Annotated in this window: 57 protein-coding genes, 5 pseudogenes and 1 riboswitch (1 of these 63 cut by a window edge); of the genes and pseudogenes, 29 read left to right on the plus strand and 33 right to left on the minus strand. The window is 72.7% G+C overall.

Features of this window, described 5'->3' with window-relative positions; genetic code table 11:
* A pseudogene (locus AB0H83_RS24200) lies at window positions 1–475 on the plus strand (glycoside hydrolase family 2 protein); the annotation flags it as partial.
* Here the strand turns inward: AB0H83_RS24200 and AB0H83_RS24205 are convergent.
* From AB0H83_RS24205 to bluB, 3 genes are all read right to left on the minus strand, one after another.
* Complete coding sequence (locus AB0H83_RS24205) at window positions 465–1628, minus strand: DUF6596 domain-containing protein (RefSeq protein WP_360098259.1); 1164 nt, start codon at window positions 1626–1628, stop codon at window positions 465–467. The pseudogene AB0H83_RS24200 and the gene AB0H83_RS24205 overlap by 11 nt on opposite strands.
* A 41-nt stretch (window positions 1629–1669) precedes the next feature.
* Complete coding sequence (locus tag AB0H83_RS24210) at window positions 1670–2026, minus strand: YciI family protein (RefSeq protein ID WP_360098071.1); 357 nt, start codon at window positions 2024–2026, stop codon at window positions 1670–1672.
* 112 nt (window positions 2027–2138) lie between these two features.
* The gene (gene bluB, locus AB0H83_RS24215) at window positions 2139–2759 is read right to left on the minus strand and encodes a 5,6-dimethylbenzimidazole synthase (RefSeq protein ID WP_360098074.1); all 621 of its coding nucleotides are present in this window, start codon (window positions 2757–2759) and stop codon (window positions 2139–2141) included.
* Window positions 2760–2797: 38 nt separating this feature from the next.
* A riboswitch (cobalamin riboswitch) is annotated at window positions 2798–3004 on the minus strand.
* Between the two features lie 228 nt (window positions 3005–3232).
* Between bluB and AB0H83_RS24220 the strand changes: the two genes are divergently transcribed.
* Entirely contained in the window at window positions 3233–3751 is a 519-nt protein-coding gene (locus AB0H83_RS24220; protein ID WP_360098077.1) for a Uma2 family endonuclease, read from the plus strand.
* A 55-nt stretch (window positions 3752–3806) separates the two neighbouring features.
* Window positions 3807–4493: an HAD family hydrolase gene (locus tag AB0H83_RS24225; RefSeq protein WP_360098080.1), complete on the plus strand. Its 687-nt coding sequence runs from the start codon at window positions 3807–3809 to the stop codon at window positions 4491–4493.
* On the opposite strand, the gene AB0H83_RS24230 is transcribed toward AB0H83_RS24225, so the two are convergent.
* Window positions 4464–5303: an alpha/beta fold hydrolase gene (locus tag AB0H83_RS24230; protein ID WP_360098083.1), complete on the minus strand. Its 840-nt coding sequence runs from the start codon at window positions 5301–5303 to the stop codon at window positions 4464–4466. The two genes, AB0H83_RS24225 and AB0H83_RS24230, sit on opposite strands and share 30 nt — an antisense overlap.
* Window positions 5304–5391: 88 nt before the next feature.
* Here AB0H83_RS24230 and AB0H83_RS24235 point away from each other — a divergent pair, with 88 nt between their 5' ends.
* Together AB0H83_RS24235 and AB0H83_RS24240 are read left to right on the plus strand one after the other, a co-directional pair.
* Window positions 5392–5793 (plus strand): hypothetical protein, encoded by a 402-nt coding sequence (locus AB0H83_RS24235; protein WP_360098086.1) that lies wholly within the window; start codon window positions 5392–5394, stop codon window positions 5791–5793.
* Between the two features lie 83 nt (window positions 5794–5876).
* Window positions 5877–6515: a hypothetical protein gene (locus AB0H83_RS24240; RefSeq protein WP_360098089.1), complete on the plus strand. Its 639-nt coding sequence runs from the start codon at window positions 5877–5879 to the stop codon at window positions 6513–6515.
* Between the two features lie 38 nt (window positions 6516–6553).
* Here AB0H83_RS24240 and AB0H83_RS24245 read toward each other — a convergent pair whose 3' ends face one another.
* A complete protein-coding gene (locus AB0H83_RS24245) occupies window positions 6554–7489 on the minus strand; it encodes an NADP-dependent oxidoreductase (protein WP_360098092.1) in 936 nt (311 codons plus the stop codon).
* Between the two features lie 103 nt (window positions 7490–7592).
* Between AB0H83_RS24245 and AB0H83_RS24250 the strand changes: the two genes are divergently transcribed.
* Window positions 7593–8549 carry a helix-turn-helix domain-containing protein gene (locus tag AB0H83_RS24250; protein ID WP_360098094.1) on the plus strand — a complete coding sequence of 319 codons (957 nt, stop codon included), beginning with the start codon at window positions 7593–7595 and terminating at the stop codon, window positions 8547–8549.
* Between the two features lie 192 nt (window positions 8550–8741).
* Here AB0H83_RS24250 and AB0H83_RS24255 read toward each other — a convergent pair whose 3' ends face one another.
* Both AB0H83_RS24255 and AB0H83_RS24260 read right to left on the minus strand, forming a co-directional pair.
* Entirely contained in the window at window positions 8742–9392 is a 651-nt protein-coding gene (locus AB0H83_RS24255; RefSeq protein WP_360098096.1) for a response regulator transcription factor, read from the minus strand.
* Entirely contained in the window at window positions 9389–10513 is a 1125-nt protein-coding gene (locus AB0H83_RS24260; protein ID WP_360098098.1) for a sensor histidine kinase, read from the minus strand. The genes AB0H83_RS24255 and AB0H83_RS24260 overlap by 4 nt, the downstream gene beginning before the upstream one ends.
* An 85-nt stretch (window positions 10514–10598) precedes the next feature.
* On the opposite strand from AB0H83_RS24260, the gene AB0H83_RS24265 reads away from it, so the two are divergent.
* Together AB0H83_RS24265 and AB0H83_RS24270 are read left to right on the plus strand one after the other, a co-directional pair.
* Window positions 10599–11534 carry an ABC transporter ATP-binding protein gene (locus AB0H83_RS24265; RefSeq protein ID WP_360098100.1) on the plus strand — a complete coding sequence of 312 codons (936 nt, stop codon included), beginning with the start codon at window positions 10599–10601 and terminating at the stop codon, window positions 11532–11534.
* Complete coding sequence (locus tag AB0H83_RS24270) at window positions 11531–12352, plus strand: ABC transporter permease (protein ID WP_360098102.1); 822 nt, start codon at window positions 11531–11533, stop codon at window positions 12350–12352. The genes AB0H83_RS24265 and AB0H83_RS24270 overlap by 4 nt, the downstream gene beginning before the upstream one ends.
* 290 nt (window positions 12353–12642) lie before the next feature.
* On the opposite strand, the gene AB0H83_RS24275 is transcribed toward AB0H83_RS24270, so the two are convergent.
* From AB0H83_RS24275 to mmsA, 4 genes are all read right to left on the minus strand, one after another.
* Window positions 12643–13890, minus strand: a complete 1248-nt coding sequence (locus tag AB0H83_RS24275) for an ROK family protein (protein WP_360098104.1) — start codon at window positions 13888–13890, stop codon at window positions 12643–12645.
* 90 nt (window positions 13891–13980) lie between these two features.
* The gene (locus AB0H83_RS24280; protein ID WP_360098106.1) at window positions 13981–15090 is read right to left on the minus strand and encodes a sugar-binding protein; all 1110 of its coding nucleotides are present in this window, start codon (window positions 15088–15090) and stop codon (window positions 13981–13983) included.
* A gap of 56 nt (window positions 15091–15146) precedes the next feature.
* Window positions 15147–16445 carry a multiple monosaccharide ABC transporter permease gene (gene mmsB, locus AB0H83_RS24285; RefSeq protein WP_360098108.1) on the minus strand — a complete coding sequence of 433 codons (1299 nt, stop codon included), beginning with the start codon at window positions 16443–16445 and terminating at the stop codon, window positions 15147–15149.
* Entirely contained in the window at window positions 16442–18013 is a 1572-nt protein-coding gene (mmsA, locus tag AB0H83_RS24290; RefSeq protein WP_360098110.1) for a multiple monosaccharide ABC transporter ATP-binding protein, read from the minus strand. The genes mmsB and mmsA overlap by 4 nt, the downstream gene beginning before the upstream one ends.
* Before the next feature lie 307 nt (window positions 18014–18320).
* Here mmsA and AB0H83_RS24295 point away from each other — a divergent pair, with 307 nt between their 5' ends.
* The 3 genes and pseudogenes from AB0H83_RS24295 to AB0H83_RS24305 all read left to right on the plus strand — a co-directional run bounded on the left by AB0H83_RS24295 (window position 18321) and on the right by AB0H83_RS24305 (window position 20463).
* The gene (locus tag AB0H83_RS24295) at window positions 18321–19580 is read left to right on the plus strand and encodes an ROK family transcriptional regulator (RefSeq protein WP_360098261.1); all 1260 of its coding nucleotides are present in this window, start codon (window positions 18321–18323) and stop codon (window positions 19578–19580) included.
* A pseudogene (locus AB0H83_RS24300) lies at window positions 19580–19705 on the plus strand (sugar kinase); the annotation flags it as partial. The gene AB0H83_RS24295 and the pseudogene AB0H83_RS24300, both read left to right, overlap by 1 nt.
* 137 nt (window positions 19706–19842) lie before the next feature.
* The gene (locus AB0H83_RS24305) at window positions 19843–20463 is read left to right on the plus strand and encodes a hypothetical protein (protein ID WP_360098112.1); all 621 of its coding nucleotides are present in this window, start codon (window positions 19843–19845) and stop codon (window positions 20461–20463) included.
* Here AB0H83_RS24305 and AB0H83_RS24310 read toward each other — a convergent pair.
* Complete coding sequence (locus AB0H83_RS24310) at window positions 20454–21785, minus strand: serine/threonine-protein kinase (RefSeq protein WP_360098113.1); 1332 nt, start codon at window positions 21783–21785, stop codon at window positions 20454–20456. The genes AB0H83_RS24305 and AB0H83_RS24310 overlap by 10 nt on opposite strands.
* A 42-nt stretch (window positions 21786–21827) precedes the next feature.
* Here AB0H83_RS24310 and AB0H83_RS24315 point away from each other — a divergent pair, with 42 nt between their 5' ends.
* A complete protein-coding gene (locus AB0H83_RS24315; protein ID WP_360098115.1) occupies window positions 21828–22367 on the plus strand; it encodes an RNA polymerase sigma factor in 540 nt (179 codons plus the stop codon).
* 13 nt (window positions 22368–22380) lie between these two features.
* On the opposite strand, the gene AB0H83_RS24320 is transcribed toward AB0H83_RS24315, so the two are convergent.
* The gene (locus AB0H83_RS24320) at window positions 22381–22803 is read right to left on the minus strand and encodes a MarR family transcriptional regulator (RefSeq protein WP_360098117.1); all 423 of its coding nucleotides are present in this window, start codon (window positions 22801–22803) and stop codon (window positions 22381–22383) included.
* A 96-nt stretch (window positions 22804–22899) separates the two neighbouring features.
* On the opposite strand from AB0H83_RS24320, the gene AB0H83_RS24325 reads away from it, so the two are divergent.
* Window positions 22900–23526, plus strand: coding sequence for an NAD(P)H-dependent oxidoreductase (locus AB0H83_RS24325; RefSeq protein ID WP_360098119.1), 627 nt, complete (start codon window positions 22900–22902; stop codon window positions 23524–23526).
* A gap of 48 nt (window positions 23527–23574) precedes the next feature.
* Here the strand turns inward: AB0H83_RS24325 and AB0H83_RS24330 are convergent, their stop codons facing one another.
* The 4 genes and pseudogenes from AB0H83_RS24330 to AB0H83_RS24345 form a co-directional block, all read right to left on the minus strand.
* Window positions 23575–24360 (minus strand): tRNA(His) guanylyltransferase Thg1 family protein, encoded by a 786-nt coding sequence (locus tag AB0H83_RS24330; protein WP_360098121.1) that lies wholly within the window; start codon window positions 24358–24360, stop codon window positions 23575–23577.
* A 91-nt stretch (window positions 24361–24451) separates the two neighbouring features.
* Entirely contained in the window at window positions 24452–25798 is a 1347-nt protein-coding gene (locus AB0H83_RS24335) for a cellulase family glycosylhydrolase (RefSeq protein WP_360098263.1), read from the minus strand.
* Between the two features lie 33 nt (window positions 25799–25831).
* Window positions 25832–26302 (minus strand): annotated as a pseudogene (locus tag AB0H83_RS24340) (CBM35 domain-containing protein); the annotation flags it as partial.
* Window positions 26299–28740 (minus strand): PQQ-dependent sugar dehydrogenase, encoded by a 2442-nt coding sequence (locus AB0H83_RS24345; protein ID WP_360098123.1) that lies wholly within the window; start codon window positions 28738–28740, stop codon window positions 26299–26301. The pseudogene AB0H83_RS24340 and the gene AB0H83_RS24345, both read right to left, overlap by 4 nt.
* 127 nt (window positions 28741–28867) lie before the next feature.
* Between AB0H83_RS24345 and AB0H83_RS24350 the strand changes: the two genes are divergently transcribed.
* Window positions 28868–29254: a VOC family protein gene (locus tag AB0H83_RS24350; RefSeq protein ID WP_360098125.1), complete on the plus strand. Its 387-nt coding sequence runs from the start codon at window positions 28868–28870 to the stop codon at window positions 29252–29254.
* Between the two features lie 73 nt (window positions 29255–29327).
* On the plus strand, window positions 29328–29990 hold the full coding sequence (locus tag AB0H83_RS24355; protein WP_360098127.1) for a DUF6882 domain-containing protein: 663 nt from the start codon (window positions 29328–29330) through the stop codon (window positions 29988–29990).
* 8 nt (window positions 29991–29998) lie between these two features.
* Here AB0H83_RS24355 and AB0H83_RS24360 read toward each other — a convergent pair whose 3' ends face one another.
* From AB0H83_RS24360 to AB0H83_RS24370, 3 genes are all read right to left on the minus strand, one after another.
* Complete coding sequence (locus tag AB0H83_RS24360) at window positions 29999–30481, minus strand: GNAT family N-acetyltransferase (RefSeq protein ID WP_360098129.1); 483 nt, start codon at window positions 30479–30481, stop codon at window positions 29999–30001.
* Window positions 30482–30521: 40 nt separating this feature from the next.
* Window positions 30522–31358 carry a MerR family transcriptional regulator gene (locus AB0H83_RS24365; RefSeq protein ID WP_360098131.1) on the minus strand — a complete coding sequence of 279 codons (837 nt, stop codon included), beginning with the start codon at window positions 31356–31358 and terminating at the stop codon, window positions 30522–30524.
* Window positions 31359–31441: 83 nt separating this feature from the next.
* Entirely contained in the window at window positions 31442–32095 is a 654-nt protein-coding gene (locus AB0H83_RS24370; RefSeq protein WP_360098133.1) for a helix-turn-helix domain-containing protein, read from the minus strand.
* A gap of 66 nt (window positions 32096–32161) precedes the next feature.
* Between AB0H83_RS24370 and AB0H83_RS24375 the strand changes: the two genes are divergently transcribed.
* On the plus strand, window positions 32162–32644 hold the full coding sequence (locus AB0H83_RS24375; RefSeq protein WP_360098135.1) for a quercetin 2,3-dioxygenase: 483 nt from the start codon (window positions 32162–32164) through the stop codon (window positions 32642–32644).
* 10 nt (window positions 32645–32654) lie between these two features.
* On the opposite strand, the gene AB0H83_RS24380 is transcribed toward AB0H83_RS24375, so the two are convergent.
* The 5 genes from AB0H83_RS24380 to AB0H83_RS24400 form a co-directional block, all read right to left on the minus strand.
* On the minus strand, window positions 32655–33173 hold the full coding sequence (locus tag AB0H83_RS24380; protein WP_360098137.1) for an adenylyl-sulfate kinase: 519 nt from the start codon (window positions 33171–33173) through the stop codon (window positions 32655–32657).
* A 263-nt stretch (window positions 33174–33436) separates the two neighbouring features.
* Window positions 33437–33727 carry a hypothetical protein gene (locus tag AB0H83_RS24385; RefSeq protein ID WP_360098139.1) on the minus strand — a complete coding sequence of 97 codons (291 nt, stop codon included), beginning with the start codon at window positions 33725–33727 and terminating at the stop codon, window positions 33437–33439.
* Between the two features lie 52 nt (window positions 33728–33779).
* The gene (locus AB0H83_RS24390; protein ID WP_360098141.1) at window positions 33780–36593 is read right to left on the minus strand and encodes a glycoside hydrolase family 9 protein; all 2814 of its coding nucleotides are present in this window, start codon (window positions 36591–36593) and stop codon (window positions 33780–33782) included.
* Window positions 36594–36658: 65 nt separating this feature from the next.
* Window positions 36659–37063 (minus strand): DUF2809 domain-containing protein, encoded by a 405-nt coding sequence (locus AB0H83_RS24395; RefSeq protein WP_360098143.1) that lies wholly within the window; start codon window positions 37061–37063, stop codon window positions 36659–36661.
* A complete protein-coding gene (locus tag AB0H83_RS24400; protein ID WP_360098145.1) occupies window positions 37056–37688 on the minus strand; it encodes a hypothetical protein in 633 nt (210 codons plus the stop codon). Before AB0H83_RS24400 ends, AB0H83_RS24395 begins: the two co-directional genes overlap by 8 nt.
* 59 nt (window positions 37689–37747) lie before the next feature.
* Between AB0H83_RS24400 and AB0H83_RS24405 the strand changes: the two genes are divergently transcribed.
* Complete coding sequence (locus tag AB0H83_RS24405) at window positions 37748–38644, plus strand: helix-turn-helix domain-containing GNAT family N-acetyltransferase (RefSeq protein ID WP_360098147.1); 897 nt, start codon at window positions 37748–37750, stop codon at window positions 38642–38644.
* Between the two features lie 45 nt (window positions 38645–38689).
* Here the strand turns inward: AB0H83_RS24405 and AB0H83_RS24410 are convergent, their stop codons facing one another.
* On the minus strand, window positions 38690–38929 hold the full coding sequence (locus tag AB0H83_RS24410) for a hypothetical protein (RefSeq protein ID WP_360098269.1): 240 nt from the start codon (window positions 38927–38929) through the stop codon (window positions 38690–38692).
* Between AB0H83_RS24410 and AB0H83_RS24415 the strand changes: the two genes are divergently transcribed.
* Together AB0H83_RS24415 and AB0H83_RS24420 are read left to right on the plus strand one after the other, a co-directional pair.
* Window positions 38826–39149, plus strand: coding sequence for a substrate-binding domain-containing protein (locus tag AB0H83_RS24415; RefSeq protein WP_360098265.1), 324 nt, complete (start codon window positions 38826–38828; stop codon window positions 39147–39149). The genes AB0H83_RS24410 and AB0H83_RS24415 overlap by 104 nt on opposite strands.
* A gap of 111 nt (window positions 39150–39260) precedes the next feature.
* Complete coding sequence (locus AB0H83_RS24420) at window positions 39261–40025, plus strand: LPXTG cell wall anchor domain-containing protein (protein ID WP_360098267.1); 765 nt, start codon at window positions 39261–39263, stop codon at window positions 40023–40025.
* A gap of 135 nt (window positions 40026–40160) precedes the next feature.
* Here the strand turns inward: AB0H83_RS24420 and AB0H83_RS24425 are convergent, their stop codons facing one another.
* The 3 genes from AB0H83_RS24425 to AB0H83_RS24435 all read right to left on the minus strand — a co-directional run bounded on the left by AB0H83_RS24425 (window position 40161) and on the right by AB0H83_RS24435 (window position 44696).
* Window positions 40161–42158: an ABC transporter permease subunit gene (locus AB0H83_RS24425; RefSeq protein ID WP_360098149.1), complete on the minus strand. Its 1998-nt coding sequence runs from the start codon at window positions 42156–42158 to the stop codon at window positions 40161–40163.
* Entirely contained in the window at window positions 42155–43585 is a 1431-nt protein-coding gene (locus AB0H83_RS24430; RefSeq protein WP_360098151.1) for an extracellular solute-binding protein, read from the minus strand. Before AB0H83_RS24430 ends, AB0H83_RS24425 begins: the two co-directional genes overlap by 4 nt.
* A gap of 343 nt (window positions 43586–43928) precedes the next feature.
* Window positions 43929–44696: an IclR family transcriptional regulator gene (locus AB0H83_RS24435; protein ID WP_360098153.1), complete on the minus strand. Its 768-nt coding sequence runs from the start codon at window positions 44694–44696 to the stop codon at window positions 43929–43931.
* Between the two features lie 317 nt (window positions 44697–45013).
* Here AB0H83_RS24435 and AB0H83_RS24440 point away from each other — a divergent pair, with 317 nt between their 5' ends.
* The 6 genes and pseudogenes from AB0H83_RS24440 (at window position 45014) to AB0H83_RS24465 (ending at window position 48384) form a co-directional block, all read left to right on the plus strand.
* Entirely contained in the window at window positions 45014–45184 is a 171-nt protein-coding gene (locus tag AB0H83_RS24440; RefSeq protein ID WP_360098155.1) for a hypothetical protein, read from the plus strand.
* Between the two features lie 57 nt (window positions 45185–45241).
* Entirely contained in the window at window positions 45242–45625 is a 384-nt protein-coding gene (locus tag AB0H83_RS24445) for a nuclear transport factor 2 family protein (protein WP_360098157.1), read from the plus strand.
* Window positions 45626–45648: 23 nt separating this feature from the next.
* A pseudogene (locus AB0H83_RS24450) lies at window positions 45649–45759 on the plus strand (4-hydroxy-2-oxovalerate aldolase); the annotation flags it as partial.
* Between the two features lie 94 nt (window positions 45760–45853).
* The gene (locus AB0H83_RS24455; protein ID WP_360098159.1) at window positions 45854–46042 is read left to right on the plus strand and encodes a hypothetical protein; all 189 of its coding nucleotides are present in this window, start codon (window positions 45854–45856) and stop codon (window positions 46040–46042) included.
* Between the two features lie 212 nt (window positions 46043–46254).
* The gene (locus tag AB0H83_RS24460; protein WP_360098161.1) at window positions 46255–46776 is read left to right on the plus strand and encodes a GAF domain-containing protein; all 522 of its coding nucleotides are present in this window, start codon (window positions 46255–46257) and stop codon (window positions 46774–46776) included.
* A gap of 81 nt (window positions 46777–46857) precedes the next feature.
* Entirely contained in the window at window positions 46858–48384 is a 1527-nt protein-coding gene (locus AB0H83_RS24465; RefSeq protein ID WP_360098163.1) for a DUF4118 domain-containing protein, read from the plus strand.
* 179 nt (window positions 48385–48563) lie between these two features.
* On the opposite strand, the gene AB0H83_RS24470 is transcribed toward AB0H83_RS24465, so the two are convergent.
* Window positions 48564–49001 (minus strand): hypothetical protein, encoded by a 438-nt coding sequence (locus AB0H83_RS24470; RefSeq protein WP_360098165.1) that lies wholly within the window; start codon window positions 48999–49001, stop codon window positions 48564–48566.
* Between the two features lie 112 nt (window positions 49002–49113).
* Between AB0H83_RS24470 and AB0H83_RS24475 the strand changes: the two genes are divergently transcribed.
* Window positions 49114–49605 carry a SigE family RNA polymerase sigma factor gene (locus AB0H83_RS24475; RefSeq protein ID WP_360098167.1) on the plus strand — a complete coding sequence of 164 codons (492 nt, stop codon included), beginning with the start codon at window positions 49114–49116 and terminating at the stop codon, window positions 49603–49605.
* Window positions 49595–50887, plus strand: coding sequence for a hypothetical protein (locus AB0H83_RS24480; RefSeq protein ID WP_360098169.1), 1293 nt, complete (start codon window positions 49595–49597; stop codon window positions 50885–50887). The genes AB0H83_RS24475 and AB0H83_RS24480 overlap by 11 nt, the downstream gene beginning before the upstream one ends.
* 487 nt (window positions 50888–51374) lie before the next feature.
* Here AB0H83_RS24480 and AB0H83_RS24485 read toward each other — a convergent pair.
* Window positions 51375–51581: pseudogene (locus AB0H83_RS24485) on the minus strand (transposase); the annotation flags it as partial.
* Window positions 51582–51697: 116 nt separating this feature from the next.
* Window positions 51698–52672, minus strand: coding sequence for a WYL domain-containing protein (locus tag AB0H83_RS24490; protein WP_360098171.1), 975 nt, complete (start codon window positions 52670–52672; stop codon window positions 51698–51700).
* Window positions 52673–52761: 89 nt separating this feature from the next.
* On the opposite strand from AB0H83_RS24490, the gene AB0H83_RS24495 reads away from it, so the two are divergent.
* Window positions 52762–53187: a VOC family protein gene (locus AB0H83_RS24495; RefSeq protein ID WP_360098173.1), complete on the plus strand. Its 426-nt coding sequence runs from the start codon at window positions 52762–52764 to the stop codon at window positions 53185–53187.
* A 297-nt stretch (window positions 53188–53484) separates the two neighbouring features.
* Complete coding sequence (locus AB0H83_RS24500) at window positions 53485–54267, plus strand: thiamine pyrophosphate-dependent enzyme (protein WP_360098175.1); 783 nt, start codon at window positions 53485–53487, stop codon at window positions 54265–54267.
* Window positions 54268–54289: 22 nt separating this feature from the next.
* Here the strand turns inward: AB0H83_RS24500 and AB0H83_RS24505 are convergent, their stop codons facing one another.
* On the minus strand, window positions 54290–54715 hold the 3' portion of the coding sequence (locus AB0H83_RS24505; RefSeq protein ID WP_360098177.1) for a hypothetical protein. 819 nt of this gene lie beyond the right edge of the window; the window shows 426 of its 1245 coding nt (coding positions 820–1245); its start codon lies off the right edge, out of view; the stop codon is at window positions 54290–54292.

The raw sequence follows: 54715 nt of genomic DNA on the forward strand, positions 1-54715 counted from the left end.
CACCACCTGGCACACCCAGATCGACGTCCAACGAATCACCTTCACCGGCCACCCCCGCGCCAAAACCACCATCACCATCAACATCCCACCCGGCGCCGCCGCCACCATGCCACTACCCGCCGACATCACCACACCCGACAACCCCCACCACGAACTCATCACCGCCCACAGCGCCCACCACTACTTCGCCGAAGACATCCACCTCACCTACCCACCCGCCCAACTCGACATCGTCGTCCACCCCACCACCGACGGCGCAACAGTGGAAATCACCGCCCACACCTTCGTCCGCGACCTGACCCTCTTCGCCGACCGGCTCGACCCCACCGCCGACACCGACCGGCAACTCATCACCCTCCTCCCCCGCGAATCAGTAACCCTCCACGTGACCGGCACCGCGCTCCCCGCCCCCGACGACCCCGCCTGGCGCACCGCCCCAGCACTGCGCACCGCGAACGACCTCATCACCCGCTGACCTCGGCGAGCCGGCCGGCCAGGAACGCCCGCTCGGCGTCGTTGCCGGTCAACGCCAGGGCCTCCTGGTACGCGGCCGCTGCCTCCGAGCGGCGGCCGAGGCGGCGCAGGAAGTCGGCGCGGGCGGCGCTGAGGTACGCGTACGCGGCCAGGGCCGGCTCGTCCAGCAGCGGCTCGAGCGCGGCCAGCCCCGCGGCCGGTCCGTCGCGCAGGCCCACGGCGACGGCCCGGTTCAGCGCCACGACCGGCGACGGCCACAGGTCCAGCAGCACGTTGTACAGGGCGACGATCTGCGGCCAGTCGGTCGCCTCCCACGACGGGGACTCCGCGTGCACGGCGGCGATCGCGGCCTCCACGGCGTAGCGGGTGGGCCCGCCCCGGCGCAGCGCGAACGCCAGCAGGTCGGCGCCCTCCCGGATCTGCCGGGTGTCCCACCGGGACCGGTCCTGCTCCGACAGCAGCAGCGGGCGGCCGTCCGGGGCGCTGCGGGTGTCGCGGCGGGCATCGATGAGCAGCATCAGCGCCAGCAGCGCGGCGACCTCGGCGTCGCGCGGCAGCAGCAGCCGCAGCATGCGGCCCAGGCCGACGGCGCCGTCGACCAGGTCCTGGCGCACCAGCCGCTCCCCCACCGGCGCGGCGTGGCCCGTGGTGAAGACCAGGTGCACCACGTCGAGCACGGCGCCGAGCCGTTCGGGAAGCTCGTCCGGCGACGGCACCCGGTACGGGATGCGGGCCGCACTGATCTTGCGTTTCGCGCGGGTGACCCGGGCCGCCATCGTCGGCTCCGGCACCAGGAACGCCCGGGCCACCTCGGCGGTCGACAGCCCGCACACGAGCCGCAGGGTGAGCGCGACCTGCGCCTCCCGCGACAGCGCCGGGTGGCAGCAGGTGAAGACGAGGCGGAGCCGGTCGTCGTCCTCCCCCGGCCCGGGCGTGGCCTCGCCGGTCACCAGCAGCGGCAGCGCCCGCCGCAGCGCGGTCTCGCGGCGCAGCACGTCCAGGGCGCGGTTGCGGGCGACGGTGGTGAGCCACGCGCCGGGGCGGGCCGGGACACCGTCGACGGGCCAGGAGCGCAGCGCCTGCGCGTACGCGTCCTGGACGCACTCCTCGGCGAGGTCCAGGTCCCGGGTGAGGCGCACCGTCGCGGCGAGCACCCGGGCCCACTCGCGCCGGTGCGCCTCGGCGACCGCCTCGCTCACCCGTGGTCCACGATCGGGCGGATCTCGACGCCACCGTGCCCGGAGGCCAGCTCCGGCAGCAGCGCGGCCAGGGAGATCGCCGCGTCGAGGTCGGCGGCCTCGACGACGTAGAACCCGCCGAGGGCCTCCTTCGACTCCAGGAACGGCCCGTCAGTCGTGACGAGCCGCCCGCCGCCGGAGCCACGCAGGGTCGTCGCGGTCGCCGAGCCCTCCAGCTCCTGCCCGTGCAGGACGCCGGTCCCGGCCGCGGCGTGGAACGCCCGGTGGCCCTCCTCCTTCGCCCGCCGCTCCTGCTCGGTCTCGGCGTCCCAGCGCTGCTCGTCGCCGTAGATGAGGATCAGGTACTTCGCCATTGTCCGTCCCATTCGTCCATCGGGCCCGTTGTCGTGCCCGTCCAGCTGTACGACGAACCGCAGTGCGGCAGAATCGACAAGCGCCGCCGGGTGAGCTGGAGCCAACCGACAGCTACCAGCGGTCGTGGTGCAGCGCCGCGGCGAGCGGGGTGCGGTGCCGCCAGCCGTGCCGCTCCAGGTCCGGCACCGTCTCCAGGTGCGTCACCGGCCCGAGGCACAGCCACGCGACCGGGCGGATCGTCTCGGGGATGCCCAGCAGCTCACGCACGAACGGCTCGCGGTAGAACGACACCCACCCCACGCCCAGGTCCTCGGCGGTCGCGGCGAGCCACAGATTCTGGATGGCGAGGCACACCGAGTAGAGGCCGGCGTCGGCGATCGCGTGCCGCCCCAGCACTCCCGGTCCGCCGCGGCCGGCGTCGTACGTGACGACCACCGACATCGTCGACTCCAGCACCCCATCGATCTTGATCCGGGCGAACGTCCCGGCGGCCTCGCCGTCAAGGGTCGCGGCGAACGTCGCCCGCTCCTGCCGGACGTGCTCGTGAAACGCGCGGCGCAGCCCGGGGTCGCGCACGAGGACGAAGTCCCACGGCTGGGTCAGCCCCACGCTCGGGGCCGCGTGCGCGGCGCTCAGCACGCGGTCGAGGACCTCGCCGGGGATCGGCGCCCCGGTGAACTGGCCGCGCACGTCGCGGCGGCGGCGCACGACGTCGTACAGGTCGGTGCTCATGAGGGCAGGCTCCCGCTGCTCGGCCCGCCCCGTCGCGGGGCGGGCGGTGACCGCGAGGCCGGTCTTCGGACTCTCGGATCAACGCCTGCACCGTCCGCCTTCCCAGCCCGCAGGCCAGTGACCGCACGCCGCGCGGGCGCGCATGGACGGCAGCTCCCCGATCACCGCGGCGGGCCCGTGCCGGATTCACACCGGCTTCCCGATTCTCCCCGGTCGCCCGGGGCACCTCGCATCAGTTCATGCCGCCGCAAGCCTAAACGCCTGGCCTAGACGCACAGCCGGTAATGCGTGGTGAGCCGCCCCTCCTCCAGCAGGTGGAACGCGAGCGCCGGCGGCGGCTCCGGACGGGCCTCGGCAGTGATATGGGCTTATGCTCATATCTGTCATTGTGGCACGGATCGCGGCAGGGTCGTCGGTATGCTTCGGGCGTGGACAGGAGGAGCGACATGAGCGCAGCGGCTGTTGGCGCTCGGATGCCGACCACGATCACCCTCGACGACGTCGCGGCCATGGCGGATGCGGATGAGCATCACCGCTACGAGCTGAGTCGAGAAGGGGTGCTGTCCATCATGCCGCCGGCCCACCCGGAGCATGCGGTGACCGTCGCCAAGATGGTGCACTGGTTCCACGCCAATGGGTTTGGACCCGAGCAGATCATGGTCGACTGCGGCATCCACGTCGGCGGCGGGCGGCAGCCGGACGTGACGGTCTGGGCGAAGGACAAGCCACCACGCGCGGCACGCTCCAGCTACGCGGGCATCGACGGACTACTTCTCGCGGTCGAGGTGGTGTCGCCCGACAGCGAGCACATCGACCGCGTCATCAAGCGCGACGAGTATGCGACGGCCGGCGTCCCCCGCTACTGGATCGTCGGTCGCGACGCGGCCACCACCTTGCAGGCGCTGGTCCTGCGCGACGGCGAGTTCGTGACGGAGCACGAGCCGCGGCCCCTGGCCTGGCTGCTGAACGGGCCCGTGCCCGACCTCAGCTGAGGGCAACAGCACCGGTGGAAATAGGTCAGGTTCGTCACCGGTACCATCCCCGCACGTGACGGTGCAGGGAGTACTGCTCGACCTCGACGGCACGCTGCTGGACCACGAGGGCGCGGTGACCGCGGCGCTGCTGCGGTGGCTGCCCACGATCGGGGTCGGACCGGACGCGCGGACCCTGGCCCTGTGGCGCACCGTGCAGGAGCGGCACCTGGCCGGTTGGCGGGCCGGGCGCATCACGTTCCAGCAGCAGCGCCGCCGCCGCGTCAGGGACTTCCTGGTCGCGGTCGGCCGGCCCGCCGAGGACGACGAGGCGCGCCTGGACACCCTCTTCAACGGGTTTCTGCGGGGGTACGAGCAGGCCTGGGCGCCCTATCCTGACGCCGCACCGGCCCTGGCGGCGCTGCACCGGGCCGGACTGCGCACGGCGGTGCTCACCAACGGCATCGTGGCGCAGCAGACCGACAAGCTGGCCCGCATCGGGCTGCTGGACCGGGCCGGGCCGGTCTACACCGCCGAGGCGCTGGGGCTGTTCAAGCCCGACCCCGCGGTGTTCGCCGCGGCGTGCCGGCAGTGGGGGCTGCCGCCCGGCGCGGTGGTGAGCGTCGGCGACCGGCACGACCTGGACGTGGTGCCCGCCCGGGCGGCCGGGCTGCGCGCGGTGCACCTGGACCGCGACGGGGCCGGGCCGCTCGACGAGCCGCACCGGGTCACGTCACTGCGCGAGCTGCCCGCCCTGCTGTGACGCGGCCGCCCCGCCGAGGCTGCGGCCGAGGAAGTCGAGCAGGACGCCGGCGAGCTCGACGCGGTGGTCCGACAGCGCGTGGTCGGTGTCGAACACCAGGTGCTCCAGGCGGATGCGGGGGCGCTGCCCGTACGCCCGCACCAGCGGCTGATGGTGCACCTCCTGCGGCGTGACGGGGTCGCGGCCGGTGCCGACGAGCAGCACCGGGCGGTCCTCGAACGCGCGGGCGAGACCGGCCAGGCGCCACGCCGGACCGGCCGCGACCATCTCGCTGACGAGGGCCTCGCCGCTGGTGCCGCGCAGCGGGAGCAGGTCGCTGCCGAGCGCCTCGACGCACTCGGCCCGGGTCACGGGATCCGCGCACAGCACGGCGGCGGTGCCGACGTCGAACCCGGCGATCGAGACGGTCGCGGCCACGGCCGGGTCGGCGGCGGCGGTCATCAGCGCGGCGAACCCGCCGAGGCTGTGCCCGGCCACCGCGACGCGGGCCGGGTCGAGACGGTGCGCGGCGGCGAACGGCTCGGCGCGCACCGCGGCGACGACCGCGGCGGCGTCCTGCAGCACGTGCGTGAACGCGTAGTCGCCGCCCATCCCCCACGAGCCGCGGTAGTGGAACACGAGCGCCGCGTAGCCGGCCCGGCGCAGCGACTGCGCGAGGTCGAAGTTGCGCTCGTTGCCGGGGAAGCCGTGCAGGAGCACGACCACCGGGTGCGGGCCGGGGCCGGCCGGCAGGTGCAGCACGCCGGCGAGCGTCTGGCCGCCACTGGTGAAGGTGACCGCGGGCGTGCTCGCGGCCGGGACCGTCGTCATCGCCGGCAATCCTAGCGCCGGGCGCGGGTTGTCCAACGGTGTCCAACGACGGGCGATCGACGCCCGTCATATCGACACAATGGCCCGCATGGCGGCGGCTCAACTCGTACACGACGAACTCTATTGGAACTATCGGGAGCAGACCCGGACATCCGGGACGCTGCAACGCACCGGCCGGTTACGGGCGTGGCGCGAGGACGGCGGGCGATTACTGGCCATGCTGACCGTCCAGCCGTACTTCGAGGATTACGGGTGCACGATCCCGCAGCAGGTCCGGGCCCGGTTCCCGTTCTCGGGGCGGCTCGTCGACGTGGTGTCCTATGAGCCCGGCTGGTGGGGCGGCAGCTGCCGGTACCACATCGCCGACCCCGCGTACGCGGCCGTGCAGCGGTGGATGTCGGTGGACGCGCGCACCGTGGCCCGGCGCCTCGGGCCCGGCTTCCAGATCGACGACGAGGCGGACACCACGTTCGGACAGCTCGGCGCGTGACGGCCGGCTCGCGGCGAGCACGAACAGTGGGAATATCGGGCGAAACGCCATGAAGGCCGTGGGGTGTCCGTAGCGTTGGGTCGATGAGGATGGTTCACAGGCTGGCGGCCGTCGCGGCCGCCGTCGCGGTGACCGGTTCCCCGGCCACCGCCGCCCACGCCCAGGCTTCCGAGGACCTGCGGCCCGCGTTGCTGACGCCGGCCGACCTGCCCGGCGGGTTCGTGCCGGTCGCGGCGGCCACGAACACCGACGGCGCGGTGACCCTCGGCGGCAACTTCCCCGGCTGCCCGTCCCTGGCCCCGGTGACCGGCGACGGCACCACGGCCGCCGCCGTCACCTACAGCAAGGGCGCCGTCGGGCCGTACCTGACCCACGCGCTCGTGCACTTCCCGGCCGGCGGCGCCGCGCCCGCGATGGACCGCCTCGCCGCCGCCGGCACCACCTGCAAGTCCTTCAGCCAGGACCTGGCCGGCATCACGGTGCGCTTCACGCTGACCCCGGCGCAGCTGCCGGCGACACTCGGCGAGCGCGCGGTCGGGGTGCGGATGACCGGCGACACCGACTTCGGCATCGCGGTCACCGCCGACATCGTCGCGATCCGCCGCGGCGAGTACGTGCTGTGGCTCAACGACATGGCCGTCGGCACCACCGGCGCCGGCATGGTGGGCACCCTGGCCAAGACCGCCGCCGACCGCTGCGCGCAACGGGCCAAGGGCTGCTGAAGCCGTTGCCGGCCGGCAACGATCTGCCGCGCGGCGGGTCAGTGGTCGCTGACGGCCAGCACGACCTTGCCGGTCGAGCGGCCGGTGGCGACCAGCTCGTGCGCCTTGGCGACCTCCTCCAGGGGCAGCACCGTGTCCACCACGACCCGCAGCTGCCCCCGCTCGACCAGGTCGGCGAGGGACCGCAGGCCCGCATGGTCCGGCTGCACGAGCAGGAACCCGGCCCGCCGCCCCTGCCCCCGCGCCTCGTCCGCCAGGTACGCCTCGGCCGGCGAGGCGAGCGACACCAGGATGCCGCCGGGGCGCAGCGTGGTCAGCGACCGGGGGCCGTACTCGCCGCCGATCGGGTCGACCACCACGTCCAGGTCGGCGGCGACGTCCTCGAACCGCACGGCGGTGTAGTCGATCACCTCGTCGGCGCCGAGGCCGCGCACCAGCTCGTGCTTGGCCGCGCGAGCGGTACCGATGACGTACGCGCCCCGGGCCTTGGCGATCTGCACCGCGAGGTGGCCGACGCCGCCGGCGGCCGCGTGGATCAGGACCCGCTGCCCGGCCCGCACGTCGGCGGTGTCGACCAGAGCCTGCCACGCGGTCAGCCCGGCCAGGCCCAGCCCGGCGGCCTCCACGTGCGACAACCCGGCCGGCTTGCGGGCCAGGTGCCGGGCCGGCGCCGTCACGTAGTCGGCGTAGGTGCCGGCCGCCTCGGGCAGCCGCGGCATGCCGAACACCTCGTCGCCCGGCTGCAGCCAGGTCACCCCGAGCCCGGTCTCCTGCACCACCCCGGACATGTCCCAGCCGAGCCGGACCGTCGTGCCGAGCAGGCCGCCCGTACCGCGGTGCCACAGGTCCGTCGGGTTCACGCCGGTCGCGTGGACGCGCACCAGCACCTCCGAGATCCCCGGTTCGGGGCGCTCGGCCGCCACCACCCGCAGCACCTCGGGGCCGCCGAACCCGTCCTGACCAATCGCGCGCATCGTGTCGTTTCCCATCTGTTGACTGCCGTTGCGCGTACCAGCGTCGCCGGGATCACCGCGGCCTTCGAGTGGCCGCATTGCCAGTATGTGCAAGGATCTGGCCATGCCGCATCGCGTCGTCGTGCTCGCCCTGGACGGGGTCTACCCGTTCGAGCTGAGCATCCCCAGCCGCATCTTCGGCACCGCCGCCCCGCTGTACGAGGTCGTGACCTGCAGCCTTGACGGCGCCGCGGTCCGTACCGGCTACGACTTCAGCGTCGCCGTCCAGCACGACGCGACCGTCATCGGCACCGCCGACACCCTGGTCGTGCCGCCGTTCGTGTGCGCGCCCGACGCGCCGCGCGACTGGCTGCCCGCGCCCCTGGCCGCGGCGCTGCGCCGGCTGCGGCCCGGCGCGCGGATCGTGTCGATCTGCACCGCCTCCTACGTGCTGGCCGCCGCGGGGCTGCTCGACGGCCGCCGCGCCACCACGCACTGGAACGACGCGGAGCACTTCCAGCGCACGTTCCCCGCCGTCGACGTCGACGCGTCCGTGCTGTTCATCGACGACGGCGACGTGCTCACCGCGGCCGGCGCCGCCTCCGGCATCGACGTGTGCCTGCACCTGATCCGCCGCGACCACGGCAGCGCCGTCGCCAACCGGGTCGCCCGCCTGTGCGTCGTGCCGCCGTGGCGCGAGGGGGGCCAGGCCCAGTTCATCGAGCGCCCGGTTCCCGAGCCGTCGGCAGCGACGACGGCCGCGACCCGGCAGTGGGCCCTCGGCCGGCTGGGCCGGCCGATCTCCCTGGCCGAGCTGGCGGCGCACGCGCGGATGAGCGTGCGCACGTTCTCCCGCCGTTTCCGCGAGGAGGTCGGGATGACGCCGGGGCAGTGGCTCACCCGGCAGCGCGTCGAGCACGCCCGGCGCCTGCTGGAGACCACCGACCTGCCCGTCGACCGGGTCGCCGCCGAGGCCGGGTTCGGCACCGCCGCCTCCATGCGCCAGCACCTCGCCGGCGCCATCGGCGTGCCGCCGATCGCGTACCGCAACACCTTCCGCGCCACGGCCGTCTCCGCGTAACGGTGGCTGGCCGTCGCCCCGGCGCTAGCGTGTGGACGCCGTCGCCGGCCGGGTCGGGCTTGCGCGGCTGCTCGTGACCGCCCCGGCGCGCCTGTCGTGCGCAACCACCACTGCGCCCCCTCCTCGGCGGCCCTGGCAGGCCCGCGGCCGATCGTGACCACCGCGGCCCGTCCCACCGGCTGAAGCCGGTCGTCACAGGCGCAGGCCGGACTGGACGGCGAAGACGACGAGCTGTGCCCGGTCGCGGGCGTGCAGCTTGACCATCGCCCGGCCGACGTGGGTGCGAACGGTGGCGGGGCTCACCACCAGCGCGGCGGCGATCTCGTCGTTGGAGCGGCCGGTGGCGACCCAGGCGACGATCTCCCGTTCCCGGTCGGTGAGCCGGTGCAGCTGCGGGTGCGGCACCAGCGGCGACGCCGCGGCGCCGAGGCGCTCGATGACGCGGCGGGTCACCGACGGTGACAGCAGCGACTCGCCGGCGGCGACGACCCGCACCGCGCGCAGCAGGTCCTCCGGCGGGGCGTCCTTGAGCACGAAGCCGCTCGCTCCGTCGCGCAGCGCGGTGAAGATGTACTCGTCGAGCTCGAACGTGGTCAGCATGACGACCCGGACCCTGTCGAGGGCGGGGTCGTCGGTGACCTGCCGCAGCGCCGCCAGGCCATCCAGGACCGGCATCCGGATGTCGAGCAGGGCCACGTCGGGCAGGCAGCGGCGTACCTCGTCCACCGCGGCGGCACCGTCGGCGGCCTCGGCGACCACGTCGATGTCCGGCTCGCCGTCGAGCAGGGTCCGCAGCCCCATGCGGACCAGCACCTGATCGTCGGCGACCACGACGCGGATCACGGGCGCCGCCCCGGCGGCTCCAGCGGCAGCCGTGCCACGACCGCGAGACCGCCACCGGGGCGGAGGTCGACGTCGACGGTGCCGCCGAGCCGTGCCGCGCGCGCCCGCATCCCGGCGATCCCGCTGCCCTCGGCCACGGCGCCGGTCGCCCGGCCGTCGTCGAGGACCCGCACGACCAGCTCGTCGCCGTCGCGGGCGACGCTCACCCAGGCGGTGGCCGGGCCGGCGTGCCGCAGCACGTTGGTCAGCGACTCCTGCAGGATTCGGTACGCGGCGGCGTCGACCTCTGGCGGCAGCTCCCCCGCCCACAGGTCCGCGACGATCGCCAGGCCGCCGGAGCGGATCCGCCGCAGCAGCACCGGGGCCTCGGCGAGGCCGGCCGCCGGCCTGCGCGGCCCGTCACCGCCGGGGTCGCGCAGCAGTCCCAGCTCGGCGCGCATGCCGTCCAGGGCGTCGCGGCTCGCCGCCCGGATCGCCTCCAGCGACGTGCGGACCTTGCCGGGGTCGCGGTCCAGCACGTGCAGCGCGACCCCGGCCTGCATCGCGATCACGGCCAGGCCATGCCCGACGCTGTCGTGCAGCTCGTGCGCGACCCGGGTCCGCTCGTCGGCGAGGACCCGCTGGACGTGCGCCTCGTGGAGGTCGGCGAGCGCCTCCCGCCGGATCCGCACGCCGGCGCCGATCGCCGTCGGCAGCGCCACAGCGAGCAGGACCAGCAGCGGCCAGGTGCCGGCGACCCCGCTGTACGGCAGGCCGAAGCGCACCCCGCCGGCCACGTACACCGCCAGCCCCAGCAGCACGTTGGCCGGCACGGCACGGGCGGCCGGCCACGCGACGGCGGCCCCGGCCGAGGCGACCGGGACCGCGACGAGGATCGGTCCGACCGGATACCCGGCAGCCAGATACGCCACGACCGCGGCGCCGCAGCCGGCGAGCGTCACCGAGGGCCGGCGGCGCAGCGTGAGAGTGGCGGCCGCGGCGGCCACGACGAGCAGGTATGCGATCAGGTCGGGTGGCCTGGTCCAGCCGGTCTCGCCGTCGCCGGCGCCGCCGGTGCCCGCCAGCCCCGCCCCGCCGACGAGCAGCGCCGGCCACCCCACGTGCCAGGCCCGGGACAGCATCGGCCGAGGATACGTCGATTTGCGTATGCGCGGTGCCGCCCGCACGCTGACGCCCCGCCGCGCGCGGACACCGATGCTCGGTCCCATGACCCAGACGATGGTGACCACCGACCGGCTGACTCGCCGCTACGGCACGCGTGCCGTGGTCGACGGCGTCAGCCTGACCGTCCGCACGGCAGAGGTGTACGGCTTCCTCGGCCCGAACGGCGCCGGCAAGACTACTACCCTGCGCATGATCCTCGGCCTGGTCCGCCCCACCTCGGGCACCGTGACCGTCGTCGCGCGGCGCACCGGCGCGCTGATCGAGGGGCCGGGCTTCTACCCGTACCTGTCCGGCCGGGACAACCTGCGGGTCGTCGCCCGGCACCGCGGCCTGCCGGACACCGCCGCCACGACCGTCCTGGACCGGGTGGGGCTCGACGGCGGTGCGGCGTTTCGCACGTACTCCCTCGGCATGAAGCAACGGCTCGGGGTCGCGGCCGCCTTGCTCGGCGACCCGGACCTGCTGATCCTCGACGAACCGACGAACGGCCTCGACCCGGGCGGGACGGCCGCCATGCGCGGGCTGCTGCGCGACCTGGCCAGCGAGGGGCGCACCGTGCTGCTGTCCAGCCACCTGCTCGGCGAGGTTCAGGAGGTCTGCGACCGGGTCGGCGTGATCAACGGCGGGCGGCTCGTCGCGGAGAGCACCGTCGCGGCGATCCGTGGCGACGCGACCCTGTTCGTGCGCGCCGAGCCGCTCGGCGTCGCGCTGTCGGTCGCGGGACTGGTCGCGGGGCCGGCCACCCTCGCCGGGTCCGGGCTACGGTGTGCGGGCCCAGCTGCCCCGCTGGTGCGGGCACTCGTCGCCGCGGGTGTCGAGGTGTACGAGGTCCGCACGGTCGAACGGTCCCTGGAAGACGTGTTCTTCGACCTGACGGACGGATCCGGCGCCGTCCCCGGGCCGGCTCCCGGTGCTTCCGGCGCTGAGGCGGGCTCCGGCCCGGTTCCCGCTGCCGGCGACCGGGGCGGTGCGGCATGAGTGCGGAGCTGTTGCGGCTGCGAAGGTGGCCGGTGCTGTGGGTGCTGCTCGGCGTCGGGGTGACGCTCGACCTGCTGTTCGGCTACGTCTTCGACTACCTGTCCTACCGGACCGGCAGCCGTCCCGTGAGCGAGGATGCCCCGCTGCTGGCCGGTCTGCTGCCGGCCGGCGTGCCCGTGACCACCGTCGAGGGGATGCCGATGTTCGGCGGGGCGATCCTGCTGATCCTCGGCGCCCTCGCCGCCGGCAGCGGGTACGGCTGGGGCACCTGGAAGACCGTCCTGATCGTCGCGCCGTCCCGGGTCTCGGCCTTCGGAGGGCTGCTGGGCGCGCTCGGCGTCGTTGCCGCCGGGCTGGTCGCGGCGACGTTCGCGGTGAACTTCGCCGCCGCGGCCGGTGTCGCCGCCGCCGAGTCGCGGTCATTCGCGCCGCCGGACCTCGCGGGTCTCGCCGCGGCAGCTGGCGGGGCGCTGCTGATGCACGCGATGTGGACGGCGTGCGGCGTCCTGCTCGGCGTCTTGGCCCGCGGCCCGGCGCTCGCCGCCGGGCTCGGCATGGTGTGGACCCTCGCGGTGGAGAACCTGCTGCGCGGCACCGGCAACGTCCTCGCCCCGGTCGCGACCGTGGCCGGCCTGCTGCCGGGCACCGCCGCCGGCTCCCTGGCCGGGGCCCTCGGCGCCGTCCCGTTCGCCGACGGCGGCACCCCCGGCGTCCTGTCCACTCTGGACGGCGGCCCGGCCGCCCTGCTCGTGGCAGCGTGGACGGCTTTGTCCGTCACCGCCGCCGGTGTCCTGCTCCTTCGCCGCGACGTTTCCTGACCGCGCCCGGGCGCGTCCAGCGGCGGTCCGTCCGCCGAGAGGGCGGCCGGGCGCCGTCACCTCCGGGTGCCGCCGGCACCCGGAGGTGGCCGCGGCAGCTCAACTGGCTCGCGTCCCAGACCGACGTGGTCTCACGGTGGTCGTCACGTCACGTCGGACCTGAGGTCACCACCGGTGGATGAACGCTCGATGAGCGGGGTTTCGCGACCGGAGAGGGGCCCATCGGCCGGCAGCCACCTGCCGGCACCTGGCGATCCTGCTGGCCTGACGCCGGCGCGGACCGGTCCCGCTCAGGACTCGGCCGTCTCCAGCGGGTCCGCCAGCAGGCGCTCGAACGCGAGCTCGGCCGCGCCGACCAGTGGCGCGTCGTCGCCGAGCAGCGGCGTGCGCAGCCGCAGGTGCTCCCGGCAGGCGGGCAGCGCCGTCGTCAGGCGGCCGCGGACCTGCGCGGTACCGGCGAGGTACAGCTCGCGCAGCGCGCCGCCGAACACGACCGCGGTCGGGTTGAAGATGTTGACCAGGTTCGCGACGCCGAAGCCGAGCCAGTCCGCGGCGTGCCGGACCGCGGCGCGGGCCGCCGGGTCACCGAGCCGGGCCGCGTCGACGCATGCCCGGACGGCGCCGCGCTCCAGCGACACGTACCGGGCGATCTCCGTCTCCCAGCAGCCGCGCGAGCCGCAGCCGCACTCGCGGCCCTGCGGGTTGACGACCATGTGGCCGACCTCGCCGCCGTGCCCGCCCTGGCCGGTGACGCGCCGGCCGCCGGCGATGATCCCGGCGCTGATGCCCGCGTCGCCGTGCAGATGGACAACGTTGTCAAGCCCGGCCGCGGCGCCCCGGGTGTGTTCGGCGAGGGCGGCGAGGTCCGCGACCGTGCCGATCATCGGCGGCCGGTCGAGCCCGAGCTGCCCGCCGAACGCCGCCCCGAGCTCGGCTCCCAGCCGTGCGCCGAGGCCGGCGACGACATCGGCGGCAGCGGCAGCGGTACCGGCGGCGACGGCGACACCATCGACGGCGCTCACGGTGGCGGAAAGCATCCGCACGACGCCGTCGGCGTGGCGCATCATCCGGGACACGGCGATGCCGCTGCCGACGAAGACGCCGTCCGGCGACGCGGTGCGCTGCATGTCGCGGACGAACCCGGCCAGGGTCGTGACGGTGTCGCGGACCGCGGTGCCGTGCGGGCGGGGCAGCTCGCGGCTGTCCAGCACCTTGCCGCCGAGCCCGACCCGCGCGGCGCGCAGCCGGTCGACCTCGATGCTGAGGGCGTACCCGTAGACGCGCGACGACCTGGGGCGCACGACCAGTGACGGGCGGCCGGCGCGGCCGGTCTCCTGCGGGGTGCCCTCGTCGATCAGTCCGGCGCCGGCGAGGTCCGCGGTGAGCGCACCGATGGTGCTGCGGTTGAGGCCGAGCTGGTTGGTCAGTTCGGCGCGCGACGTGTCGCCGCTGACGTGGACGTACCGCAGGAGTGCGCCCAGGTTCTGGCGGCGGACCGAGTCCTGGGTCGGGGTGCTTCGCTGGTGGCTCGTGAACACGGGCAGGTCCCTTCGGCCGAAACCCGGGGTGGAACAGCCGCGGGTCCCCGGAACCGTGTTCCGGGGACCCACGACGTCAGGTGCCTGGTGCTACTTGGTGAGCGGGGACAGCTTCGGGTCGTTGGCGTACGCCTCGGCGGCGTTGGCCTTCGTCACGATGACCGGCGGGAGCAGGTACGACGGGACGACCTTGACACCGTTGTTGTAGGACTTGGTGTCGTTGATGGTCGGCTCGTTGCCGGCCTGCAGCGCCTTCACCATGGTGATGGTCTCGGCGACCAGCTTGCGGGTGTCCTTGTTGATCGTGGAGTACTGCTCGCCAGCCATGATCGACTTGACCGACTCGACCTCGGAGTCCTGGCCGGTGACGACCGGGATCGGCTTGCCGGCGGCCTTCACCGAGGTGATGATCGCGCGGGCCAGGGTGTCGTTCGGGGACAGCACGCCGTCGAGGGTCTTGCCCGCGGTGTAGGTCGAGGTCAGCAGCGAGTCCATGCGCTGCTGCGCGCCCTCGGCCTTCCAGCCCTGGATCGCGGTCTGCTTGACGTCCGTCTGGCCGGAGCCGACGACGACCTCACCCTTGTCGATGAGCGGCTTGAGCACGTCCATCGCGCCGTTGAAGAAGACACCGGCGTTGTTGTCGTCCGGCGAGCCGGAGAACAGCTCGATGGTCCACGGGCCGGTCGCCTTCTTGGCCTTCATGCCGTCCAGCAGGGCCTGGCCCTGCAGCTGGCCGACCTTGAAGTTGTCGAACGCGATGTAGTAGTCCAGGTCCGGCGTCTGGGTGATGAGGCGGTCGTAGGCGACGACCTTGATGCCGGCGTCGTGCGCGGCCTTGACCTGGGTCGACAGCTGCGCGGCGTCGGTGGCGCCGATGACGATGACCTTCGCGCCCTTGGTGATCATGGCGGAGATCTGCGCCTGCTGGTCCGCGACCGTGGTCGAGGCACCGGCGTACTGTACGTCGGACTTGAACCCGGCGTCCTTGAGCCCGTTGGTGAACAGGTCACCGGCGAGCACCCAGTTCTCCGACGTCTTCGACGGCAGCGCGACGCCGATCAGCGAGTCGGCGGCGAAGCCCTTGGCGGCACCGCTGGGGCTGCTGCTGCCCTCGCGCTCCGAGTCGCCGCAGGCGGCGGAGCTGAGTGCGAGCAGCGCGACCGCGCTGACGGCGAGGCTCCTGGTGAGGAACTTGCGCATGTTGGGGAGTGCCTTTCTTCGGATGGTGGTGCGGGCGTTGGGGCGGGACAAGGGCGTCAGCCGGCCACCGGGGTCTTGGCGGCCTGTTGTCCGGTTCCGGATGGTGCGGACGGATCTCCGGTTGACTCCCGGCGGAAGGGTTTGCTTATCGACCCGATGATCGAGAAGCGGCCCTGGCTCTTGTTGTAGACGTCGAACGCGACGGCGGCGAGCAGGAACAGACCCTTGATGATCTGGGTCTTGTCGGTGCCGGTGCCGATCAGCTGGAGGCCGTTGGTGAGCAGGGCCATGACCAGGCCGCCGACGATCGAGCCGCTGATGGTGCCGAGGCCGCCGGAGACCGCCGCGCCGCCGATGAAGACGGCCGCGATGGCGTCCAGCTCCCAGCTCAAACCGTCCTGCGGGCCGGAGGCCCCGGAACGGGCCACGAAAATCATGCCGGCCAGTGCGGCGAGGATCGACATGTTCATCATGACGAAGAAGTTGACCCGCTTGAGCTTCACGCCGGACAGCTCCGCGGCGCGGGAGTTGCCGCCGACCGCGTAGATGTACCGGCCGCCGGCCGTGTTGCGGGTGTAGAAGGCGTACGCGATGACCAGGACGGCCAGGATGATGCCGGAGATCGGGAAGCTGGTGCCCACCCGGCCGCCGGCGAAGCGCAGCGTGGCGAAGATGATCACGCCGAGCATGATTGCCAGGCGGATCAGCGATACCCACACCGGCGTCGGCTCGGCGCCCATCGCGAAGCGGACCTGACGGGCCCGGTACTCCCGCCACACCACGGCGAGGCAGGCGACCAGCCCGAGCAGCAACGTCGGGTTGTTGTACCCGGTGTCCGGGCCGATCTCGCTCAGGTAGCCCGCGCCGATCTTCTTGAAGGCCTCCGGCACCGGCACCGAGTCGGCGTTGCCGATGTACTGGTTGCCGCCGCGGAACAGCAGCATGCCGGCGAGCGTGACGATGAAGGCCGGCACGCCGATGTAGGCGACCCAGAAGCCGTGCCACGCCCCGACGAGCGCGCCGACCCCGAGGCCGAGCAGGATGCCCAGCCACCAGGGCAGGTCCCACTCCTGCATGGCCTTGGCCACGATGATGCCGACGAACGCGGCGACCGACCCGACGGACAGGTCGATGTGACCGGCCACGATCACCATCAGCATGCCGATGGCCAGGATCAGGATGTAGGAGTACTGGCTCACGACGTTGATGAGGTTGCCGGACGTGAGCGTCAGCCCGTCGGTCTTGAACTGGAAGAACAGGATGGTCGCCAGGAGCGCGAAGATCATCCCGAACTGCCGGGCGTTGGAGGTGGTGCCCCCGAAGAGGTTCTTCTGCAGGTCTTTGAATCGGCTCATGGCGTCGGCATCTTCTTCATAGTCGGCTGCTGAGTCTTCGTGGAGGTCATCTGCTTCATGAGGAGTTCCGGGTTGGCATCGCGACGGTCGATGTTGCCGGTGATGGTGCCTTCGAACACTGTGTAGATGCGGTCACACAGGCCGATCAGCTCGGGCAGCTCGGACGAGATGACGATGACGCCCTTCCCGCGGTCGGCCAGCTGCTGGATGATGCCGTAGATCTCGTACTTGGCACCCACGTCGATGCCTCGGGTCGGCTCGTCGAGGATCAGCAGGTCCGGGTCGGTGAACATCCACTTGGCCAGGACGACCTTCTGCTGATTGCCGCCGGAGAGCTTGGTGACGCCCTCGTCGACCGTGGGCGTCTTGACCCGCAGGCTCTTGCGGTACTCCTCGGCGTAGGTGTGCTCCTTGACCTGGTCGAGCACGCCGTGCCGGGAGATCTTCGACAGCTTGGCCGCCACCATCGACGTCTTGATGTCGTCGAGGAGGTTGAGGCCGATCGCCTTGCGGTCCTCGCTCACGTACGCCAGGCCGTGCTTGATGGCGTCCGCGACCGTCTTGAGCTCGATCTCCTGGCCGTCCTTGTAGATGTGCCCGGACAGCCAGTGCCCGTAGGACCGGCCGAAGATGCTCATCGCCAGCTCGGTCCGCCCGGCGCCCATCAGGCCGGCGAAGCCGACGATCTCGCCGCGGCGCACGTTGAAGCTGGAGCCCTTGCACACCAGGCGGTCGGCGGAGATCGGGTGCCGGACCGTCCAGTCACGAACCTCGAAGAACACCTCGCCGATGTTCGGCGTGTGCTCGGGGAACCGGCTGCTCAGGTCGCGGCCCACCATGCCCCGCACGATGCGGTCCTCGTTGACCCCGTCGCCCTTGACGTCGAGGCTCTCGATGGTCCGCCCGTCGCGCAGGATCGTGATGGTGTCGGCGATCCGCTCGATCTCGTTGAGCTTGTGCGAGATCATGATCGATGTGATGCCCCGCTCCTTGAAGCCGAGCAGCAGGTCGAGCAGGTGCTGGGAGTCGTTCTCGTTGAGCGCGGCGGTCGGCTCGTCGAGGATCAGCAGCCGCACGTCCTTGGCGAACGCCTTGGCGATCTCCACGAGCTGCTGCTTGCCGACGCCGATGTCCTTGATGAGGGTGTCGGGGTCTTCCTTGAGGCCCACCAGCGCCATCAGCTCGTAGGCCTTCTTGTTGGCGGCCTGCCAGTCGATCGCGCCGAACCTGCGGGGCTCGTTGCCCAGGAACAGGTTCTCGGTGATGGACATGCCCGGCACCAGTGCGAGTTCCTGGTGGATGATCACGATGCCGGCGTGCTCGCTGGCGCGGATGTCCGGGAAGCGGGACTCGGTGCCCTGGTAGATGATGTCACCGGTGTAGGAGCCGTACGGGTACACACCGCTCAGGACCTTCATCAGCGTGGACTTGCCGGCGCCGTTCTCGCCGCAGATGGCGTGGATCTCGCCGGACCGGACCACCAGGTTGACGTCCTCGAGCGCCTTGACGCCGGGAAACTCCTTGGTGATCGACCGCATCTCCAGCAAGACCGGAGCGCTGCTCGTCATGTTGCCTCCGGGGGAACGCCAGTTGGCACATTTGTTGTGGCGACCAACTTATTTCAGATCGCAGTCTTTGCAAAGCCGCCAGCTGGACGGGTTGGTAACAATCCGGTAATGACGCGGCGTCGCGGGGGGCCGAGAGCCACTGCCTCGTGTCCGGGCGGTTAGCTGCGTGTGTCCGAGCGTAAATCAAATTGTTTTACAAAGTCAACGTGCTGCGAGAGGATGTGATGAGGAACCGGCAAGAAGGCGGGAACGCGTGCGACAGGTAGGTACCAACCTCCCTAAAGTAGGGCAATACAACCGGGCTGTGGTGCTGGATCAGATTCAGCTCGCCGACGGTGTCAGTCGCGTGGAGATCGCACAGCACACCGGGCTGACCCCGCAGACCGTGTCCGGCATCGTCCGGCGGCTGATCGACGAGGGCATCGTGCACGAGGACGGCGCCCGCACGTCCAACGGCGGCAAGCCCCGCACCGTGCTGCGCATCAACGCCGACGCCGGTCGCGCCGTCGGCCTGCACTTCGACCCGGTGGAGCTCGCCGCGGTCGTCGTCGACCTGCTCGGGCGCCCGCTCGTCACCGCCCGCCGCCCCACCCCGCGCCCCGGCGACCCGGCGACCGTCACCGCCGCCATGGCCGAGCTCGTCGACGAGGTCCTGCGTGAGGCCGGCGTCCAGCGCGACCGGGTCCTCGGCCTCGGCCTCGCCGCCCCCGGCCCCATCGACCAGCACGTCGGCATGGTCATCTCCCCGCCCCAGCTGGCCGACTGGAGCCGCGTGCCGATCAAGGAGATGCTCGCCACCGCCACCGGCCTCGAGGTGACCCTCGACAACGACGCCACCGCCGCCGCCGTCGGCGAACGCTGGGCCGGCGCCGGCCGCGGCGTGGCCAACTTCGCCTACTTCCACCTCGGCACCGGCGTCGGCGGCGGCCTGGTCCTCGGCCACCAGGTGCACCGCGGTGGCTCGATGAACGCCGCCGAGTTCGGCCACACGTCCGTCGCGGCGGACGGCCCGGACTGCTACTGCGGCAACCGCGGCTGCCTGGAGAGCCTGGTCAACCCGCCGGCCATCGTCGCCGCCGCCCACCACCTGCTCGCCACCGCCGCGGCTGCGCCGGCCGCCGCCGCGCCGGCGTTGGTCCGCAGCGCCGCGGCGAAGGCGGCGCTGGCCGGCGTCGATCCCGCCGCGTCGTCGCTCGCCGCGCTGTACCGCACCGACCCGGCCGCCGTGGACCATCCGGCGATCTGCCTCGCCGCCGCGGCCGGCGATCCCCTGGCCACCGCCGTCATCGACGCAGCCGCCGAGCACCTCGCCATCGTCGCGGTCAATGTCGTCAACATCGTCGACGTCGACCTCGTCATCCTCGGCGGCCACGGCATCCGCCACGTCGAGGGCCGCTTCCGCCAGGCCGTGGTCCGGGCCCTGGCCACCCGCCCCCTTGCCCGCCACATCCGCGTCGTCGACGTGGCCGTCTCCCCGCTCGGCGTCGACTCCGCCGTCATCGGCGGCGCCGCGCTCGTCCTGCACGCCACGTACTCCCCGCAGGTGTCTTCGCTGCTGTCCGCCTGATCTTCAGCCCGACCGCGGTCGTGTTCGGCGGCGCGCTGCGCGAGCTGTACGTCGCCGGTGCCGCGCAGGTCCGCGGCCGCCTGACGACGACGACGGCGCTGCCCGCCTGCCGGGAGCACCTGCGAGCCCTCGCCTCGGGTAGCAGACCGGCCCGGCAGCGGGCAAGATCGAAGCCGCTGACGCATACCTGACTCAGCCGCGGCGAACAAACCCTGCGAAGGACGCATCGAACCCTGCGACACCACAACCGAAGGAGTTCACGATGCGCACGAAGACGTTCACCACCCTCACCGCCGCCCTCACCGCCGGCCTCCTGCTGACCGCCTGCACCCCGGCGCCCGAGCACCGCAGCGGCGACGCCGCCCCGGCCGGTCCGGCGGCGCCCAGCACCTCGCCCACCACGCCGGCCCCGGCCTCGCCCACCGCCCAGGCATCTTCGCCGGCCGCCACGAAGACCAGCGCCACCGCGACGAAGCCGGTGCTCGGTCCGGTCGGGTACGGCGCGATCCGGCTCGGCATGACCAAGGAGCAGGCCCTCGCCACCGGGGTGGTGACCGCGTTCGAGGCAGGCCCAGGTTGCGCCACGGCCGAGGTCCGGGGCGCCCCGAAGGACGGGTGGGTCATGCTCTCGCCGAGGCTGGGGGTGACCGCCATCAACGCCTGGGACGCCCTGGAGACGAAGGAAGGGGTCCGCATCGGCATGTCCAGCGCCGAGATGCGCCGCAGGTACCCCACCTGGACCGGCGTCGACGGCGACGCCAGCGACGGCCGCGGTTACGCGAAGGTGCCGGGCAACGACAAGGCGATCTACCGGATCGTGGTGCACAACAACAAGGTCACCGAGGTGACCCTGCAGCTGGTGAACCAGGACTGCTACGAGTAGGCGGACAGCCGCAGGCCGGCCAGGACCTCGTCGGTGCGGTCCACCGCACCCACCTGCTTGACCTGCACGTACACCCCGAAGCCACGAGCGACGAACAGCACCTCGCTGTAGGAGACAGATCCGGCGCAGGCCGTCCAGCGCCGGATCAGGGCCTGTCCGCCGGCGACGGCGAGCGTGCGGTCGGGCCGGCGGACGCAGGGTGCAGGATGCTCCGGCAGCACGGGCTGCGGGCCTCCGGTGGTGAAGGCGCCGGCGAAGACGCCGGGCAGCACGCTCGCCGGGTCGGCCCAGGCGACGACATCCTTCGTCACCACGAGGCCCGGCGCGTGGCCGGCGGGCAGCCGCAGCGCCGCCGGGTCCCAGCCCGCGTCGCGCAGCTGGCCCGCCCACGCCGGCGGCACCGCGATCGACAGCACGCCGCCGGCGTCACGCACCCGGACCCAGCCCGGTGGCGGCCCGCCCGCGGCGGCGGAGCCCGCGCTGACCGCCAGCACCGCGGCCGCGGCGGCCACCAGCGTCGCCGTCCGCCACACCTTGCGCCGGCGGGTCACCTGGCCGATCGAGTCGGCGGCCGACCGCAGCTCGGCGCCGAGCTCGGCCGCCGACTCGAAGCGCTTGCGCGGGTCGGGGTGCAGGGCCCGGCGCACGATGTCGCCCACCGGCTTCTTCCCGGCGGGCCGCTCGCCGGGGACCGGTGGGCGGCCGGTGAGCATGTGGTGCAGCGTCGCGCCGATGCCGTAGACGTCGGCCCGCACGTCCAGCCCGCCGCCGAGGCGGGCCTGCTCGGGTGCCGCGTAGCCGGGCGTACCGGCGGCGATCGTGAACCCGGAGGCGGTGGCCAGCGCCTTGGCCAGGCCGAGGTCGGCGACCAGGACCCGGTCGCGGCCCGGCGCGGGCTGGAACAGCACGTTGGACGGCTTCAGGTCGCGGTGCAGCACCCCGGCCTCGTGCAGCACCGCCACGGCATCCGCGATGTCGGCCGCCACCAGCAGCGCCTCTTCGACCGGCAGCGGCCCGTCGGCGAGCCGCTCGGCGAGGGAGCCACCGGCGGCGAACGGCATCACGAGGTAGGGCCGGCCGTCCGGCAGCTCACCGACGTCCAGCACCCGGACCAGCAGCGGCGAGTCGGCCCGCCGCATGATCCGCCCCTCCTCCTCGAACCGGGCCCGCAGGTCGGCGTGGTAGGTCCAGTTGTCCGCCAGCACCTTGATCGCCACCGACGCGTCGAGGGCGTCGTCGGCCCCGAGCCACACGGTCGCGAACGCGCCCGACCCGATCCGCCGCAGCACGCGATATCGACCGATCTTGTCAGGCACTGGCACGCTCGTATTATCAGCCACCCAGCAAACTTTCCGGGGGAGACGTTGAACGACATCGAGGAGCTGGCGGCGCTGGCCGCGAACGGCGACGTGGCCGCGCGCGACACGCTGCTGGCCCGTATCGCCCCGCAGGTCCTGCGCCAGTGCCTGCGCATCCTGCCCTGCCTGCAGGACGCCGAGGAGGCCTGCCAGGACACGCTGCTGCAGGTGGCGCTGAAGATCTCCACCTTCGACGCCCGTGCCAGGTTCTCCACGTGGCTCTACGTCGTGACGGCCAACTGCGCCCGCCAGACGTACCGCAGCCTCAAACGCCGGGCGAGTGAGCAGGCCACCCCCCAGCTCCCCCTCGACGCCGCGGACCCCCGCACGACCAGCGTCATCGCCGGGTCCCGGCTGGATCTGCTGGACGCCCTCGAGCAGCTGGAGGCGCACCGCGCCGAGCTGGTCGGCCCGTTGGTGCTGCGCGATCTGTGCCAGCTGTCCTACGAGGAGATCGCCGCCCACCTGGACATTCCGCTCGGCACCCTCAAGTCCCGCATCCACGACGCCCGCCGCCACGTCCGGGCCTCGCTGGACCCTGCCTGACGGCCGACCGTGGCTACCCCTTGAGCACCTTCTCCAGTGCCGTGGCCACGGTGCGGGCCTCGGCGGGGGTCATCCTGCTGGTGAAGTGCGCCTCGATGCCGGCGAGGTAGGTCGGCGCGGCGGCGCGCAGCCTGGCCCGGCCGGCGGCGGTGATCCTGGCGAACGCGGACCGACCGTCGGCGGGGTTGGCGACCCGCTCGACCAGGCCGGCCTTGGTGAGCTCGTCGACCACGCGGCTGGTGCGGCTGCGGCTGACCACCGCCTTCGTGCCCAGCTCCCCCATCGTCAGCTGCCGGTCCTTGGCGGAGTTGAGCTCCAGCAGCACGTCGTACCAGGTCAGCGGCAGCCCGTGGGCCTGCTGCAGCTCCTGGTCCAGCACCGGGACCAGCGCGGCGTGCACCCGCAGCAGGCCCGCCCAGGCGGCCGTGTTGTCCATCGTCACACCGTACCAACTCTTGTGCGTGCGCACACACGTGGCTAACTTAGTGCGTGCGCACACACTTTTTGCGCATCTTCCGATGGAGGTCCCGTCATGACCAAGCTGCTGCACATCTCGGCGTCCCCGCGCGGCGCACGCTCGGAGTCCCTCGCACTCGCGTCGCGTTTTCTGCAGGTGTACCGGGAGCAGCACCCGGCCCACACCGTCGAGGAATGGGACCTGTGGGACGGCACGCTGCCCGCCTTCGGCCCGGCGGCCGCCGGCGCCAAGATGGACGTGTTCGCCGGCGTCGAGCCGACCGGCGCGGGCGCCGCCGCCTGGACCGCCGCCCGCGCCGCCTTCGACCGCTTCGCCGCGGCCGACAAGCTGCTCTTCTCGGTGCCCATGTGGAACGCCGGCGTGCCGTACATCCTCAAGCAGTTCATCGACGTGGTCAGCCAGCCGGGCCTGGTCTTCGGCTTCGACCCCGCCACCGGCTACACCGGCCTGCTCACCGGCCGCAAGGCCGCCGTCATCTACACCAGCGCCGTGTACGGCGAGGGCCGCGGCCCCGCCTTCGGCGCCGACTTCCAGCGCCCGTACTTCGACGACTGGCTGCGCTGGGCCGGCATCACCGACCTCACCACGGTCGAGTTCCGCCCCAACCTCGCCACCGCCGACGCCGAGGCGGGCCGAGCCCTCGCCACGGCCGACGCGGTCGAGGCAGCGAAGCGCTTCTGAGGTACGTGCCGGCTTCCGCGGGGTCCGGTGACTCGCGGAAGCCGGCTGTCAGGCGGCGGCGCCGAGCGGCGGCACCGCCGGGATCGTGGTGGCGAGGAACCCGTCCGGCTCGGCGGTGAAGCGTGGTGCCGGCCGGACCTCCCACCACGAGCGCAGCGCCGTCACCGTCTGCTCGACGCCGGTGCGCTGGTGGACGAACGTCACGTCGCGCTCCCCCGACTCCTTGACCACGACCCGCCCGCGCCGGCAGCCGGCCGGGTAATCGTTCCAGTTGATGCCTCGCTCGGCGAACAGCATCTCCTGCGCCTGCCCGGACGACACCCCGTGCAGGCGCGACTGCGGAAACACCGCCCGCGCGGCCATCGCGACGCTGTTGCGGACCGCGTCGCGCTGGCGCCAGATGAAGTACCGGGCCACCTCGGCCGGGTCGGCGACAGTGAACACCCGGGCGTCGAAGAGCGCGAGCTTCCCGGGCCGCCGCGCGTTCAGCGTCGCCGTCGCCACCGACGCGGCCACGGAGCACCACTTCTGCACCTCGCCGCCGAACCACGGCTGCGTGCCGGCGCCGGCGAAGTCGACCGCGAGGACCGACACCTCGTCGGACTGCACGTAGGCGAACACGCTGCCGGCGATCTCCGCGCACAGCGCCGCCGCCACGGCGTCCATGTCCGCCATGAACACCTCGTCGTACGGCTTCACCGCCCCGCGCAGGTACGCGTGGAACGCCCGGCCGTCGACGCGCAGCAGCGTGTGGGTGCGCCGCGGCAGGACCGCCTGCGTCGCCCGTTCATAGGCCTTCATCCGGTCGCCCAGACCGTCCCGATCGATGCCCATACCCGATCGCATCACGCCCGCACACCAGCGTGCACGCGGTTTTCCGCGGTGGGGTGGCCCGCGGTCGCACGGGCCACCCCACCCGGATCCGTCAGCCGGTGGGGAACGTGTCGGCGGTGCGGATGCGGTCGCGGACCCAGACGCCGGCGGGCTTGAGGCGGCTGGTGCCGGTGTACGGGCCGGCGCCGCAGGTGCCCGTGGTGAAGACGGCGCCCGTGCGGAAGTCGTCGCTGAAGTTCCAGTTGGTCCAGCTGATCTTCTTGGCGGCCATCAGGTCGAGGTACGCCTGTGCCTGGGTGAAGCTGTTCGGGCCGTCGCCGGAGGCCTCCTGGGTGCCGAACTCGGTGACGAACATGGGCAGCTGGTCGGCGGCGCGGGACAGGGCGTTGAGATAGGCGCTGCCGTGTGAGGCGGCGTAGAAGTGGAACGTGTACATGATGTTCGTCGCGTTCACCTTGTTGGCGACGACCTCGGCCTCGGTGGCGCCGTCGGACACGCCGAGCGACGACCAGGCCCGGGTGCCGACCAGGACGACGGCGTCGGGGTCCTGGGCGCGGATGGTCGGGATGATCTGCTCGGCGTAGCTCTTGATCGCGGGCCAGCCGACGCCGTTGGGTTCGTTGGCGACCTCGTACAGGATGTTGGTCTTCGCGGCGTGCCGCTGGGCGATCGCGGTGAAGAACGTGCGGGCCCGGGTGAGGTTGTAGTTCGGGTCGCCCGGGGTGAGCATGTGCCAGTCGACGATGACGTACATGCCGCGGGCGGTGGCCTGTTCGATGTAGCCGTGCACCCGGTCGGTGAACAGCTGCGGGTTGGTCTCGTACCCGCCCTCCTGCACGTACATCGACACCCGCAGCACGTCGGCGTTCCAGTCGGTGGCGAGGGCGTCGAGCGAGGCGTCGGTGACGCACTGCGGGTACCACTGGATGCCGTGCGTGGACATCCCGCGCAGCTGGATCGGCTGGTTGTACTGGTTGCACAGCCGCACACCGCAGACCCGCAGCTGCCCGTTGACGGCGACCGGGGTGGTGCCCGCCGGCGGGGTGCTCGGGCCCGTGCCGTACACCTCGAACTCCCACAGCGAGTAGCCCCACTGGGTGCCCCGGGCCGTGCCGACGACGCGCACGTAGCGGCCGGTGGCGCTGAGCCCGGAGATCGTGTCGACGCCGCCGTTGCCGGTGGTCGTGCTGTACACGCTGGTCCAGGCCGCGCCGTCGGCGGAGACCTCGATCCGGTACGCGGTCGCGTACGCCGCCTCCCAGTTCAGGGTGACCCGGGTGACGGCGGACGGCGCGCCGAGGTCCACCCGCAGCCACTGCGGGTCGGCGCCGGCGGCGCTGGCCCAGCGGGTGGTGGTGCTGCCGTCGACCGCGTTGCCGGCCGGCAGGGTGGCGTCCTCGATCGACGAGGCGGTCGCCGGTTTCCCGCGCGACAGCAGCGTCTCGGCCGGCGCGCTGCCGACCTCGACGTCGAGGTAGTCGAGGTTGGCGGTGCCCTGGGCGGTGGTGGCGGACACCCGGACGGTGTTGGTGCCGGCCGCCAGCAGCGCGGTGACGGTCCTGCCGGTCCAGGTGGTCCAGGCGCCGGTGGCGGGGAACGACGCGGTGGCGGCCACGACCGTGCCGTTGACGCTGATGTCAGCCGGCCGGTCGGCGCCGCTGCCGTTGGCGTAGCGGATGGTGAGGGTGGCGTTGCCGGCGCTGGGCAGGGTCACCGTCCACTGCACCGCGGAGCCGGCCACGTTGTCGGTGTTGACGAACCCGGTGCCGGAGTACCCGGCGTGGTTGGACTCGACGACGCCCTGCGTGACGGTCGCCGACTCGGCCTCGTAGCGGGTGGGTGCGGCCCACGCCGGGATCGTGATGCCGGCGGCGAGCGCTGCGAGGGCGGCGAGCGACACGACGCCGGCGACGCGCCACCGCCGTCCGTGTACCGCGCTCATGAGGCGAACCGCAGGCGGACGATGACGTTGTTGAGCACTGTGGGGGTACCGCCGTTCATGTCGTTGTTGGTGGAGGTCAGCCAGAGGCCGCCGTCGGGGGTCTTGACCACGGTCCGCAGCCGGCCCCAGGAGCCGTTGAAGAAGGCCCGCGGCGTGTCGGTGGTGTTGCCGGTGATCTTCATGACCCACAGGCGGGTACCGCGCACGGCCGCCATGTAGATCCAGTCGTTGACGATCTCGATGCCGCTCGGCGAGGCGGACGAGGTGCTCCACTGCCGCACCGGGTTGACGAAGCTCGGGTTGCTGCAGGACCCTTCGCACGTCGGCCAGCCGTAGTTGCTGCCCGGGGTGATGAGGTTGAGCTCGTCCCAGGTGTTGTCGCCGAACTCCGAGGACCACAGCCGGCCCTGCGAGTCCCAGGCCAGGCCCTGCGGGTTGCGGTGGCCCCAGCTGTACACGCGGGTGCCGAACGGGTTGCCGGGCGCGGCCGCTCCGGTCGTGGTGACCCGCAGAATCTTGCCGTTGAGGGAGTTGAGGTTCTGCGCGCGGCTGCTGTCCTGGCCGTCGCCGGTGGTGACGTAGATGTAGCCGTCCGGGCCGAACTTCACCCGCCCGCCGTTGTGGAACCGGTTCTTGGCGATCCCGGTGACAAGGGGTTCCCTCGCGCCGATGGTGCCGTTCTCGTACTTGAACCGTACGAGCCGGTTGTCCGACGCGGCGGTGTGGAAGGCGTACACCCAGTGGTCGGTGGCGAAGGTGGGGCCGACGGCGAGGCCCAGCAGGCCGCCCTCGCCGGTGGTGGTGACCGCCTCGGTGATGGTGCCGACCACCGTCTTCTGCCCGGCGGCGGTGACCCGCACGATCTCGAACCGGTCCCGCTCGGCGACCAGGGCGCTGCCGTCGGGCAGGAACGCGATCCCCCACGGCAGGTCCAGCTGCGTGTTGACGTTGCGGTCGAAGACCGGGTCGCCGCCGCCGGCCTGGGTCGACGTGGTGACGCTCAGCGCCGCGCTGGCCGGTGAGGTGTTGCCGTTGGCGTCGTACGCCAGGACCGTGTACTGGTACGTCGTCGCGGGGCTGAGCCCGGTGTCCGACGCGGTCAGGTCCGGCACGTCGGCAATCTGCGTGCCGTTGCGCGACACCCGGTACCCGCGGACGCCGACGTTGTCCGTGGCGGCGTTCCAGGCCAGGGACACGGTGCTGGCGGTGACCGCGGTGGTGCGCAGGCCGCCCGGGGTGCTCGGCGGCTGGGTGTCGGTGCTCGGCGGGGTGGTGACCGCCAGGTTGTTGCTGCCCTGCGACGGGTTGCCGGCCGCGTCGTAGGCCAGCACGCTGAACACGTAGGCGGTGTTCGGCTGCAGCGTCAGCGTGGCGGTGAGGATGTTGCCGCCGACCTCGGTGAGCACGTTGCCGCCGTTGTAGACGACGTACCGGCTGACGCCGACGTTGTCGGTCGCGGCGTTCCACGCCAGGTCGACGCCGGTGGGGCGCACGACGCCGACGACCCGCAGGTTGCCCGGCGCGGTGGGCGGCTGGCTGTCCGACGGCGCGGTGACCCGCAGCCGGTCGAGGTTGGGCCCGCCGTTGACGGTGGTGGCGGTGGCCCGCACGGTGTTCGTGCCGGCGGCCAGGCTGGCGGTAACGGTCTTCTCGGCCCAGGTGGGCCAGGCGCCGGTGCCGGGGAACGACAGCCCGGGCGCGGCCGGGGTGCCGTTGACGACGATGTCCATCGGCCGGTCGACGGTGGTGCCGTTGGCGTAGCGGAACGTCAGGGGGTAGTTGCCGGCCGCGGTCACCGACACGGTGAACTGCACCGAGGAGCCGGTGACGTTGTCGTAGTTGACGAAGCCGGTGCCGGTGTAGCCGGCGTGGTTCGACTCGACCACGCCCTGGGTGATCGACGCCGCCTCGGCCTGGTAGTCGGTGAACGCCGGTGGCGGGCCGGTGCTCAGGTTCCACTGCTGGCTGCCCAGCGCCGCGTTGCAGGTCCAGATGTGCAGCTTGGCGGCGTCGGCGGTGCTGCCGTTGACCACGTCGACGCACTTGCCGGTGGCGGGGTTGGTCAGCGCGCGGGTCGAGGTGTTGTACGTCCACTGCTGGTTGGCGTTGCCCGCGGCGCAGTCCCAGATCTGCACCTTGGTGCCGTTGGCGTTGACCCCGCCGGCGACGTCCAGGCACTTGCCGCCCAGCACGCGCACGGTACCGTCGGTGCCGACGGTCCAGGTCTGTGCCGCGGTGCCGTTGCAGGCGTAGATCTGCAGCTGGGTGCCGTTGACGGTACTGGCGGAAGGAACGTCGACGCACTTGCCGGACGCGACACCGGTGATCGGCCCGACGGTGTCCGCGGCGGCGGGCGCGGCGCCGGCGACCTGGAGGGCGGCGACACAGGCCACGGCGGCGGTGAGCGCGAGGAGGCGCCTGATCGGTGGGGAGTGCATGGGGTCTCCGTTCCCGGCACTGTTGTTAGTCAAGTTTACTTATAGATGTCGCACCATATTTATCCCTGCAATTGCGGTCAAGGGGACGCCGGGAAATGGCACACGGCGGCTCGACTATGGTGGGCTGATGGCGACGCTCAGGCAGGTCCAGGTCACGTTCGACTGCGCGGAGCCGGTGCGCGTGGCCCGCTTCTGGTGCGAGGTGCTGGGCTACGAGATGCCGGCACTGCCGCCCGACTCCCCGTGGGCCGCGTGCGCCGACCCCACGGGTGCGGGCCCGCGCCTGTACTTCCAGCGCGTCCCCGAGGGCAAGGTCGTCAAGAACCGGGTCCACCTGGACGTGCGGGCCGGCACCGGCCTGGTCGGCGAGGAGCGCCTGGCCGCGCTCGAGGCCGAGTGCACCCGGTTGGAGGCGCTCGGCGCGACCCGCGGCAAGCTCCTGCTGGCCGACGAGGAGAACGAGTCGTGCCAGCTCATGCAGGACGTCGAAGGCAACGAGTTCTGCCTCGACTGACCCTTCAGCCGCCGGCCTGCCAGAAGTCCTGCGTCACACCGCGCATTTTGACATCACCTGGCACACTGCAGCGGTGCCGAGTTTTGATCAACTCTTTGCCGAGCACGTCGCGACCGGGCTGGCCCGCCAGCTCGCCCTGGGCGACCTGATCGGCGACCGCGGCTGGCAGCTCGACCTGGGCACCGGCACCGTCACGTTCGGCGACGACCTGCGGTACCACATCCAACTGCTCGGCACGGAGAGCCACGGCGACGGCACCTGGCTGTGGGCGTGGGCCAACGAGGCGAGCAACCTCCCGCCGGCGCTGCTGCGGCTGTGCGGCTGGCTGCGCGACCACGGCCACCGCGAGGGCATCGCCGAGCTGACCGACCCCACGTTCCCGCTCGACCGCGCGGACGGCCACCGCCTCGCCCTCGTCGCGTCGGGGCTGACCGGCCGGTGCTACTACCGCGGCCCGTACCCGGGCGGCGCGGTCTTCTTCCACCTCGACGACGCCCCGCCGCAGATCACCGCGCCGGTCCGGCCGGAGCGGGCGCTGAGCGTGCTGGGGCAGATGCTGCAGAGCTTCCCCGTGGACCACCGGGTCGCCGTGGAGTCGTTCCTGCACCAGCAGTCGTGGCGCGTGGAAGCGGCGCCGGCCGCCCTGGTCGCGCACCACCCTGAGGGCTCGACACTGCGGGTGGACTTCGACACCCTGGGCCGGGTCAGCAACATGTCCGGCACCGTCAGCCGGTAGCGCGGGCGCTACGGACCCGGCCAGACGAAACGGATGTCGGGGGCCTGCTCCTCGTTGCCGGACCCGTCGGTGGTCTCGGCCACGACGAAACCGTGCCGGAGGTAGAAGCGTTGCGCCGCGGTGTTGCTCGCGAACGTCCACAGCTGCAGCCCGTCGGGCCGGCGGGACTTCGCGAGCTGGATGAGGCGGGAACCCAGCCCCATGCCGGTGGAGGCGGGTTCGATGTACAACTGGTCCACCCAGTCGCCGTCCAGCACCAGCACGCCCAGCGGCCGGCCCTCGGTGTCCTCCGCCAGCCACACCTCCCACGCTGGGACGACCACGGTACGGACCCACTCCCGCGTCTCGGCATCCGGATGGACGGCGGGCGGGATGGCGTCGCCTGCGGCCCGGCGGGAGCTGATGAGCACGTCGGCAACCGCCCCGGCGTCCCGCGGAGCCGCGCGCCGCAGGGTCGCCGCGTCCACGCGTACCGCATGCGAAGAGTCCATGGGACGCATCATCCTCATCCGCCAAGCGGCGGACAAAGGATTAAGCCGGCCGCTCACCAGGGGTGAGGCGGAACACCGGCCAGCCGATCTCGGTGCGCCAGGCGGCAGGCGCCGGGGTGTCGAGGGGGCCGACCACGTACGTCTCGTCGACCGGGCCGTCGACGGCCAGGGCGTGTTCCACCACCCATGATCCCAGCCGGCCGTACGTGACGTCGATGTCGTCGTGCCGGCCCGGGTGCACGGCGACGGCGAGGTCGGCCGGTGGCAGCTCGATCACCTCGATGCGGCCGGTCGTGCGGGGTTCGCGGACCGGACGGTACACCGTCATCGTCCCGGCGCCGGAGGTGAACAGCTCGTTGGCGTAGCGGCCGCCGGGCGGGCCGGTGCGCGCGGCCGGCGGGAAGGCGGCGTCGAGTTCCGCCATCGCGGTGTCGTACCAGCTGGTCGAGTCCGGAAGCGTGACGTGGCCGCGGACGGCGACGACGGTGCGGGCGGGCACGGAGCGCAGCTCGACCCGCAGGTCGTCCGGGTCCGGGCGCAGCAGCCGGCGCAGCGACACGACGGCGGCGCGGGTGCGTTCGAGCTCGTCCTCCAGCCGGCGCAGGTGCCCGGCGATGAGGTCCACGCGCTGCTGCGGGTCGTCGGCGGCGAGAATCGAGCGGACCTCGGCCAGCGGCACGTCCAGCTCCCGCAACCGGTGGATGACCTGGGCGGACGGGATCTGCTCGGCGGCGTAGTAGCGGTAGCCGGTGAACGGGTCGACGGTGGCCGGTTCATCACGGGCGGGACACCGGGCGGCTTCGGCCTGGCGTTCGCCGGCGCCGCGCTCGAAACGGGTGACCGGGTGGCGCTGACCGCGCACCGGAATGAGTTCCACTCCACGTGGTTGCCGATCGCGCCACGCTCGACGCCCTCCCCTGCCCCGCTGCCTGTGTCGCAACCGTGCGTTCGGGGCATCCGTCAGCCGGGCAGGAGCGCGCGGCGCATGGTGCCGGCCAGCCAGCGGCGGAACGCGTCCTCGGACCAGCCGCGCTGCAGCGTCAGGGCCGCGTAGTGGGCGGGATCGTTGAAGATCCACAGGGTGTCCGTCGCGGTCTGCGTGTCGAGCCCCGGGGCCAGGTCGCCGAGCGTCTGGACGTGCCTGACGACCATCTCCGCGCCTGCCCGGCGGTTGCGCTGCAGGGTGTCCCACAGCTCGGCGACCTCCGGCGCGTCGTCGGCCGCCCTGCGGACGGTCTCGAACAGCAGCGCGGCGCGGCGGGCGATGACGACGCAGGCGTCGGCGTAGGCGTCGAGGGCCGCCCCGGGGGTGGTGGCGTCCCAGACGGGGCGGAACCACGGCCTGTCGGCGACGGCCACTGGGGCGTCGTCGCCGGCGAGCGCCTGGTCGAGCACCTGCCGCAGGAGGGCGGGCTTGGAGCCGAAGGCGGTGAAGACGGTGGGGCGGGCGACGCCGGCGGCGACGGCGATCTCGGCCAGCGAGGTGACGACATACCCACGCTCGACGAACAGTTCGCCGGCCGCGTCCACGATCGCCTGGCGGGTGCGCCGCGCGCTCTCCTCGCGCACGGACGACTGGTAGCGCCGCCGCGGCCGGCCGTTGACATCGCCCATGGTTCAGCCATACTACCAACGTATTCATTAGACATCGGTATGTTGAATTGAGGGACCATGGCAGACATGGCAGCGGTACGGCCGTACGTGCGGCGCGACGGCGAGGGCGAGGCGCTGTGGTTCCTCGGCAGCCTGGTGACGGTCAAGGCGACCGGCGCCGAGACGCGGGGGCGGCTCACGGTCGTCGAGTTCGTCAACCCGCCCGGCTTCGCGCCGCCGCTGCACCGGCACCTGCAGGAGGACGAGCTGTTCTACGTGCTGTCGGGCACGGCGCGGTTCCACTGCGACGGGCAGGTGCTGGAGGCCGGGCCCGGCGACTTCGTGCTGCTGCCGGCCACGCTGCCGCACACGTTCGTCGTCGGCGCGGGCGAACCCCTGCGGACGCTGCAGATCACCACGCCGTCGGGGTTCGAGCAGTTCGCCGCGGCGGTCGGCGAGCCCGCGCAGGCCCGCCGGCTGCCCGACCCCGGGCCGGTCGATCCCGCCGCCCTCGGGCACGCCGCGGCCCTGCACGCGATCGAGCTCCTCGGGCCGCCACCCGGGCAGTGAGCCCGAGTGGTCAACGATGCCAGGCCGTCAAGGCCAGGATCTCCGTCGCGATGCCGGCGACGCTCCTGCCGTCGGTCGGGATCCGGTGTACCGACGCAGGCACCGACGCGTCGAGAGACCTGGCGGCGGCGTCGCCGCGCTCGACGTGCCGCTGCAGCGCGGTGCCGATCTCGCGCCGGGCGAGGCGCTCGCGGGCGGTCGCGTCGGTGGAGGTGAGCAGCACGGCGGTGACCCGCGGGTCGTCGCCCATCGCGGCGGTGAGCGCGTCGACGTGCCGGACGCTGACGGTGTTGGTGTAGACCAGCCGGCGGTAGCCGAGGGCGCGGTAGTTGGCCCACATGGCGGCGAGGTTGCGCTCGGCGAGACGGTGCTCCCACGGCGGCGGGTGGGCGAGGTCGAGGTTGTCGCCCTCGATGACGCAGTGGCGCACGTCGGCGGCGGCGAGCTGGGCGTGCAGCTCGGCGGCGACGCTGCTCTTGCCGACCCCGGAGCGGCCGCCGAGGAACAGCACCTCGCTGCGGTCGCTCACGCCGTCACCTCCGCTGCGCTCCGGCGCCGCCGCGAGCCAACACTGCGCCCATGGTTCACGGCTCCTCCGCTCCGCTCCAGACCGCTCACGCCGTCACCTCCGCTACGCTCCGGCGCCGCCGCGAGCCAACACTGCGCCCATGGTTCACGGCTCCTCCGCTACGCTCCGGACCGCTCACGCCGTCACCTCCGCTACGCTCCGGCGCCGCCGCGAGCCAACACTGCGCCCATGGTTCACGGCTCCTCCGCTGCGCTCCGGACCGCTCACCGGTGGGGGCAGGGGCCGGTGCTGATGACGGTCCGGGTGGGGCCGTCCAGGATGACGTAGATGTCGCCCTCGACGATGTTGAGCCGGCCGCCGGGCATCGGGGCGCCGGTGCAGTAGCTGGGGATCGGCAGCCGGTGCCCGACGGACACCGGCATGGGCGCGGTGGCAGGTGCGGCAGCGAGGACCGCGAAGACCGCCACGGCGGCGACCCTGGACCAGCCGCGGCCCGCCGGCGGCGGCGTGGCCGCGGACGCCGGGGTGTCGAGGTCGATCACGACGTCGCTCATCGCCACCAATGGTAGGCCCCGGCGCGCGGACGCGCCGGGGCCGTCGAACGGGTCAGCTCGCGGTGCAGGTGAGCGTGGCCGGGGCGGTGTTGGTGCCGGAGTACGAGCCGTTGAAACCGGCCGTGGTCGACGCGGTGGGCGCCAGGGCGCCGTTCCAGTCGGCGTTGCGGACGGTGACGGCGGCGCCGCTCTGGGACCAGACACCGGACCAGCCGTTGGTGACGCGCTGGTTGCCGGGGAACGTGAACGTGACGGTCCAGCCGGTGATGGCCTGGTCGCCGGAGTTGCGCACGGTCACGGCGCCGTTGAAGCCGTCGCCCCACTGGTCGGTGACGCGGTACGTCGCCTCGCAGCTCTTGCCCGTCGAGGTGCCGGTCGTGGTGACGGTGACGGGGTCGGACAGCGTGGACAGGTTGCCGGCGGCGTCGCGGGCGCGGACCGCGAACTGGTACGCGGTGGACGCGGTGAGCCCAGTGACGGTGGCGGTGGTGCCGGTGGCGGTGGCCACCACGACCGGTCCGGCGGTGCCGCCGAGGCGCAGCACGTCGTAGCCGGTAACGCCGACGGCGTCGGTGGACGCGGCCCAGGTGAGGGTCGCGCCGCTGCTGGTGACGCCGGACGCGACCGGGGTGCCCGGCTTCGTCGGCGCGGTCACGTCACCGGTCGCCGGCGCGGTGGTGACGGTGCCGACGGGCGAGGCCGCCGACGTGTTGCCGGAGGTGTCGACCGCGATGACCGTGAAGCTGTACGCGGTCGCCGGCGAGAGACCGGTGATCGCGACGGACGTGCCGGTGGTGGTGCCGACGACCCCGGCCGCCGACTGCACCCGGTAGGACGCGACGCCCACGTTGTCGGTGGACGCGGCCCAGCTGGCGGTGACCGACGTCGAGGTGACGTTGGTGAAGGTCGGCGCGCCGGGCGTGGACGGCGGCGTGGTGTCGGCCGGGCCGGTGCCGGGGGCGTCGCCCCAGACCTTGGTGGCGCCGTCGTACAGGGTGATGTGCGAGTTCGGGCCGGGCGTGGCGCCGCCGGCCGGGAACGACCAGTCGTTGCTGGTGTCCCAGGTGCCCGCGGACGAGATGCGGAACTGGACCTCGCGCCGCCACGCGGACTGCCCGGCCGGGGCGATCTTCTGTCCGGCGCAGCTGACCGTGACGTAGTAGGTGCTGCCGCTGACCAGGGTCGGCCCGGTCGGTGCGGAGCACTGGTTGTACGCGCTGGTCAGCGAGATCTGCGCCGGGGTGGTCGCGCCGTCGAGGGTGAAGTAGTACCGGAACGAGCCCTGGTCGAGGGTCCGGGCCGGCCACGCCGACTTGTTGTAGACCATCGCCTTGACCTCGGTGAAGCCGTTACCGGTGGTGTTGAGCGACGACTCGACGTACATCTCGGCGCCGTCGGGGGTCTCCGCGGCCGGGAAGCCGGCCAGCGCCGTGCCGCCGTACTCGCCGTACATGCGGGCCAGGGCGGAGGTGAGCCCGGAGTTGTAGTCGGTGGCGACCTCGTTCATCACGTAGTCGGACCGGCTGTCGGTGTACGCGTCGTTCGGTGACGAGGGCCCGCCGACGAGCGCGCCGTACAGGACGTGCCGGGAGACCTCCGGGTTGGTGATCTGGTCGGTCCAGGACCCGTGCGCGGTGCGGTGGTGCGGGTTGCGCGGCGGGTTGGCCCCGAAGCCGATCATGTAGCTGGAGTGCCGGGGGTTGTCGCCGAGGATGTAGTTGATCTGCCGCACGCCGAAGTCGTGGTAGCGGGCCTTGCGGGTGGCGTCGGTGAGCCAGTCGCTGTAGAGCAGGGCGACGAAGGAGGTGTTGGCGGCGTACCGCAGCGAGCCCCAGCTGTCCAGGACGGCCTGGCCGCCCGGGGAGGTGGGCACCTTCTGGCCGTTGACCCCGACGGTCCAGTAGTCGAGCCAGCGGTTGGCGTCGTCGATGTAGCGCTGCTTGCCGGTGAGCTTGGCCAGCAGCACGTAGGCGCCGTAGGACTTGTCGTCCCACGCGATCGTCCACTTGTAGGACTTCGTCGTGGTCTGGTTCTCGTTGCTGAGGTTGTCGTAGCCGGCCTCGGCCTTGGCGAGGTAGGAGGCGTCGTTGGTGGCGCGGTAGAGCCAGATGGCGCCCCAGACGAGCTCGTCGTTGAAACCGCTCCACGAGTTGTAGTAGCTGGCCGCGTCGGTGATGCACTCGCTGTACTTGCGGCGTACCGCGTCGGCGAACGCGTACAGCTGCTTGGCGTGGGTGACGAGCTTGTCGGCGTACGCGGCGTCGGTCGGGCGGATCACGATCGAGGAGGCGGCCATGGCGGCGGCGGTCTCGCCCGCGAGGTCGGACCCGCCGCAGGTGGCGTCGATCTTGTACGAGGGCCGCGCCATCGGCATCACCTCGGCCGGGCCCCACCAGGCGTGGTCGGGGTTGCCGGAGCCGATCTGTCCATAGAGGACGTTCGCGGACGGGTGGGCCTTGATGAAGTAGTCATTGACGAAGCGCAGGTTGTTGACCAGGTGCGTGAGCTGGCCGGATTGCGCGTACGCGTCGCGGTACTCCACGGCACCCCACGCGAGCATGGTGGTGGAGAACGCCATGGGGAAGCCGAACTTGACGTGGTCACCGGCGTCGAACCAGCCGCCGGTCAGGTCGAGACCGACGTCGGCGCCGTCGGTCGTGGCGGCGTTGCCGCGCCAGCCGACGCGGCTCCAGGCGGGCTTCGGACCGGCCTGCTGGGCCTCGTAGAACCAGATCGACTTCTGCAGTGCCTCCGCGTAGTTGTACGCGGGGGCGGCCCGGGCCGGAGTCGAGGCAGCCACGGCCATGACGGTCGTGGCTGCGGCGACCCCGAGCGCCGCGACTGCGCCGAGAATCCTCCTGCGCATGGTGGTGCTCCTCTCCTGGTGGCGGTGCGCGGATTGAACCGCGCCACCGCCCCGGAGCGGGTGTTTCACCGTCGCGCGCGGCCGTCCGCCCAGGTCAGGCCGTGAAACTTTCTTGTGAGAAACAGGTGGATCAGGACCAGGGGCACGACGCCGACCGGGTACCAGGCGAGGTCCGCGGCGTCGAACGTCACGCCGAGGGCATATCTGGCGAGGATGCTGCGGGAGGACAGCTCGGCGGGGATGCCGGTCAGCTGCGCGAGCTCCACCGCCCAGCACCAGGCGATCGCGGCCGCGCCCGCCGCGAGCGGGGTGGTGCGGGGGCGCAGCACGTACACACCGGCGTAGATCATCGACGCGTAGAGGGCGGTGCCGGAGTACTGGCGCAGCGCCCCGTCGTCGACGGCCCGGACGGCGAACGCGACGGCGAGGGCGAGGGCGACCCCGAGCAGGCCCAGCAGGCGGCTACGCACGGGCGGGGAACTTCGCGGCGCGGCCGGTGCGCAGGTCGACGGCGGGGCCGGCGGCCTTCGGCGGATCTGTCGTGAGCAGCACGGTATGACCGACGGGGACCCGCATGGCAATGATCATGGAGGCGACGGGGCTGCCGTCGGAGGGATCGACCAGGGGGGCGGACTCGTACACCGCCGGGAGCGTACAGGCGGTCGCCGACGGGCAGCTGGTGCGCCACGCGTCGGCGGGGCGGGCGAAGACGGTCACCGTGGTCAGGATCCGCGCCTTCTGGTCGCCGCCCGCCGGGCGCCTCACGAGGGCGAGGACGTATTCGGTGGTGTCGGTGTTGGCGATGAGCCCGTCGCCGTCCTTGCCCCAGGACACGTCGCGTTCCGTGGCGGCGTCGAGCTGCCTGGTGGTGACCACGGCGTCGATGCGGACGGTGTCGAGGTCGCCGCCGGCCGCCGCGGTCACCGGGACGCCGGCGAGCCGCTCCAGCAGGGCCCGGTCGGCGTCGATGCAGCACTCGTCGTAGTCGGCGGGGGTGTCCTGGACGGCCTCGTCGAAGGTGTCCGCGAACGGGCCGAGGCAGCCGAGCAGCAGCAGCGCCGCCGCGGCCAGGGGCCATCCGGTTGATCGTCTCACCGCGCCGAGTATGCCTGCCGCTCGCCACCACGCCGAGTTACCTGACTATAGTCAGACATGTGACCGAGAACCTGGTGGCGACCGTCCGCCGCTTCAACCGCACCGTGACGCAGCGCGTCGGCGCGCTCGACGACGAGTACCTGTCCCGGGGCCGCCCGCTCGGCCAGGCCCGCCTGCTGTGGGAGATCGGCCCGGCCGGCGCCGAGGTCGCCGCCCTGCGCGCCCGGCTCGACCTGGACGCCGGCTACCTGAGCCGCCTGCTGCGGGCCCTGGAGTCCGACGGCCTGGTCGTCGTCGCCGCCGGTACGGGTGGCGACGCCCGCGTCCGCGAGGTGGCCCTGACCGCCGCCGGCCGGGCTGAGTGGGAGCTGCTCGACCGCGGCTCCGACGACCTGGCGCAGTCGATCCTCGGCCCGCTCAGCACCGGCCAGCGCACCCGCCTGGCGACCGCGATGGCCGAGGTCGAGCGGCTGCTCATGGCCTCGATGGTCGAGCTCGCCCCGTGCCCGCCCGGCGACCCGCGGGCCCGCTCGTGCCTGCGCGCGTACGCCCGCGAGCTGGCGCACCGCTTCGACGGCGGCTTCGACACGGCCGTCAGCGCCCCCGTCGACGACGAGGACCTGGTCCCGCCGCGCGGCGTGTTCCTGCTCGCCACCCTGTCCGGCGAGCCGGTCGGCTGCGGCGCCCTGAAGCTGCACCGCGACGCCCCCGCCGAGATCAAACGCCTGTGGGTGTCGGCCACCGTGCGCGGCCTCGGCGTCGGCCGCCGCATCCTCGCCGACCTGGAACGCCGCGCCGCCGAGGCCGGCCACCGCTCGGTGCGCCTGGACACCAACCGCAACCTGGTCGAGGCGATCCGCCTGTACCGTTCCAGCGGCTACGCGGAGGTGCCCGCCTACAACGACGAGGCGTACGCGCACCACTGGTTCGAGAAGCCCCTGACGCCGGCGCCCTGAACGCGAGCGCCCCGCCCCCGTCGGGGTGGGGACCGCGGGCGGCCGTTACCCGGCGGCGCCCATGACGAGACCCTCGATGGTGTGCTTCTGGTTGATCGGGGTGAGCTCGTCCACGACCGGGCAGTGCAGGTGGTCCCGGACCGCCTGGGGCAGCGCGGCCCAGGAGTCCCTGGTGACCGCCATGTCGTGGCGCTCGGCGTTGCCCGCGTCGGGGGCGTCGACGCCGAGGACGAGCACCGGGCGGGCGGTGTCGGAGACGTTGGCGCTGCGAGCGGGCCTGCGCATCCCGCAGGACCTCGCGGTGACGGGCTTCGACGACATCGAGGACGGCCGGCACGCCACACCCTCGCTGACCACGATCGCGCCGGACAAGGCGGCGATCGCCGAGCAGGCCCTGCAGTGCCTGGCCGAGCGGCTCACCCCGGCCGGCGCCGGGCGGCCGACGCGGCGGATCACGGTGCCGCACCGCCTCGAAGTCCGCGAGAGCACCGACCAGACTCGATAGAACGCCCCGTACGCGGACGATGACCAACCGTACAGCGTAACGCCACACCGGCCTCTGCCGCTTCTTCGGCCGCAAACTGAACTCGCGTCACGACCGGAGGCCCCGTTGTCCATGCCCACCGGGCGGCTGCCACTGCGCAGGCTGCCCCGTATCCTGGTGCCAGCCGGCGCCGCCGTGGCCGCCGTGCTGGCCGCCGCTCCCGCCGCGGCGTCGGTCACGCTGCCGCTGCACAGCGCGCACCGCGGCGCCACCGCTTCCGGGTTCAGCACGCAAAGCTGCGACCAGATCCCCACCCAGTACCGGGGTGCCGGCTCCGACGGGTTCGTGTTCGTCCTGCCCGGCAACGACGCCGACTTCGTGTCGCTGACGCTGAAGTTCCAGCCGGTCGCCGGCGGCGAGGTCATCGTCCACATCGCCGACGCGGCGGACCCGTACCCGGACGGCATCGTCAACGACAAGGGCACCAGCAAGGCCTGGGTCGTCGTGCCGGCCGGCTGGAAGCTGCTGGACGGCTCGGCGGTCGTCGACAACGACGCGACGAAGGCCGACGACTTCAACCTGACGCACACCTGCCCCGGCGGCAGCACCGCCTCGCCGTCCCCGTCGCCGTCGCCGACCGCATCGGCCAGCCCGTCGGCCAGCCCGTCGCCGAGCGGCTCCGGCTCGGTCGAGGGCAGCTCGGCCGTCCCGTCCGGCACGGTCACGCCCACCCCCGGCGGCAGCCTGCCGGTCACCGGTGTCGCGCTGACCAGCATGACGATGACCGCGGTCGCCCTCATCGCCGGCGGGGTGGCGCTGCTCATGGTGCGCCGCCGGCGCGAGGTGCCGACGTTCGTGGCCGACGCCCCCGAGCCGGGATCCGACCGGCAGGACTGACCCGGCACGGCCGCCCGCGTGACATCGCGTCCACGCGGGCGGCGCACGGACCCGTCGGGGCCACGGTGCCACCGCCCGCTGACCGGCGAGCCGGCCCAGGTGGCCCCGACAGTGACCTCGCGGGCCGCGGGCCGGTCAGCCCTTGACCGCGCCCGCGGTGAGCCCTTCGGTGAGGAAGCGCTGGCCGAACGCGTACATGACCACGACGGGGACACTGACGAGCAGTGACGCCGCGGCGAGCTGCCCCTGCGGCACGACATCCCCGATGATCATCGACTGCATGCCGACGGGGAGTGTCTTGTACTCGTCCTTCGTGATGAACACCAGGGCGAAGAGGAACTCGTTCCAGGCGTTGGTCAGGGTGAACATCGCGACCGCCAGCAGCCCCGGCCGGGCCAGGGGCAGCAGCACCCGCAGCAGCGCCTGGACGCGGGTGCACCCGTCGACCAGTGCGGCCTCCTCCAGCTCGACAGGGATCGACGAGAAGTACCCCGTCAGCAGCCAGGTGGCGAACGGCAGCGTGAAGGTCGGGTAGGTCACCACCAGCGACCACAGCGAGTCGGTGAGGTGCGCCCCGATGAGCAGCTGGTAGAGCGGGATGAACAGCAGCGCGCCCGGCATCACGTACGTGAGCAGCACCGTGACGGTGAAGCCCTGCGCCCCGCGGAACCGCAACCGGGCCAGCGCGTAGCCGGCCAGGGCGGCGCAGACCAGCGCGACCGCAGTGGACGCCGTGGACACCAGCAGCGTGTTGAGGTACCAGCGGCCGAACGGTTTGGTGGTGAACAGGTCCCCGAACTGCTGCAGGGTCCACGGCGTCGGCCACAGGTCGTGGTCGCGCATGACGATCTGGCCCTCGGACTTGAAGGCCGTGACGGCGATCCAGTACAGCGGCGCCAGGACGAAGAAGAGCAACGCGGCCAGCGCCAACGCGGAGCCCAGACCCGACACCAGCGACGACGCCCGGCGGCGCCCACCGGCCTGGAACGCCGAGACCACCTTGCCGACCGCCGCCGCGATCAGCAGGATCACCGCGAGGACCACCGCGGCCTTCCAGAAGATCTGCGGCGACGCCCAGGCCAGCAGGCCGGCGACCAGCACGGTGAGGACCCACGGCAGCGCCTTGCGCGCCGGCGTGGGCGGCCGGTGCGACCCGTCCGCGTCCTGGCGCAGCAGCCGGACCAGGAAGAACACCAGCGCGCCGATGACCGGCAGCATCACCAGCGTGACCGCCGCCCCGGCGCCGTACTGCAGCTGCAGGATCGCCTTGGAGTAGGCGACCAGCACGTACGGCGCTGTCGCGTCGCCAGGGCCGCCCTGCGTCAGCAGCCAGATGAGGTCGAAGTTGTTGAACGTCCAGATCGAGGAAAGGGTCACCGTCACCGTGATCACGTGACGCAGCCCGGGCAGCGTCACGTGGACGAACCGCTGCCACGGCGAGGCGCCGTCGACGGTCGCCGCCTCGTAGCGGTCCGCCGGGATGGCCTTCAGCCCGGCGAGGAACGCGACGGTGAAGAACGGCACGCCCTTCCACACGTTGACGAGGATGACGGACGGCATGGCCAGCGACGGCTCGGACAGCCAGCCGGCGGGCCAGCTGTCGACCAGGTGCGCGGAGGCCAGCAGCGGCCCGATCCCCGACTCGGTGAGCAGCAGGTTGACACTGCCGAAGATCGGGTCGAGCAGCGACCGCCAGCTGAACGCGGTCACCACCGTCGGCACCACCCACGGCAGCAGGAGCAGCCCGGCCAGCACCGCCCGCCCCCGGCGCCGGTGGTGCAGCAGCAGGGCCGCGGACAGCCCCAGCACCACCTTGAACACCTCGGCGTACGCGGTGAAGACGAACGAGTTCACCACGCCCGTGCGGAACTGCTCGTCGCCGGCGAGGGCGAGGTAGTTGTCCAGACCGACGAACACGCTGTGCTGCCCGTGCCGCTCCGTCGTGCTGGTGACGACCGACCTGGCGATCGGCACCAGCACGAGCGCGCCGACCAGCACCGCGGCGGGCGCCAGGAACAGCGCCGCCAGCCGCCAGTCGCGCCCCAGCCGCCGCTGGGTCGCGGAGAGGGAGCCGGACCCCGGCGGCGAGGGTTCCCGCGTCGCCGGGGCCGGTGCCGGACGGACCGTCGTCACTGTGGCAGGCCCTGCTGGTTGAAGATCTGCACCATCTTCGCGTGGGCGGCCTGCACCGCCCGCGCGGGCGCCGTGCCCTGGGTGACCTGCTGCATCATGTCGGTCAGGACGTAGGCGCCGACGGCGGCCTGCTGGCCCGCGCTGGCCTTCTGCGGGAAGTGCAGGCCGTTCTTCGTGGTCAGCGGCAGCGACTGCTGGGTGATCTTGCGCATGATGGGGAACGCCGGGTCGCCGCTGGTGAAGAACGGGTCGGCGTCCCAGACCTTCTCCCAGGCGGGCAGCGCCAGGCCGGGCGCCTCCTTCGCCACCCCGAGCAGGGCCGGCGCGGAGACCAGGTACTGCGCCAGGAGCTTGGCGAGCGCGGCGTTCTTGGCGCCCTTGAAGATGACGAAGCCCTGGGACTGGCCGAGCAGCAGCGGCTTGTCGGTCGCCGGCCCGATGCAGTCGGCGAAGACGTGGGTGTTGTCGTAGACGGGGTTCTTCTTCGTCTTGGAGTCCGCGTAGACGCTGAACTGGTTGCGGGTGTAGCCGAGAATCCCGGCGAGCCAGTTCTCGTTGTTGCTCGAGTCGGTCCAGGCGGCCACTCCGGGCGGCAGCATCGGCTTGTACTTGGGATTGGTGTAGATGTCGCCCAGGAACGTCACCGCCTGCACCGTCTCCGGCGAGTCGAACGTGACCTTCTTGCCGTCGTCGGAGACGAGCGACCCGCCGTAGGCATTGATCAGTGCCTCGATCATGCCGTTGGCGTCACCGGACCGGTTCACGGTCATGCCCCAGCCGAACCGGCGCTTGGACGGGTCGGAGATCGCCAGGCACAGGTCGCGCAGCTCCTCCCAGGTGTAGACCTCCTTGGGGGTGATGCCCTTGTCCTGCATCCAGTCCTTGCGCAGGAACGACCCGATCCCGATGAAGTGGTACGGCACGGCGAACCACTTGCCGTCGAAGACGCAGAAGTTCTTGGACTCCGCGGTGGGCTCGCCGTACCGGGCCGTCAGCGCCTGGACGACGTCCGTCACGTCCTCCAGGTCGCCCAGTGCCTGGAACTGCGCGACGAACCGCGAGTCGGTCATGAACGCCAGGTCACGCGCGACGCCGCCCTTCACCTCGGCGTCGATCTTCGCCACCACGTCACCCGCGTCGGCTTGGACCAGGCTGTTCTCGATCGTCGTGCCGGTGGCGCCGGCGAACGTCTTGATCGAGCTGTCGAGCGCCGCGTTCGCGGCCTCCGAGTACAGCTTCTGCGACAGCATCTTCATCGAGGAGCCCTTCGCCGACGCGGCGGCGTCGAGCAGCTCCTTCGGCACCGGCGGCTGGACCTTGGGGGTGGACGGCGGGGTGTCCCCGCACGCGGACAGGCCTATCGCGCCGAGCACCCCCACCCCCGCCCCCAGGAAACCGCGCCGGGACCACACCGGTTCGTCCTTCATGGCCGTTCGCCTCCTTCGACTCGCCTCGACGCCGTACGCCTGGAGAAGCCTGGGAGCCAGGTCGCCCCGGCGTCGGGCCCGCCGAGCGGGTGCGTGAACCGCCCGGCGGTGCGGATGGTGGTGCGCCAATTGCTCTGGTAGTGCGCGGATGTGGTGCGCGAGTTGCTCTGTAGCGCGCGGATGTGGTGCGCGGGTTGCTCTGGCAGCGCGACGGCGGCGGCGCGCGGGCGATCCAGTCAACGTTCGAAATTTCGAACGCAATTCGATATTTCGATGCGCGTGGTGCGAGGCTAGAGGACCGACTGGTGGGTGTCAATGAAACGGGCGGCCGCCCACGGGCCGGTCAGCCCGGTGCCCGGTAGCCCAGCCGGGTCGACAGCGCGGCCGCCCCCTCCCGCACCAGCCGCGTCCACTCCGCGTGCGTCGCCGGGGTCCAGCGGATGATCGGCGCGGAGACGCTCATCGCCGCGACGGTCGTGCCGGTGTGGTCGCGCACGGGCGCGCCGACGCAGCGGACCGCGCTGTCGGACTCGCCGTCGTCGACCGCGACGCCCGCGGCCCGGACGCGCTCCAGCTCGGCACGCAGCAGGTCCGGGTCGGTGATGCTGTCCGGCGTCATGGCGAGCAGGTCGCCGTCGCCCACCCGGGCGTCGAGGTCGGCGGGGGCGAGGCTGGACAGCAGCACCTTGCCGACGGCCGTGCAGTGCGCGGGCAGCCGCCGGCCGACCGCGGACACCATCCGGACGGGGTGCGTGCTGTCGACCTTCACCAGGTAGATCACGTCGGTGCCGTCGAGCACGGCGGCGTGCACGGCCTCGTCGCAGGCTGCGGCCACGCCCCCGGCCACGTCCTGCGCCTCCCGCACCAGGTCCAGCTGCCCGGCGAACGCGGCGCCGAGCTGGAACAGCGGCATGCCGAGCCGGAAATGTACGGGCTTGCCCGGCTCCGAGATCAGGTACGAGCGGGCGACGAGGGTCACGAGCAACTCGTGGACCGTGGTCCGGGGCAGGCCGAGCCGCTCGGTGATGTCACCCGCCGAGAGCCGGGGGTGGTCCAGGAACAGTTCGAGGATGTCGAGCGTGCGGATGACCGCTGGCACCACGCGGGGCATATGGATGTCCTTCCGAAATATCGGACCGCGTCCGGGATTTCGACACGGCGATAGTCCGGCAGGATAGTGCCGCGGCGGCGCCACCTCAGGCGGACGCCGTGGCCATGGTGAGCACCAGCTCGGCGAACTGCCCGGGCCGCGAGTACGGAAACGCGTGCGACGCCGCCACCGGCGCGGTGCGGGCGCCGGGCGCGCCGGCGGCCAGCCGCCGATCCAGCCCGGCGGCGCGAACCGGTCCTGCGTCCCGGTCGCCAGCAGCACCGGGCAGCGCAGCGCGCCGATCCGGCGTACCAGCGGCGTGGCCTATGATCGTCGGCGTGCCGGGCAGCCAGCACGACGCCGACGGCATGGACCAGGTGGTGCGGGCGCTCGGCGGCACCGGTGCGAGCCGGGCGGCGGCGGAGCTGATCCTGCGGCGGTACGTGGCCGGGAAGCTGGACCACCTGCCCGGGAACTGGCCCGACGTGTTCGCCGGTCTGCGCCCGTAACCGGCGCGCCCGGCTACGATCCCTTCGACGTTGATGAGTATCGAAGGGAGACGCCCGGTGACGCGGACCGGACTGGACGAGGCGCTCGAGGAGCACCTGTCGGCGCTGGAGCGCAAGGACCTCGACGCGTACGCGGCGACGCTCGCCGACGAGGTGGTGCTGATCCTGCCGGACGGCACGGTCCTGGACGGCAAGGCGGCGGTGGTCGAGCTGCACCGGGAGATGTTCGCCGACGACAGCTGGACGCAGGAGCGCACGGTCCGGCGGGTGATGGTGGCGGGCAGCACCGGCTGGGTGCTCATCGAGTACCGCTTCGTCGTCGTGGACAGCGACGGCAAGGTCGTGTCGGACAGCCGGGCGTACTTCACCCTGACCTACGCGTCCGTCGACGGGCGCTGGCTCGTGATCGCCGACCAGAACACCCGGCTGCCGGCAGCCTGAGCGGCGGCGCGGAAGGCGCGACCCGGATCGACGCGTCCCTGGCCGGGCACGGTGCCGGTGCCGGGAGCTGCCCTCTCGAGGCGTTCGTCGCGGCAGCCACCCTGGACGGCTGGTCGCACGGCTGCGACCTGTTCGGGCCGCGGTGTCGGATAGGCGACGTGCGGGATGGGTATCAGACGGTGCCGAGGTCCGTCTGTTCTGCATGAGTTCCTGGAAGGGAGCAGCCCGATGACCGCAACCACCGCCCCCACCCCGCCGGCGCGGCCCGGCACCGGCGTCGTCCCGGTGCCGAGGCAGGTGGTGCTGCGGTGGCCGGACCTGCCGGACGCGGCCCGGGCAGCCTGGGAGCAGGCCCCGCAACGCTCAGCCGGCCCACGGGACGTCCGCGACCCGGCCGGCAGCCGAGTTCCGGGCTGATCGGCCGGTGCGCCGAGCCACCCGCGGCGGGTGATACCGCGAGGATCATCCACAAAGGGTGAGCGCGCGCCGCCGGTGGTCGCCGAACGTTGTCGGCAACGCCGCAACGTCGGACACTGGAACTGAGGCCGGCGAACGAGCCGCCTCCAACGACGCGGGTCGTGCGTGGGGTCGTCCCCAGACGTGTGACACCGCAATGGGAAGGGCCATCGATGATGGACGCGTCCGAACTGCTGGGCACGGCGGTGGCCGATCTGGCCCTGGTGCAGGACGTCGAGCATGCTCAGCACATCATCCGCAGCGCAGCCAGGCAGCTGGCGAACGCGCACGGGTCCACCGTGGTGCTGCTGGAGGACGGGCACTGTTTCTACGCCGACGAGGACGCGGTGAGTCCGCTGTGGAAGGGTCAGCGGTTCCCCTTACGGCGGTGCATCAGTGGCTGGTCGATCCTCAACCGCCGGCCGGCCATCGTGCCGGACATCCAGTTCGATGAGCGGGTGCCGCAGGAGGCGTACCGGCCGACGTTCGTGAAGAGCCTCGCCATCGTCCCGATGCGGGTCGAGCAACCGCTCGGGGCCATCGGCGTCTACTGGATCCAGCCGCACCGGGTCACCGACGAGGAGCTGGCCCCGCTCCAGGCACTGGCCGAGGCGGCCGGCGCGGCGCTGGCCCGGCTCATGGCGTCGAGGGCGGCCGGCCCGGTGCGCACGGAGGCGGTCAGCGCACCCGCGTAACACCACATCATCATGCGATCCGGCCGGGCCCGGCGTGAGGCGCAGGCATCGTGTCGACGGCGAGGTGAGAGACGGTCGCCGGTGTCCGCAAACCTGGTTCCGCTGCTGCTGAGGCCGAAGCCGCCACCGTCCTGGCTCGGGCTGGTCGTCGCCGCGGGGTGCGTCGCGGCCGAGACGCTCGTGCTGTACGCCCTCATGGAGGAAACGCCGTCGGCCGCCACGGGCGTGATCTATCTCTGCGGCGTCCTGGCCGTCTCGGTGGTGTGGCGGCCGTGGATCAGCGTCCTGACGGCCGTCGTCAGCGCCCTGGCGTTCAGCTTCGCGTACTCCCCGCCCTTCTGGACGATCGGGTTCACCCCGGGCCGGGATCTGCCGACCGTCGTGGTGTTCATCGCGGCCGGGCTGGCGACCAACCGCCTCGCCGACCTGGCCCGGTCCCGGGCCGCCGAGGCGGCGCGACGCCGCCGGGAAGCCGCCGTCGCCGCCGAGCTGGCCGAGGAACACGTGGCGTGGCGGCGGGTGGCCACCCTGGTCGCCCGTGGGGCCTCGCTCACCGACGTGTTCGGCGCGATGACGGAAGAGCTCCGCCGGACCCTCGGTCACGTCCGGACGGTGCTGATGCGGTACGAGCCGGACCGCACCGCCACCTGCCTCGAGGGTCTCAGCAAGGTGGACGGCTCGACGTCCGTCCCGCTCGAGGAGGACAGCGTCGTCGGGAAGGTGCAGCGCACCAGGCGGCCGGCCCGCATCGACAGCTACGACGATGACCCCGGTCCGGTCGCGGCGACCGCGCGCAGGCTGGGCATCTGCTCGGCGGTGGGCGTCCCCGTCATGGTGCAGGGCCGCATGTGGGGTGTGCTCTCCGTGGTGTCCTTCACGACCGAGGGCATACCGCCCGCGGCCGAGCGGCGGCTGGAGGACTTCAGCGACCTCATCGCGATCGCGATCGCCAACCTCGAGCACCGCACGCAGCTCGCCGCCTCCCGCGCCCGCATCGTCGCCGCCGAGGACAACGCGCGACGCCAGTTCGAACGCGAGCTGCACGACGGCGCGCTGCAACGTGTCGTCTCGCTGGGGCTCGAACTGAGCATGACCGAGGCGTCCATGCCGCCGGAGCTGACCACGTACAAGGCGCAGCTGGCGCACACCGCGCAGGGCCTGAACGACGTGTTCAAGACCCTGCAGGAGGTCTCCCGGGGCATCCACCCGGCGATCATGTCGATGGGCGGTCTCGGCGCCTCGATCAAGTCGCTCGCCCGCCGCAGCGCGGTCCCGGTGGACCTGAGCCTGGACATCGGCCGGCGGCTGCCCGACCATGCCGAGGTCGCCGTGTACCACATCGTGTCCGAGGCGCTCGACAACACCGCCAAGCACGCCGAGGCGAGCATGGTGCACATCTGCGCCGAGACGGAGAACGCGGTGTTCCGGCTCTCGATCCAGGACGACGGCGTCGGCGGCGCCAGCCTCGTCGACGGGTCCGGGCTGATCGGCCTGCAGGACCGCGTCGCGGCAATCGGCGGCCACATGGAGGTCGTGAGCCCGGCCGGACACGGCACAGCACTCCTGGTCAAGATCCCCATCGACGAGGGGGCCGGAGGCGAAGCGTGAACGGCCCGGGCCAGCCGGACACGACCAGCCCGCCGGCGGCCCGGTCACCGTCGGGGTGCCGGCGCGGTCCATCGACACGTCGACCGCGGCGCGGACGTCGACCCGACACCGCTCCGGTCGACGGCGGCAAGCATCGCCTCGATCCGGTCCGACAACAGCTCGCGCTTCCGCCCAGGTGACTACGTCGCGCGAAGCGCGGACTGTCCCGCCCTGACGCCCGCGCGGCGCCGACGGACGGCCCGGACCATCACGACGACCGCGGCCGCCGCCAGCAGCACCGGTGCCAGGAGGCACAGCGCTGCCTGCGCGATCACCGGCCAGCGGGCCGGCAGGGCCGCCGGCGCCGGCACAGGACCGCCGAACCGGCCCTCGCGCAGCAGGTCCTGCGGGATGTCGACGGAGCTGACCCCGGCCGGCGGGTCCAGCACGACGCTCACGGTGCCGTCCGGCCGCAGCGCCGGCAGCACCAGCACCGCCCGCTGCGCCAGCTTCGCCAGCGCGGCCTGGACCGCGATCGCCGTGGTGACGGCGTCAGTGCCGTCCGGCACCGGGCGGTCCGGTGGCTGCTCACTGAGCTGCACGAGCCGCCAGCGCCGCCGCCACAGCCTCCACCACACCTCCCTGTCCGGACACGCTCGCAGGCGCGCGTGCGGGCGGCCCGCGTCGGGAAAACTGATGGAAGGGTAGGCGGAACCGGACCGGCACCTCGTGCGCCTGCAGGATGTGACCGTGGTGACTGACGACCCCGCCCCGGAGGGCCTCGACCAGGATGCCTTCCGGGAGGTGTACGCCGCGCACTACCCCGCGCTCGTCCGGCTGGCGTACCTGACGACGGGCAGCCTCGCCGCCGCCGAGGACGTCGCACAGGAGGCGTTCATCGAGTGGCTCCGCCGCGGTGAGCAGGTGCGGGAGCCGGTGCCGTTCCTGCGCCGGGCGGTGGTGTCGCGGTGCACGTCGTGGGTGCGCCGCCGGCGGCTGGAGCGCCGGCACGCGACCGTGTCGCCGGAGCCGGTCGCACGGCACCCGGACGGGGACACCGAGGTCGTGCGCGCCGCGCTGCAGAAGCTCACGCCGCGGCAGCGGGCGGCCGTCTTCATGCGGTTCTACCTCGACCTGCCGGAGACGCAGATCGCCGCCGCACTCGGCTGCCGCCCCGGCACGGTCAAGTCACTGCTGCACCGGGCGCTGACCGCGATCAAGGAGGACCTCGATGTCGTCTGACCCGCAGGCCCGCATCGGCGCGGCCGTCAGGTCCCTCGCCGACGCCGTCCACGTCGACCCTCCGGACCCCGCGGAACTCATGGCGCGGGCGTCCAAGGCGCCGAGCCGGTGGCGTCCGCTGCTCAGTGCCGCCGGAGTTCTGGGTGTACTGGCAGCAGCCGCACTCGGTCCCGGGCTGCTGGCGCAGCCCGCCGCGCCCACCGACGGGACGGTCCTGCCGACCCGCCTCGCGGGCCTGTCGCTGCTGACCGCCCCGGTGTCCGGGGCGCCGGCGGGGCCGGCCCTGCTCGCGTACGTGCAGGGCACCAACGGCCCGCGGTGGCTGCACACCCTGCAGACGGTCGTGGTAGGCGTGGACGGGCACACGTACCGCCGCGTCGACGAGGCCGAGCGCCGCGGTGGCCCCGTCGAGCTCGGCACCTGGCAGGACGCCCCGGTGCTGCTCGCCCCGGACGGCACGCGGGTCGCGGTCGGCAGCCTCGGGTCCGCCGCCGACGTCGCCGTCGTCGACCTGCGCACCGGCCGGACCTCCGCGCACCGCAGCCGGGGCACCGGGGCGGTCCGCCCACTGGCCTGGTCACCCGACGGGACGCGTCTCGCGTACACCGTCGGCGACACCGAATCGTCGGTCCTCGACCTCAGGACCGGCCTGTCGACGCCGCTCGCGTCGCCCGCCACCGCCGCCGCGTTCTCGCCCGACGGCCGGCGGCTCGCCGTGCAGGGCGCCCCCGACACGGAGGTCGAGCCGCGGCGGGCGATCCGGATCGTCGACGTCGCCGGCGGCGGCGCCGTCACCGAGCTCGCCGCCGCCGGCTTCGGCGTGCTGATCGCCGGGCAGGCCGCGTGGTCTCCGGACGGCCGGTGGCTCGCCGTCGCCGACAACGCCGGCGTCGGCAAGCTCGACTGCGCGGTCAGCTTCCTGCCCACCGACCCCGCGGACCGTACGCCACCGCCCGCCCCGATCGTCACGACGGACCAGATCGCGCTGGTCGGCTGGGCGGCGCCGGACCGGCCGCTGGTCACGCAGGGCAGCGCCACCGAGCGCCGGACGCTCAGCGGTCCGGACCTGCGCCCGCTGACCACCGTCGACGGCTCCACCACGTACGACCTGCAGGCCGCCACGGCGCTGCTGCCGGCGGCGCGGGTCGCCCCGGCCGGCGACCCGGACCGCGGCCCGTGGCCGGTCTGGCTGAGCCTCGCCGTCGCGGCGGCCGCTGCCACCGTCGCTGGCCTCGGCTGGCTGCTGTGGTCACGGCGACGTCGACGTGCGCGCCGGTCGTGATCGTCACCAGACGGTCGTGATCGTCACCGGACAGGCTGACCCGCGCCGGCGCAGCGTGCGGAACCAGCGGCCCGCATGAGGTGCGGAACCAGCGGCCCGCGCTGACCCGCGCCGGCGGCCCGCGCTTGTCCGCGTCGGTCTGCGCTGGCCTCTCGCGTTCGCCCGGGTCCGCCCGGGTAACCGTCACTCGCCAGCTGGCCCGCGCCGCCGCCCGATGATCGAAGTCCTCGGGTGGTCATCGGGGTAGCCATTTCTGTCCTTGGATCACCGGGGGCACGACGGCCGGCGCACGACCCACGCCCGCCCGACGGTGACCGGCTCATGTCGAACGGCGTGATTCGCCCTTGCCCAGCCGCGTTGCCCGCGATCCGGCCGGCCCGCGCCCGTCTGCTCGCGCCGGTTGACCTGTCCGGCAGCTGCCTTGGTGCCGTTCGGTGTCGACCCACGCCGCCGCCCCGGTGATCAAAGTCGTCGAGCGGGTAACTATTCAGGTAGGGGTGGGAGCCAGGGGGTTGCCGGTGATGGCGTGGCGGAGTGCGGTCAGGGTGTCCTGGCCGTGTTTGGTGCAGGTGGAGATGTAGCGGCGGACTTGTAACCAGTGGTGAGCTGTGGTGGTGGTGCGCCCGCTGCCGCTGATTTTCATCTGGATTTTGGTCATGCGGATGTCGCGTTCGGCTTGGTTGTTGTCGAACGGGTCCACCCGTCATCGACCGCGACCTGGTCCGCGACCTGGTCCGCGCGCAGCAGCGGCAGCACGTTCATGGCGGTGATCGCGGCCCGGGAGCGTTTGTCGTCCAGGTGGTACATCGTTCACGGTGCCCGCGTCGCCGCGGCGACGGTCCTGCTGAAGCGGCCGGCGAGGTGGGCGAACGCGTGCGTCAGCTGGTCCGGGCCGACCACCTCGATGTCGGCGTCGTACCGGGCGACCGCGGCGGCCAGGCTGGGCCAGGACCAGGAGCCGAGGGTGAGCCGGCAGCGGTCCGCGCCGAGGTCCTCCACCACGCCGTCGCGGGTGTACCTGGCGACGGTGGCGGCGGGCAGGGACAGGATCACCGTGCCCTGGCAGGGCCAGGCGCCGTCGGTGGAGCCGCGGAACGTGGCGATGACGTAGGCGGCGACGTCGTCGGCGGGCAGTGGGCGGGGTGCGAACCGGGGGCCGTTGGGGGTGCGCAGCGCCATCCGGTCGGCACGGAACACGCTCCACGCGGCGCGGTCGAGATCCCAGGCGACGACGTACCAGCGGCCGTCCCAGGTGACGACGTGGTGCGGCTCGGCACGGCGGGGCGGCCGGTCGGCGTCGCCGTAGTCGAAGCGCAGCACCTCCCGGGCATGCACGGCGGCGCTGATGGCCAGCAGGGCGCCGCCGTCGACGGGGGCGGCCGGGCGGGTGGTGGGCCGCTGCACGGCGGTGACCTGCAGGGCGTCGACCCGGCGCCGCAGCCGGGCGGGCATGACCTGGCGGATGGTGGTGAGCGCCCGCGCGGCCGCCTCTGCCAGGCCGTTGCCGGGGGTGGTGGCGGCGACCTGCAGGGCGACGGTGACGGCGACGGCCTGCTCGTCGTCGAACAGCAGCGGCGGCAGGTCGGCGCCGGCGCTGAGCCGGTACCCGCCGTCGGGGCCCTTGACCGCGGCGATCGGGTAGCCCAGCTCGCGGAGCCGGTCGACGTCCCGGCGCACCGTGCGCAGGCTGACGTCGAGGCGCTCGGCCAGCAGGGTCCCGGGCCAGTCGCGGCGGGCCTGCAGCAGCGACAGCAGGGCGAGCAGGCGGGCGGAGGTCTTCGGCACGGGGGCGATTCTGCCCGAAGTAGGTGCCACATCCTGGCACCTTCCCCTGCGAACCTGACCCGGAAGGCAACAACAGACAGGAGCACGGCATGAGCATCACGACCACCACCCACCTGAACTTCCGCGGCGACGCCCGCGAGGCCCTGGACTTCTACCAGTCGGTGTTCGGCGGGCAGGTCACCGTCGTCACGTACGCCGACGCGCACAGCGTCACTGACCCGGCCGAGGCCGGCCAGGTCATGTGGGGGCAGGTGCAGGGCGGCAACGGCTTCCACGTCATGGCGTACGACGTGCCCGGCAACCAGTCCTACGACCCCGGCGACAAGCCGGTCTTCGTGTCGGTCCGCGGCAAGGACGGCGAGGAGATCACCGCGTACTGGAAGGGCCTGTCGCAGGGCGCGACCGTCGTGCAGGACCTGGCCCCGGCCGGCTGGTCGCCGCTGTACGGGATGCTCAAGGACCGCTTCGGCGTGACCTGGGTCCTCGACGTCGCCGTGGCGTACCAGGCCGGCTGAACGCGCGGGAGGCCGCTCCGGCGCACGGGCGTCCACAGTGGACATCACTGGGGGCGCCCGTCGCCGTCGATGCGGCCGGTGCGGGCGGGCGGATCGGGGGCCGCCGAACTGTTTCAAACCACCGACAAAGCGCCTCTGACCTGGGAACATGATGGTGTCGAGCCCGTCTGGGACGGGCAGCAGGTCGACCGGTCGAAGGACATGTCCGCCAGGACGTGCGCATCAGCTGCCGGCGCGAATGACCGCGCCCCGGCGCCCCAACTGTTCCCGCTCGTCGGACATGAAAGGCGTACCCCGATGTCCCAAACCACGCTTCACGCCCCTGCCCGTACCAACCGCTCGGACGCCACGTCGCAGCCCCGGGCCCTGGTCCAGAACTCCCTGGCACCCGGGACCGTCGACCTGCCGTCCCTCGTGCCGCTGATATACGCGATGATGTTCCGCAACATCGCCAGCGACGGGTTCATCTTCAGCGACCCCCAGGCCCCCGGCGACCACTCCAAGGACTCCAAGCCGGGCTGCATCATCGCCGCGCCGTCGTTCCCGGCCGACACCGCCGGCATCGACGAGGACTACGTGTTCAACTGGGTCCGCGACGGCGCCATCACCGCCATGGAGGTGGCGAAGGCCAACCTGCCGGTGCGTCCGGGCGGGTCGGTGCAGACGCTCAACGACTACGTGCAGTTCGCCGAGCGCTGCCACGGCAACCAGCGGGTGATGGTGTTCTCCGGCGACGGCGGGTTCCAGATGACGGCCCAGTGCCTGTCGACGCAGACCCGCTTCGGTCTGGACCCAATCATCTTCGTCATCAACAACGGCGTGTACGGCGTCGAGCAGTGGCTCGCCGACGCCTCGGTCTTCACCACGGACAAGCCGTTCTACCAGTCGTGCGTGCTGCACCCGTGGAACTACAGCCGGCTCGCCGAGGTCTTCGGCTGCCAGGGCTGGCGGGTCGGCACGTACGGGGAGCTGACCGCCGCGGTGAAGGACGCCCTGGCCAACACGGGCGGCCCGTCCATCATCGAGGTCGTGGTGGCGGACAAGTCGATCCCCAGCAACGCGGGCTGGAAGACCGACTGACCGGCGGGGTCTGTGCCGATCTTCACGCGGGCTTGCTGGTCCAGACGGCTTTCTTGGCGGCGGTGTACAGCACGGCCGACCCGGCGTCCTGGACCAGCAGGTACGTGGCGGCCTTGCCGGACGTCTTCGTGCTCCACAGCGCGGTGCCCTTGGCGTCGTAGACCACCAGGTTGCCGTCGGTCTGCATCCGGGTCGACGCGCCGGGGTGCCCGCTGGTGCCGCTGCTCCACACGACGGTCTTCGCCGAGTTGCGCAGCACCAGGTTGCCGTCGGGCTGCTGCAGCAGCGTGTAGCCGCCCTTCGGCGCCGTCCGGGACTGCCCGGCGAGCAGCCGCTGCCCGACGGTCACCTTGCTCACGCCGTCGGTCGTGGTGCCCCACAGGACCTTCCCGCCGGCGGTGAGCACGACGTTGCCGTCGGCGTTGACCACCGCCGCCGCGCCTGCGGT

Origin of the sequence: Dactylosporangium sp. NPDC050688 (genome assembly GCF_040654515.1) — a bacterium.
GTDB lineage: Bacteria > Actinomycetota > Actinomycetes > Mycobacteriales > Micromonosporaceae > Dactylosporangium.

Bases quoted from the DNA above. Each gene is read 5' to 3' on its own strand.
- AB0H83_RS24270 (WP_360098102.1), top strand. From the start codon at position 11,531: ATGAGTGCGGAGCTGTTGCGGCTGCGAAGGTGGCCGGTGCTGTGGGTG.
- AB0H83_RS24375 (WP_360098135.1), top strand. From the start codon at position 32,162: ATGGCAGCGGTACGGCCGTACGTGCGGCGCGACGGCGAGGGCGAGGCG.
- AB0H83_RS24330 (WP_360098121.1), bottom strand. From the start codon at position 24,360: ATGGGCATCGATCGGGACGGTCTGGGCGACCGGATGAAGGCCTATGAA.
- AB0H83_RS24360 (WP_360098129.1), bottom strand. From the start codon at position 30,481: ATGGACTCTTCGCATGCGGTACGCGTGGACGCGGCGACCCTGCGGCGC.
- AB0H83_RS24410 (WP_360098269.1), bottom strand. From the start codon at position 38,929: ATGCGCAGGCCCGCTCGCAGCGCCAACGTCTCCGACACCGCCCGCCCG.
- AB0H83_RS24280 (WP_360098106.1), bottom strand. From the start codon at position 15,090: ATGCGCAAGTTCCTCACCAGGAGCCTCGCCGTCAGCGCGGTCGCGCTG.
- AB0H83_RS24460 (WP_360098161.1), top strand. From the start codon at position 46,255: ATGATGGACGCGTCCGAACTGCTGGGCACGGCGGTGGCCGATCTGGCC.
- AB0H83_RS24325 (WP_360098119.1), top strand. From the start codon at position 22,900: ATGACCAAGCTGCTGCACATCTCGGCGTCCCCGCGCGGCGCACGCTCG.
- AB0H83_RS24415 (WP_360098265.1), top strand. From the start codon at position 38,826: ATGTCGTGGCGCTCGGCGTTGCCCGCGTCGGGGGCGTCGACGCCGAGG.
- AB0H83_RS24250 (WP_360098094.1), top strand. From the start codon at position 7,593: ATGCCGCATCGCGTCGTCGTGCTCGCCCTGGACGGGGTCTACCCGTTC.
- AB0H83_RS24455 (WP_360098159.1), top strand. From the start codon at position 45,854: ATGACCGCAACCACCGCCCCCACCCCGCCGGCGCGGCCCGGCACCGGC.
- AB0H83_RS24265 (WP_360098100.1), top strand. From the start codon at position 10,599: ATGACCCAGACGATGGTGACCACCGACCGGCTGACTCGCCGCTACGGC.
- AB0H83_RS24420 (WP_360098267.1), top strand. From the start codon at position 39,261: ATGCCCACCGGGCGGCTGCCACTGCGCAGGCTGCCCCGTATCCTGGTG.
- AB0H83_RS24390 (WP_360098141.1), bottom strand. From the start codon at position 36,593: ATGCGCAGGAGGATTCTCGGCGCAGTCGCGGCGCTCGGGGTCGCCGCA.
- AB0H83_RS24435 (WP_360098153.1), bottom strand. From the start codon at position 44,696: ATGCCCCGCGTGGTGCCAGCGGTCATCCGCACGCTCGACATCCTCGAA.
- AB0H83_RS24220 (WP_360098077.1), top strand. From the start codon at position 3,233: ATGCCGACCACGATCACCCTCGACGACGTCGCGGCCATGGCGGATGCG.
- AB0H83_RS24430 (WP_360098151.1), bottom strand. From the start codon at position 43,585: ATGAAGGACGAACCGGTGTGGTCCCGGCGCGGTTTCCTGGGGGCGGGG.
- AB0H83_RS24495 (WP_360098173.1), top strand. From the start codon at position 52,762: ATGAGCATCACGACCACCACCCACCTGAACTTCCGCGGCGACGCCCGC.
- AB0H83_RS24345 (WP_360098123.1), bottom strand. From the start codon at position 28,740: ATGCACTCCCCACCGATCAGGCGCCTCCTCGCGCTCACCGCCGCCGTG.
- AB0H83_RS24235 (WP_360098086.1), top strand. From the start codon at position 5,392: ATGGCGGCGGCTCAACTCGTACACGACGAACTCTATTGGAACTATCGG.
- mmsB (WP_360098108.1), bottom strand. From the start codon at position 16,445: ATGAGCCGATTCAAAGACCTGCAGAAGAACCTCTTCGGGGGCACCACC.
- AB0H83_RS24240 (WP_360098089.1), top strand. From the start codon at position 5,877: ATGAGGATGGTTCACAGGCTGGCGGCCGTCGCGGCCGCCGTCGCGGTG.
- AB0H83_RS24500 (WP_360098175.1), top strand. From the start codon at position 53,485: ATGTCCCAAACCACGCTTCACGCCCCTGCCCGTACCAACCGCTCGGAC.
- AB0H83_RS24385 (WP_360098139.1), bottom strand. From the start codon at position 33,727: ATGAGCGACGTCGTGATCGACCTCGACACCCCGGCGTCCGCGGCCACG.
- AB0H83_RS24210 (WP_360098071.1), bottom strand. From the start codon at position 2,026: ATGGCGAAGTACCTGATCCTCATCTACGGCGACGAGCAGCGCTGGGAC.
- bluB (WP_360098074.1), bottom strand. From the start codon at position 2,759: ATGAGCACCGACCTGTACGACGTCGTGCGCCGCCGCCGCGACGTGCGC.
- AB0H83_RS24230 (WP_360098083.1), bottom strand. From the start codon at position 5,303: ATGACGACGGTCCCGGCCGCGAGCACGCCCGCGGTCACCTTCACCAGT.
- mmsA (WP_360098110.1), bottom strand. From the start codon at position 18,013: ATGACGAGCAGCGCTCCGGTCTTGCTGGAGATGCGGTCGATCACCAAG.
- AB0H83_RS24260 (WP_360098098.1), bottom strand. From the start codon at position 10,513: ATGCTGTCCCGGGCCTGGCACGTGGGGTGGCCGGCGCTGCTCGTCGGC.
- AB0H83_RS24320 (WP_360098117.1), bottom strand. From the start codon at position 22,803: ATGGACAACACGGCCGCCTGGGCGGGCCTGCTGCGGGTGCACGCCGCG.
- AB0H83_RS24350 (WP_360098125.1), top strand. From the start codon at position 28,868: ATGGCGACGCTCAGGCAGGTCCAGGTCACGTTCGACTGCGCGGAGCCG.
- AB0H83_RS24245 (WP_360098092.1), bottom strand. From the start codon at position 7,489: ATGCGCGCGATTGGTCAGGACGGGTTCGGCGGCCCCGAGGTGCTGCGG.
- AB0H83_RS24480 (WP_360098169.1), top strand. From the start codon at position 49,595: ATGTCGTCTGACCCGCAGGCCCGCATCGGCGCGGCCGTCAGGTCCCTC.
- AB0H83_RS24305 (WP_360098112.1), top strand. From the start codon at position 19,843: ATGCGCACGAAGACGTTCACCACCCTCACCGCCGCCCTCACCGCCGGC.
- AB0H83_RS24370 (WP_360098133.1), bottom strand. From the start codon at position 32,095: ATGGGCGATGTCAACGGCCGGCCGCGGCGGCGCTACCAGTCGTCCGTG.